We start from the raw sequence: 53,030 nt of genomic DNA, 5'->3' as shown, positions 1-53,030 counted from the left end.
CATGGCACAACGGAAGCCTCAAATCTCTGCCGTACCCCCAAATTTCAGGACATTTTGCAGCCTCTATGTGCCGTACCCCAGCTTTTCAGGACACTGAAAAGCTGGGAGAAGAGCCCAAGGACGCGAGAAGTACCACAAGGATGCGAGAAGCGCGGGCGGGCCCGCTAGTCGAGGCAGTACGCCTCCACGGGCACGATGTCGCGGCCATCATCGCGCCGCGAGCCGTCCTGTCCTGCTCGTCGCCGCTCGCGTCCGTTCCAGCGAACGCCGTCGATGCGCTCAAGCTCCTCGTAGAGACGCTGCCTGAGGCGTCTCAGCCGCGTTGCCTCCGCGCGCGTCAGGCGTTTTGCGGGCGTGCCGAGGTCGCGCCTGATCAGATCCACCAGCCCGTCCATGTAGGCCAGGTCGCGATACTGCCTCTTGGTGACGATGTACTCAACAAGCCCGATGGCCGTGAGCTCGTTGTGGCGTTCCGCGTCTCTCGCGTGGGCCTCCTCGCTGGCGTGGTCCTTGCCGTCGTACTCCACCGCGGCGCCAAGCAGCGGCCGCCCGTTGCGCATGGCCTGGGCTGGCGCGCGCAGCAGGATATCCGGCTTGCGCACGCCCGCGCGCATCCTGTTGTGGATGCGCCCGACTTCCAGCGGCTCGTTCATGGAGAGCACGTCAAGGCCGTATCCGCCTCGCGCCGGCTTGAGCCCAAGGCGCAGGGAGAGCTTGGTCTCGCGCGGGGAGCCGGAGCCAACGCAGGCATGACGCAGGGCGCCCCGCACCCCCGCGGTGCCGGCGCGCAGCCGGAGCGCCCCAAGATGCGCGGCCATGCTCTCGCGCGTGGTTATGGGGCGGCTCCGCTGATACATCCCCTCCTCAAGACCCGGGGCAATGGCATAGGTGCCAAGGAGCTCGCTGAGCAGCACGATGAGCTCGAGCTCCGTGAGCTGGGGAGCAAGCTGGACCGCAAGGTGCTCCGGGGCAACGCAGAGTACGCCCGGCACCACCGGAATAGCGGAGTGCGAGGGGAGGGGCTCGGCCACAAACCGCGTTTTCACAAGCTTGGAGCGCCGGCGCGTCCCTCTGTCCGAGACAAGGACCTCGATTGGCCGCGTCAGCTGGGCAAGGGGATCTATGGAGACCAGCAGCGCCGCGAGCTCGTCTTCGTTGGGGGCGAGGCTCGGGACGTAGGCGTCGCAGCGCTGAGGGTCCTCTAGGATCAGGCGCATCCTCTGCGTGCGAATGAGCTCGAGAGCGGAGTTATGAGAAATTAGTATATCCATACTATGATACTAACGTAAAAATTTATCAACGCAAGTGCAAGGTTAACGGAATTTTGAGTTTTTCGGCCGGCGCACATGTCCTGAAAATTGGGGGTATGGCAGAAGGAGAGCCTCAAATCGCTGCCGTACCCCCAAATTTCAGGACATTTTGCGGCCTCGGCGTGCCATGGTCCCGTATTTCAGGACACTGAAATCGGCGTGGCGAGAAGCTCCGACGCGGCGAGAAGCTCCGACGCGGCGAGAAGCGCCGGCAGAACGCGAGCTCGCGCGACCCAGCGCGCAGCCGCTACAATGGGGCAACAAGAACCACCCGTCGCACCGACCCCAAAGGCTGGGGCCGGCGCATTTCCGTGTAGAGGAAGCCCATGCTCATCGACCGCGTTTCTCGCCAGCTGCTCTCCGCCCCGGAGCTCTCCCCGCTTGTGCGCGAGCTCTCCGCCGGCAGCGACGCCTCGCTCTCCGTGGCCCAGTCCGCGCGCCCGCTCGTGCTCGCCGCGCTCTGGGCGGCAAACCCACGCCCGTGCCTGCTCGTGGTCTCGGGCGAGGAGGCGGCGGACCGCACGGCGCGCGCCCTTGCGGCGTGGCTCGGCCAGGACGTTGTGGGCCGCTACCCGGAGCGCAAGGACCGCCCCTGGCAGGACAGCGCGCCGGACGACGCCGTCGTGGGCACGCGCTGCCGCTCCGTGGCCCGCCTTGCCGCGGCCGAGAAGTGCGTAATCGTGGCATCCGCCCACGCGCTGCTGCGCCGCGTGCCGCCCGTGGGCAGCGGCTACTTTGCCTCGAGCACCTTTGCCGTGGGCGAGGAGGTCCCCTTTGAGGACGTGCCCGCGCTGCTCGTGGGCATGGGCTACACGGATGCCGGCGAGGTTGACGCGCCCGGCACCTTCCACGTGCACGGCGACACCGTCGACGTGTGGCCGGCACAGGCGACCTCCCCCGTGCGCATGGAGTTCTTTGGCGACGAGATCGACCGCGTGCGTCGCATGGTGCCCTCCACGGGCCAGACCATCGGCGAGCTCAGGGAGGTCACCGTCTCGCCCTGCCGCGAGCTCGCCCTCACGGACGAGACCGTTGCCATGGCCGAGCGCCAGCTCTATAAGGCGGCCCAGGAGAGCACCAAGGTAGCCGCTGACCTCGAGCTCATTCGCCAGCGCGCCGCGGCTCCCGCGCTCGAGCGCTACTTGCCGCAGCTCTACGGGCGCACCGCCAGCCCGCTCGATCACATCTCCGCGGAGACGCTCGTGGTCCTTGCCGAGCCGCGCTCCCTCTTTGACGACTGCATGCGCGAGACGGACGAGATCGTCGCAGCGGCCAACGCCGCGCATGTGAAGCTCGAGGGGCTCTACACCTCCCCGCGCGATCTGGACTTTGGCAGCCAGCAACGCCTGTCCTTCTCGTCCATGCTGCGCGCGGGCACAGGCGCCTCAACGGCCGAGCTCACGGTGCGCCAGCCCGGCATCGCGGGCTCGGACTCAAAGCTCCTCGGGCGCGTGCGCCAGCTCGTGAAGGACCGCTCGGTCATCCTCTTCACCGTGCCGGACCGCGGCGCGCGCGAGTCCCTTGAGCTGCGCTTCTCGGACGAGAACATCCCCTTCGTGGAGTCCCTGGGAACCGCCGCCGAGAACAACGACCCGCAGGTACCGCCCCTTGCCCGGGGGCAGGTCACCTTTACGGACGCGCCCGTGCCGGCGGGCATAGAGATCCCCGCCGCCCGCCTGGCCGTGCTCTCGGTCTCCGACCTCACGTCCCGCACCGCCAAGGCGCGCCGTCGCGCGCGCCGCGTGGACCCCACGAGCGTGACCTTCCCCTTCAAGCCGGGAGACTACGTGGTTCACGCCACGCACGGCATCGCGCTCTTCTCGGCCATTGTGCGTCAGGAGGTGGCCGGCCGCGAGCGCGACTACTTCCTGCTGGAGTACGCGGGCGAGGACAAGCTCTTTGTGCCCCTGGAGCAGGTGGACCGCATCACGCGCTACGTGGGCCCGGATGGCAGCAGCCCGCGTCTCACGCGCCTCAACACGGCGGACTGGTCCCGCGCCACGGGCAAGGCGCGCAAGTCGGCCAAGAAGCTCGCCTTTGACCTGGTGGACCTCTACACGCGCCGCAGCTCCGTGCCGGGCTACGCGTTCTCGCAGGACACGCCCGTGCAGGAGGAGATGGAGGCGAGCTTCCGCTACGACCTCACGCCTGACCAGCGCTCCGCCATCGCCGACATCAAGGAGGACATGGAGGCGCGCCGGCCCATGGACCGGCTGCTCTGTGGCGACGTGGGCTTTGGCAAGACCGAGGTGGCCCTGCGCGCGGCGTTCAAGTGCTGCCAGGACGCCAAGCAGGTCATGGTGCTCTGCCCCACCACCATCCTGGCGCAGCAGCACTTTGAGACGTTCTTCTCGCGGTTTGCCCCGTTTGACCTCAAAGTGGCCGTGCTCAGCCGCTTTGTGACGCCGGCCCAGCAGCGCCGGGCGCTCGAGGGCTTTGCGGATGGCTCGGTGGACGTGCTCATTGGCACGCACCGCCTGCTCTCGGCCGACGTTAACCCCTATGACCTGGGGCTCGTTATCATCGACGAGGAGCAGCGCTTTGGCGTGCAGCACAAGGAGCAGCTCAAGAACATGCGCGAGCAGGTGGACGTGCTCACGCTCTCCGCGACGCCCATCCCGCGCACCATGCAGATGGCCATGAGCGGCGTGCGCGACATGAGCCTCATCATGACGCCGCCGCCAGGGCGCCTGCCCGTGAAGGTGACGGTGGGCGAGTGGGACCCGGACATCGTCTCCGCCGCCATCCGCGAGGAGCTGGCGCGCAAGGGCCAGGTCTACTACGTGAGCAACCGCGTCCACACCATCGACGACGCCGTGAGTCGCGTGATGGAGGCCGCGCCCGAGGCCCGCGTGGGCGTGGCACACGGCAAGATGAGCGCGCGCGAGGTGGAGGACGTGATGCTGCGCTTCCAGGAGCACGAGATCGACGTCCTGGTTGCCACCACGATCATCGAGAGCGGCATCGACAACCCGCACACCAACACGCTCATCATCGAGGACTCTCAGCGCCTGGGTCTGGCGCAGCTCTACCAGCTCAAGGGGCGCGTGGGCCGCGGGCGCACGCAGGCCTACGCCTACTTCATGTTCCCGGCCGAGCAGCCGCTCACGCCCGAGGCCACGGACCGCCTCACGGCCATCAACGAGTACCAGGACCTGGGCAGCGGCATGAAGATCGCCATGCGCGACCTCGAGATTCGCGGAGCGGGCTCGCTCATGGGCGCCGAGCAGCACGGCAACCTCTCCAGCGTGGGCTTTGACCTCTTCACGCAGATGCTCGGCGAGGCCGTGGCCGAGGCGCGCGGCGAGACGCGCGACGTGGAGCAGGCCGAGGTCACCATCAACCTGCCGGCGGACTTCTTCCTGGCGGAAGAGTACCTGCCGGACGTGGACAAGCGCGTGCTGGTGTACCGGCGCCTGGCCGCGGCGGTGGACCTGGCCGAGGTGGACGCCGTGCAGAAGGACTGCGAGGACAGCTACGGCGCGCTACCGCTCGCGGGGCGCAACCTCTTCGACCGCGCCCGCGTGCGCATCCGCGCGCAGCGCCTGGGCTGCACGAGCGTCTCCCTGGGTGCCGGACGCCTCGCCTACCAGGGTCTGGAGGTGCCGCGCGCCGTGGCCCTCAAGCTCAAGGCCCGCGGCGGCGTGGTCTACCCCAAGAGCAAGAAGGTGGCCTACCCGTTCCACCGCACGGAGGAGGAGGTCATGCCGGCCGCGCTCGGCGTGCTCGAGGAGATCGGCGGCGACGACGAGGTGGAGGACGCCGAGTAGCGGGTTCTTCTCGGTTGTCGTGCGCTACGTGGATGTCCTGAAATTCGGGGCCGTGGCAGATCCGATGTGCCACGGCCCCGATTTTCAGGACACTGAATTGAGAAAACCGCAGGTCGCCCAAACGGCCCCGTGCCGTACCCCCGATTTTCAGGACACGCGAGAAGCGCCGTCGAGAAGAGCGTCCCGCGCTACGACTCCTCGAGCGCCGTCACGGCCGCGTCCACAAAGGCGGGCATGCCGGTCATGTTGGGGTGCGTCCTGTCGGCGTTGAGGTACTCGGGGTGAGCGCGCGCGATGGTCTGCCAGTCCGCAATGTGGACGTTGGGATACTCCTCCGCGATCTTGGCGTAGACCGCGTTGGCGTCGTCGACAAAGGTTGAGGGGCTGTAGATGTTGTAGAGCACGATGCGGCGCTCCGGCCCCAGGGCGTCGATGACCTGGTAGACGAGGTCGTCATCTGCCACGCCGCCGTTGGTGCCAAAGTCGAGAATGACGTTCTGTCGAATGAGGCCCTGCTCGAGGCCCTCGTTTACCACCTCAACGGCGTCCGCCCACTGGCGGATGGGCGCGGCGAGGAAGTTGATGCCGGCAAGCTCGGCCGTGAAGCCGTCGGAGGTGCCCGAGATGAGCGAGTCGCCGATGGCGGTCACGGTGGAGCCGTCGGGGATGCCGGTCATGTCTGCCTCGCTGTAGTTGGGAATCGAGGCGGTGGCGTCCTCGGGCTCCTCCTCGGCGCCATTCTCGCCGTCGTTCTCGCCTTCGGGGCTCTTCTCGCCGTCGCCTTCGCCCTGGGGCTCGCCCTCGCCTTCGCCCTGCTGCTCCTGCTGCTGGGCCTGCTCCTGCTCGGTCTGGGCCTGGAGTGCCTCGATCTGCTGCTGGAGCTGCGTCTTCTCGGGCGCCGTTGCCAGGGCAACCACGGTTGCCGCAACAAGCGCGAGGAACGCCGCAACCAGGACCCTTCCGCCCCAGCCGGTGCGGGCGCGCTCGAGGATGCCCTTGAGCGAGGCGATGATGCCGCCCCGCCTGAACGGCTCCTCCACAAAGCGGTAGCTCAACTCGGAGATGACAAACGAGATAAGAACAAACACCACGTCAACAACGACGTTCTCCACCGTCCCCACCGCCGTGGGAACGAGGATGCGCCCAAAGATGAGCAGGGGCCAGTGCCAGAGGTAGATTCCGTACGAGCGGGTTCCCATCCAGCGGACGGGCGCGAGCTCCATTGCGCGCGCAAAGATGCCGCCCGGCCTTGCCACAACGTTGGTCACGAGCATCAGGCTGAAGAGGCTCCCGAGGAAGAGGCCAAACGGGTACGTGAAGCGCGCGGTGTCCGGGACGAGGCATACGAGCGAGGCAAAGCCCACCAGCCCCACGGGAACGAGCGCCCACGTCCAGCGCTGCGAGGAGAGCCACCGCCGCGAGTGCGGGCCCTTGGACTTGCTCCACACGAGGGCGAGCAGGATGCCGAGGGCAAGGCCAAAGCAGTGCGTGTCCGTTCCGTAGTACACGCGCGTGTAGTTCTCGGGACTTGCGAGGACGCCCATCAGCACCAGCGAGGCCAGGGCGATCGCACCCACGATGCCCAGCAGCTGCGCGTGCGTGAACTTGTGCTTGCGCGTGACCAGAAGCAGCAGGATCGGCGGCCAGATGAGGTAGAACTGCTCTTCCACGGCAACCGACCACAGGTTCTTGAACAGCATCGGGTTCGCCTGGTCAAAGTAGTTGGAGCCGTGGAAGATCTCTATCCAGTTGGTGAGGCAGGTGAGCGCGCCAACAACCTGCCTCGTTCCGCCCACGAGGAGCTCGGGGTAGATGAGGGCGCCCAGGGGCACGCACACCAGAATCAGCACGGCCAGGGCGGGCATGAGCCTCCTCAGGCGGCGGAGCCAGAACTCCTTGAGCGAGAAGGACGGGTTGGGCCCGCGGAGCTTCCTGAGGATGCCGTAGGTAATGAGGAAGCCCGAGATGACAAAGAAGAAGTCAACGCCCACGTAGCCGCCCACAAACTGGTTGGGGGCAATGTGGTAGAGCAGCACCGCGAGAACCGCTATGGCGCGCAGGCCGTCCAAACCGGGGATGTACGAAGATCCGAGCTTGCGCGCGTCCTGCGCGCCCTGGTTGTCAAGGTGAGATTGCATATCAATACCCCTAAGGCGACGGGGGGCGAATACTGAAAGGGAGCCAGAAGCTCATTGTAGGCATTTCAGGAAGGGCCGGCGGCCATGCCAGAAGAATTTGCAGTCACTCGCAACATGCCCCCGGCCACATGCCGAGAAATGCCTGCTCTTGTGCCACGTTTGCGCTGGCGCGCCGAGAAAGGCCCGCCGCCTTAGGCCCGGGGATGGTGCGGCGCCAGGTCTTTCTCGGCGCGCCCCGCGCTAGAATCTTGTGAGATAGACCAACCGTTGAAGGAGCAGCCATGTCCCAGATCGCGGCCCGCGTGGACGCCGAGACCGCCGCGCGCCCCGGTGCGCCGACCGCCCATCCCGAGTTTGACCGCCTCGTGCGCACGATGTGGCGCCTGCGCCAGCCGGACGGCTGCCCGTGGGACCGCGAGCAGACGCACCGCTCCATCACCAAGAACATGGTCGAGGAGGCCTACGAGGCGGTGGAGGCCATTGAGACGGACGACCGCGAGCACCTTGTGGAGGAGCTTGGCGACGTGCTGGAGCAGGTGGTCCTTCATGCGCAGATCGCGGCCGACGAGGGTGCCTTCACGATCGACGACGTGGTCTGCGGCCTGAACGAGAAGCTCGTCCGCCGCCACCCGCACGTCTTCGGCGAGCACGCGGAGGCTGGTGACGGCGGAGAGGTTCAGGACATCTGGGACGAGGTCAAGGCGGCCGAGCGGGCCGCCGCCGGCGAGGCCGAGCGCCCCCAGGGGCTTCTCGACAGCGTGCCGCGCAGCCTCCCGGCGCTCATGCAGTGCCAGAAGATCTCAAAGCGCGCGGCAAAGGCGGGCTTTGAGTGGGCGGACGAGGCCGGCGTGTGGGAGAAGGTCGCCGAGGAGCGTACGGAGATGGAGGGCGAGGCCCCGGGCTCGCCGGAGCGGGCGGCCGAGTTTGGCGACCTGCTCTTTGCCCTCGTAAACGTCGCGCGCTGGGAGGGGATAGACGCCGAGGAGGCCCTCGCCGCCTCCAACCGCAAGTTCAGGGCACGCTGGGCCCGCATGGAGGCCCTCGCGACCGAGATGGGCACCGAGCTGGGGTCTCTTGGCACGGACGAGATGAACGAGCTCTGGAACCGTGCGAAGGCGGAGGAGAAGCCCGCTTAAGGGTCCGGCGCCGCAGCGCGTCTGATATAACTGAGGGTGTGCGCAGCGCCGCACGTGCCCAGCCAAAACGACCTAGAAACGAAAACACGGCATGAGCAACAAGCCCACAGCGAGCAAGCCCACGCGCAGGCAGGCCACCCTCGGCCGTGCCGCCGCCAACGCCGGCGAGGCGCGGCGCGGGAGAGCTGATGCCGCCCGGCGCGCCTCGGCGCCCGGAAAGGCAGCCTCAAAGCCCAAGGCGGCCCCCGCCAAGAAGGGCGCCCGCGCCCTCGGCACGCTCTCCTCGCTCGACGTCCCCGGCCTCATTACCCGCTTTCGCACGGTGCTTCTTGCCGTCGTGGCCGTGATCGTGGTCCTGGTCGCCCTCTACGGGCCCATGCGCGGCCTCTACGTGGCCTGGCGCGACAATGCCGCCCTGCAGGAGACGCTCGACGAGGAGAACAAGGCCACCGAGCAGTACCAGAGCGACGTCAACTCCCTGCTCACCGAGGAGGGAATCAAGGACGAGGCCCGCAAGAAGGGCTACGTGGGAGAGGGCGAGAAGAGCATCGTCGTGGACGGTGAGACCGCCCAGGACGAGCCCGAGGAGGAGGCCGATGAGCCCCTTCCGTGGTACCTTGCCGTCACCGACTTCATCTTCCAGTACAGCGAGCAGGGCGAGGAGTAGCGATGGGACGTCTGGCCTGCATTGACATCGGAACCGTGACCGCCCGCCTTGCGGTGGCCGACGTTGAGGGCGGTCGCGTGGTGCGCCTTGCCAAGCACTCCGAGATCTGCAACCTCGGCGAGGGCGTGGACGCCACGGGCCGCCTCAGGCAGGAGGCCATGGAGCGCGTCTTCGCGTGCGCCCGCGGCTACGTGGCCTCCGCGCGCGAGGCCGGGGCGCTCGCGGTGTGCTGCACGCTCACGAGCGCGGCGCGCGACGCGGAGAACGCGCGCGAGCTGGGCGCCGCACTGGACTCACTTGGTCTTGACTCCCTCATCATTCCCGGTGAGGTCGAGGGCTCGCTGACGTTTCTCGGCGTGGCGCAGGACTTTCCCGGGCGCCGCATCCTCGTGGCGGATAATGGCGGCGGCTCCACGGAGCTGGCCTGCGGCTCGCTTTCCCAAGACGGCACGCTTGACCTGAGCTTTGTTCGCTCCATAGACGTGGGCTGCCGCCGCGTCACCGAGAAGTTCCTCTCGCGCGGCGAGCTTCCCTCCGAGGAAGACCTCGCCGCCGCGCATGCCTTTGCCGCGGAGGGGTTTGCGCCCGCCGTGGCGGAGGGCGGCCTCGCCGCCGCGGGGGCGCCCGGCGCCGCCGACGACGCGCCCGAGGTGCTCGTTGTCTGCGGGGGCACGGTGACGAGCCTCGTTGCCATCGACAAGCGCCTGGAGCCCTACGACTCGTCCCGGGTGCACCTCGCCTCGCTCTCGCGCGAGCGCGTGGACGAGCTCGAGGCGCTTCTCGCCGGCCTCACCGTGGAGGAGCGCGCCGCGCTGCCGGGCCTTCAGCCTAAGCGCGCGCCCGTCATGCTGGGCGGGGCGGTGGCCATCTCCGAGCTCATGACGCAGACCGGTTTCGCGAGCCTCACGGCGAGCGAATCCGACCTGCTCTTTGGCCTTGCGCTCGCCGCGGATGCCACGCTGCGCCGGGCGGATTCCCCGGTGATCTGGAAGCCAACGATGCGCCCGCTGAGCTAGGATGGTCCTTGTCGCCTGTGGGGGCGTGGCGGAATTGGCATACGCAGGAGACTTAAAATCTTCGGCCGAAAGGATTGTGGGTTCGAGTCCCACCGCCCCTACCAGATGCGACTAGCGTGCACACCTGATATACTCTGCCCTGCGTCCCCATCGTCTAGTGGCCTAGGACACGGCCCTTTCAAGGCTGTAACACGGGTTCGACTCCCGTTGGGGGCACCACGACCTGACCGGCCCGGCATCGCCTCGCGCGTGCCGGGCCGTTTCTTTTGTCGCCCCCCCGGGCGTCCAAATGTCCAAAATGTGCCCAGTACAAAGTGGACGCCCTACCAGTCGAGGTCGTTTCTCTCGGCAAAGCGGGCGGCGGACGAGACGAGCCAGTCAAACCCCTGGCACCAGCCGATGAAGTCCGGCACGTCGGCGATGATCGGCTCCGCCTCGCGCACGGCCATCAGGCACTCCTCAAAGCTGCACGGCGCGGCGTCGGGCCGGTCGGGGAGGTAGATCTCCACGTAGGTGGGCCGCAGCAGGGCGTAGGCGCCCCCGCGGCAGAGCTCGTCGTAGCCCCTGAGCGCCCGCCGCGCCGCGCTCATGCGGCCCAGCTTGTAGAGCAGCAGCACGCGCGCGAGGTGCGACCACGCGCTCTCCTGGTGCGAGTAGCGCGCGCAGGCCGCGTCAAAGGCCGGCTCGTCCTCGAGCCGCGCGCAGGCAAGAAGATAGGTGTGGCGGGCCCCGAGGGGGTCAGCGGGCGTGGCGTCCATCACCGAGAGCGCCGCGCTCTGGGCCATGCGGTAGTGCGCGGTGTCAAGGCACGTGCGCGCCACGACGGCACGAAGCCGCAGGTGAGGCCGGTAGTAGATATCGTCCCAGGCGTCTCCCTCGGGGGGCTCGTCCGAGGAGAAGTCCTTCTCGAGCTCAAGGAGCACGTCGAGGAGCCGGTCGGGCGCCGGGTCCTGCGAGAGGACCTCGAGTAGGTTGGCGTCGAGCGAGCTCTCGTCGGATTCGCGCGCCCGCTGGCAGGCGCTGTGGAGCGCCGCAAGGCGCGCGGCGCGCTGCCGCTCAAAGGACTCGTCGTCGAGAAGATCGTCGTTTCGGCAGCTCTCCCGGTAGGCGTCCAGCGCGCGGGCCATGAAGAGCAGCGCGCGCTCGGGCGTGTGGTCGACAAACGCCTCGGGGTTCTCGCGCACGGCCAGGAGAAGCTCCTCGAAGGCCTGGTCGGAGAGGGGCCCGATCTCCTTTCGTCGGCGGTCGGCGCAGCGCCAGATCAGCTCGTCCCATGCGTTCACGCGCCCTGCACCCCCTCGCCGCTGGCCATTCTCGCCGCCTCCTCGGCGGACCTCGGGTCCAGCTCGGCAACCGTCCGCGCGAGCCACGACCCAAAGACGCCGCGCCCTCCGCGGTCGTTGCCCTCCTGGAGCAGGACCACGCCCTCGCTCACCGCGAGGACCAGCTCGTCCTCGCTGTAGGGCGCAACGCGCAGGCGCGCGAACTCGCCGTCGGGCAGCTCGCCCTGCCTGATGAGAATGAAGCCGCAGCCCGGGTACGTCTCGAGGAGCTGGCGCACGACGGCTCGCGCCGCGGCGTAGTCGCAGCGCTTGTGGGCGAGCGAGCAGCGGGCGAGCAGAAGCCAGGCGTCGTTTGCCGGGCGCGCGGGGGAGATGGTCTCGTAGCGGCGCGCAAGCTCCTCGAGGCCGCCTTCGTCCTCGAGCTTGGCGAGGGCGTAGGCAAGGGTGAAGCGAACGTCCGAGAGGTCGCTCGGGTCGGATGAGAGCAGCCGCTCGGCGGCGTTGATGGCGTCGTGGTTGCGGCCGCAGATGAGGGCGTCCTCGGCCATCGAGGCGAGCCAGCGCCAGTACGGGCGCATGGCGATCGTGGCGCCCAGGGCCGCGCGCTCGCCGCCAAAGTCCTCGACGGCCTGGTCGCGCTCGGCCTCGCAGGCGACGCGGACCCCCTCGACCTGCTCGGCGAGGTAGCGGTAGCGCTCGTCCACCGAGGTGCTTCTCGAGGCCGAGAGCATCCGGTGGGCGTCCCAGCACGAGGGGTCAAGGGAGACGGCCTCCTCAAGGAGGGCGCGGCCGCGGGCGATGAGCTGCTCGGCCGCGGGCTCGGCGGCAAACGGCAGCTGGTAGTCAACGATCTTGGTGGCTAGGGCCACCAGGTGAAAGGCGCGGTCGGCGTCGGACTGGGGGAGCGAGTCGCGCTCGCGCGCAAAGCGGCGGCCAAACGTCGCAAACGCGCGCGCCGCGGACGCCGTGTCCGCCGCGTCAAGCTCGAGCGCGTAGCGAAGGCTCAGCCTCAGGTAGTCCTCTCGCTTTGGGTCGTGCGCCATGTGGTCTCCTCTCGCTCCCTATGGTACCCGACGCAACAGCAGGAGCGGATGACGACAGCCAACCCTGTCACCATTGTCATGATGACAAAGGTGACAGGGTTGGCTGTCATCATCTTTGTCGCGCCCGCGGGTGGGCCCCGGAAAAGAACCGAGTGTTGCCGGGGCGTTTCGCTATACTTGAGCCGACCGAGAAGACGCACTTCTCGGCACACATTAAATCCGTCGCGGTGGCGGCGGCAAAGGAATTGGAGGAGTGTTATGGGACGTTTCACCAATCCGCGTGACCTGTACTTCGGCGAGGGCGCCCGCCACGAGGTCAAGAACCTCAAGGGCGAGCGCGCGGTCATCGTCACCGGCGGCGGCTCCATGCGCCGCGGCGGCTTCCTTCAGGACGTCGAGAACGACCTCAAGGAGGCCGGCTTCGAGGTCAAGCTGATCGAGGGCGTCGAGTCCGACCCGTCCGTCGAGACCGTCATGAACGGCGCTGCCGTGATGTCCGAGTTCCAGCCCGACTGGATCATCGCCATCGGTGGCGGCTCCCCGATCGACGCGGCCAAGGCCATGTGGATCAAGTACGAGTACCCCGAGACCACCTTCGAGGACATGTGCAAGGTCTTCGGCCTGCCCAAGCTCCGCACCAAGGCCCACTTCTGCGCCATTTCCTCCACCTCCGGCACCGCCACCGAGGTCACGGCTTTCTCGATCATCACCGACTACTCCAAGGGCATCAAGTTCCCGATCGCCGACTTTGAGATCACGCCCGACGTGGCCATCGTCGACCCCGAGCTCACCTACACCATGCCCGCCAAGCTCTGCGCGCACACCGGCATGGACGCCCTGACCCACTCCATCGAGGCCTACGTCTCCACCGCCGGCTCCGCCTACACCGACGCCAACGCCCTCTACGCCATGCGCGAGATCGTCGAGTGGCTGCCCAAGAGCTACGCCGGCGACAAGGAGGCCCGTCAGCACATGCACGACGCCCAGTGCATCGCCGGCATCGCCTTCTCCTCGGGTCTTCTCGGCATCGTGCACTCCATGGCGCACAAGACCGGCGCCGCCTTCACCGGCGACCACATCATCCACGGCTGCGCCAACGCTATGTACCTCGGCAAGGTCATCCAGTTCAACGCCAAGGACGCCCGCGCCAAGAGCCGCTACGCCTACATCGCCTCTGAGGTCTTCCACCTCGCCGGCGAGACCGAGGACGAGCTCGTTGCCGCGCTCGTTCAGATGATCCGCGACCTCAACGACAAGATCGACATCCCGCAGGGCATCAAGAACTACGGCAAGGGCGGCGTCAAGGCCGACGAGTCCATCATCGACTACGCCGAGTTCGAGGAGAAGAAGAGCCGCATCGCCGTTGACGCCATCGGCGACGCCTGCACCGGCTCCAACCCGCGCCAGCCCACGCCCGAGGAGATGGAGAAGCTCCTCGAGTGCGTCTACAACGACGTGGACGTGGACTTCTAATCTGCGCTTCTCGCATACGTGCAGGAAGGGCCGGAGCCGCTGGGGTTCCGGCCCTTTTTGGTGCCCGCTTTGTACCGGGTGCATTTTGGCCGTGCGCCAGGTGTATGCACGGGCGGCGAGAAAAACGCGTCAGGTGCATTGTGCCCACGGCAAAAGAACGCCAGGTGCATTCGGGGGAATGCACCTGGCGAAAGTGGCGGATACACCTGGGGAATACACCCGGCGGATACACCTGGCATAAGCGGCGGATACACCCAGCGCGCGTAGGCGAGAAGGAGGTGCGCCCGTGGCCTACGCCTCGTACTTCTGCGCGGCCTCGAGGAAGATCTCGCCGTCCGTGCGGCAGGGGACAAACTCGTCGCCCTCGTGCTGGCGCGTCTCGTCTCCCTTGGCGAGCAGGCACACGATCGCGGGGCCCTCGCCCTCGTAGGCGAGCTCCACGCTGCGGCGCACGGCCTCCTCGCGGTCGCAGATGACCTCGTAGGGCGTGCCCTCGGGCGTGGCGGCCGCCATCTGGGCGCAGATCTCCTCCACCGGGTCGTGCGCGGGGTCCTCCTCGGTGTAGATGAGGTAGTCGGACCACTTGGCCGCCTCCTGGGGGAGCTCCGTGCGGCGCTCGTAGGCCTTGCCGCCCGGCGCGCCAAAGAGCGCGATGATGCGATACCCCGGGAACTCCTTCTTCACGGAGGGGAAGAAGCGCTGGTAGGAGAGCTTGTTGTGAGCGTAGTCAACAAGGGCCACCACGCGTGCGCCGAGGTCTCCCAGAAGCTCCATGCGGCCGGGGACCGTCGCGCGCGCGAGCGCGGGAACGATGCGCTCCCGGCCAATGCCGAGCAGCTCGCAGATCGCGATCGTGGCGAGCGCGTTGTCCACGTTAAAGAGGCCGGGCATCGCGAGCGTGACCTCGCCCTCCCAGCTCGGGGTGTGTGCGGTGAAGCTCACGCGGCCGAGCGCCGAGCGCACGTCGGTCGCCCAGACGTCGGCCCCCTCGCGGCCCTCCGCCGAGAAGCGCAGGACGCGCGCGCACTTCTCGGCGCGCCTGGAAACCACGTCGGCCTGGTCGCAGTCCATGTTGATGACGGCGCTTCTGGCCTGGTCAAAGATGAGGAGCTTGCTCTCGAAGTAGTCCTCAAAGTCAGGGTGCTCGACGGGCGAGATGTGGTCGCGCCCGATGTTGAGGAAGCAGGCCACCTCGAGGGTGAGCCCGAGCACGCGGTCGTACTTGAGGCCCTGGCTGGAGACCTCCATGTCCAGGAAGGGCAGGCCCGCCTCGCGCGTGTTGGCGATGTGGCGCCAGAGGTCGGGCGACTCGGGCGTGGTGTTGTGGCTCTCGAGGTTCTCCACGCCGTCGTAGGTGTCGATGGAGCCGATGACGCCGGTGCCGGAGCCGGGCTCGTCGCCGTCCAGCACGGCGCGCAGCATGTAGGAGACCGTGGACTTGCCCTTGGTCCCCGTGATGCCCACCACGCGCACGTCGTTGTCCGGGTGGCCAAAGGCCTCGGCGGAGACGAGCGCCATCGCGCGGCGCAGGTTGCTCGCCACGAGGGCGGGGACGCCGGGGGCCGCGGTGGTGAGCTCGCCCGCATGGGCCTCGTCGCACAGGAACGCCACCGCGCCCTTCTCGAGCGCGCTCGTGAGGTAGGCGGGCTTGAACGCCGCCCCCTTGCACACAAAGACGTGCCCCGCGCGGACAACGCGCGAATCGCAGTCGGCGCCGGTCACGGGCGTGGCGCCCGCTTCGGCCGTGAGGTTGTGGGTGCCTGCAAGCAGGCCCTGCTCCTCAAGGAGCGCGGCCAGCGAGGCGAGATTCGTCGTATTCATGGCCCTCAGTATAGGGCAGGCGCCCGACTTGCGTATGCTAGACTCTTCCTGTCCGGGCGATTGGCGCAGCGGCTAGCGCAGGTGCCTTACACGCACAAGGTCGGCGGTTCGAACCCGTCATCGCCCACCATGCACTTCTCGGCCCCTGCTGGCGCTGCCCGGCGGGGGCCTTCTCGTGCCGGCCCGTGCCCAGGCGAGAAGGACCTTGGGCTACACTGGCAGGGACGAAAGGAGCCCCATGGACGAGAAGACCCTGCCCGAGCGCTCGTTTTGCCGCACCGCGGACCAGATGCGGCCCGTCACCCTCACGCCGGGCGTCATGAAGAACGCCGACGGCTCGTGCCTCGCCGAGTTTGGCGACACGCGCGTGCTCTGCTCGGCGACCGTTGAGGAGGGCGTGCCCAACTGGCGCAAGAACGCGCATGCCGGCTGGGTGACGGCCGAGTACGCGATGCTGCCGGCCTCAACCAACCGTCGCACCCCGCGCGAGTATCGCGGCCGCAAGGGACGCTCCATGGAGATCGAGCGGCTCATCGGGCGGAGCCTGCGCGCCGTCACGCGCCTCGACCGCCTGGGCGAGATCACGATCACGCTCGACTGCGACGTCATCCAGGCGGACGGCGGCACGCGCACCGCGTCGATCACGGGCGCGTGGGTGGCGCTGCACGAGGCGCTCAAGGGGCTCGTGGAGCGGGGCAAGCTGCCCCGTCTGCCGCTCACGGGGCAGGTTGCCGCCATCTCGGCGGGATACGTTGGGGGCGTCGCCCTGCTCGACCTGGACTATCCCGAGGACAGCCACGCCGAGGTTGACCTCAACCTCGTGGGGACGGACGAGGGGCGCATCGTGGAGGTGCAGGGCACCGGCGAGCGCTCCACGCTCGACCGCGCCCAGCTCGACCGCCTGCTCGACCTTGGCCAGGCGGGAATCGAGCGGCTTGTGAGGCTCCAGTCGGAGGCAACTGGCTACCGCCTGTGATGCCCGGGAGGGGCTGCCCCCCTTTGGGCAACGAGAGGAGAGATGACATTGGCACGCATTGAGATCGGCGAGCTTGACCCCGCCGCAACGGTCGTTGTGGCCACGGGCAACGCGCACAAGGTCGTTGAGATCGAGACCATCCTCGCGCCCGTGATGCCGGGGGTGCGCTTTGTGGCCCTCGGCGAGCTGGGGGACTTCCCGGACCCGGTGGAGGACGGCGAGACCTTCTTTGACAACGCCCTCATCAAGGCGCGCGCCGCGCAGGCCGAGACGGGCCTGCCCATGGCGGTCGCCGATGACTCGGGCCTGTGCGTGGACGCCCTCGACGGCGCGCCGGGGATCTTCTCGGCACGCTGGGCCGGCGAGCACGGCAACGATGCCGCCAACAACGAGAAGCTCATGGAGCAGATGGCGGCCGTTCCCGACGAGGCCCGCACGGCGCGCTTTCACTCGAGCGTGGTGCTCGTGCGCGGCGAGGAGGTCCTGCGCGGCGACGGCGACTGCGAGGGCACGGTGGGCCGCGAGCCGCGCGGCAATCACGGCTTTGGCTACGACCCGCTCTTCCTGCCGGAGGAGACCCCGGGCAAGACGATGGCCGAGCTCACGCTTGACGAGAAGAACCTCATCTCGCACCGCTTCCACGCGCTGGAGGACCTGGCCTCCAAGCTGTAGGGCGCGCGCCGCGGGGGGCGCCGCAACGAGGTGACGATATAACCAGTTGGTTCTGATTTCTATGACCAGCGAGGTTCTTCTCGCCCGCCCCGCGTCGTTTTGGTGCCGTTTGCCCGAAGCCCGCCGGCGCGCCCGCGCAAATGCGTCATGATGAAAACGTTCGGGGCGCGCGCCCCGGGCCGCCGTGGACGGGCAGGGGCCTCGACACGGCGGGTCCTTCTCATAGCTTTTGGCGACCTCGCCCTGGTGGTCGCAGTCACGTTGGCGGCGGCCTTTTGCGCCGCACGGCGGGCGGAGGGGCTCGCCGATCTATGGAAGGGATATGTTATGAGAATCGTTCGCGCCAAGGATTACGAGGACATGAGCCGCAAGGCCGCTGCCATCATCGCGGCTCAGGTTACCCTTAAGCCCGACTGCGTGCTCGGTCTTGCCACCGGCTCCACGCCCATTGGCACCTACAAGAACCTCGTTGCCGCCTACGAGGCCGGCGACCTGGACTTCTCGCAGGTCAAGACCTATAACCTCGACGAGTATCGCGGCCTACCCGGCGATCACGACCAGAGCTACCGCTACTTCATGAACGTGAACCTCTTTGATCACGTGAACATCGACAAGGCCAACACGCACGTGCCCGACGGCCTCATGGAGGACTATGAGGCCGCCTGCGCCGAGTACGACGAGGCTGTTGCCGCCGCCGGCCACCAGGACCTCCAGCTCCTCGGCATTGGCAACAACGGCCACATTGGCTTCAACGAGCCCTGCGACTCCTTCATCAAGGGGACGCACTGCGTCGACCTCACCGAGTCCACCATCCAGGCCAACAGCCGCCTGTTTGACAGCATCGACGACGTGCCGCGCCAGGCCTACACCATGGGCATCGGCACCATCATGGGCGCCAAGTCCATCCTCGTTGTTGCCAACGGCGACGCCAAGGCCCAGGCCGTGCACGACATGTGCTACGGCCCCATTGTCCCGAGCTGCCCCGCCTCCATCCTTCAGCTGCACCCCAACGTGGTGGTCGTGGCCGACGAGGCGGCGCTCGCGCTCTGCCCGGCGGAGTAGCGCCGGCGTCACCTGGCGAGAGACGTGCGTATCGGGCGGGAGCCTTCGGGTTCCCGCCCGTTTTTTGCGCTCGGATGCTCCCGGAATTGCCGCGGGAGTGACCCCGCTCTAAAAATAACGGGCACAGGTGCCAGTTTTATTGGCAAGGCACCAACAAAAGTCCAGTTGAGTAAAAGCGAGAGGCCGAGCTGTGCCCATTATTTTTGAGGGTGTCCCAGTACCGTGAGCTCCTTGGGGTAGCGGTTGAGCACCTCGCAGCCGTCCTCGGTCACGATGACGAGGTCCTCGATGCGCACGCCCATGTCCCCGGGAAGGTAGATGCCCGGCTCGATGGAGAAGCACTGCCCGGGCCGCACCGGCTCGTCGTGCGCGGCGCTCACGTCACCGGGCTCGTGGTCCACAAGGCCAATCTGGTGCCCCAGGCGGTGCGTGAACGCCTCGCCCCAGCCGGCCTCCTCAATGACGGAGCGCGCCGCGCGGTCTATCTCGGCAAACGTCACGCCGGGGCGCACGATCTTCTCGGCGGCTTCGTTGGCGCGCAGCACGGCGTCGTAGACGGCGCGCTGGTGCTCCGTGGGCTCGGCGGTGAAGAACGTGCGCGTCATGTCCGAGCAGTACCAGTCGCGCTTGCAGCCCACGTCAAAGAGCACCATGTCGCCCGGCGCAAACGGCGTGTCGTCGGGCTCGTGGTGCGGGTCCGCGGCGTGGTCGCCAAAGCTCACGATGGGGGAGAACGAGTGGTCCTGCGCCCCGAGGCGGCGGTACTCCGCGAGCAGGCCGTCGGCGATCTGGCGCTCCGTCACGCCAGGGCGCACCTGCCGGGCGAGCCAGGCCATGGCCTCGTCGTTGGTGGCGGACGCCGCGCGCATGAGCTCGCGCTCGCGAGCGTCCTTGATCGAGCGCGCGTCGTCCACGGCGTCGGAGGCGAGGACAAACCCAGAGGCGGCGCCGGCCTCCATGAGCGGAACGAGCCAGCGCGCGGCGAGGTCCTTGTCCACGCCGAGCGGCTCGCGGGCGTTCGTCCGCTCGGCAACGAGCGCCACGGGGTCCTCGGTGTCCGAGAAGCTCGCCACGTGCGCCCCGCACCCGTCCGCGCTGGGGAAGAGCCGGTTGGCAAAGAGCGTGGGCGTCCCGTCCGCCGTGACGAGCAGGGCAAGAAAGCGCTCGTACGGCTCGGTGTGGTAGCCGCAGAGCCACCAGATGGAGAGCGGGTCGACGATGAGCGCCTGTGTGAGGCCCCTTCTCGCCAGATTGTTGCGCACGCTTGCGAGCCTCTTCTCGTCCACGCCTGTCCTTTCGCCGGGTCCTGCGGGCAGTGTAGCACCGCTCCGGGCGCCGGGGCGTGGTCTTATCGTGTCAAGAGGTTGAACCAGATTGCAGGCCGGGTCATTGCGTCATATGATGAAATTTCCGCAATTCTGGACTTTTCGCCCAGCGGGGCGTGTGGAGGGTCATATGGAGAACGAGATTCCGCCCGTCAACCGGGTCGACGAGATTCGTGACGAGCTTCACCAGCTCGAGGGAAAGCGCCTCAAGGTCAAGGCCAACATGGGTCGCTCCCGCATTGTGGAGCGCACCGGCACGCTCGTGAACGCGCACCCCTCGCTCTTTATCGTTGAGGTCGAGGAGCGCCGCGGCCGCACCGCGCGCCAGTCCTACCAGTACGTCGACGTTCTCACGGGCACCGTTGAGCTCTTTGACATCGAGACGGGCGAGCGCCTGTTCGACTTTGTCGAGCCCCTGAGCGAGTAGGCGCGCTTGAGCGGCGACGTGGTCGTCAGGACCCCCTGCAAGATCAACCTTCATCTGGGCGTTCATCGCGAGAAGGACGAGCGCGGCTATCACCGCGTCGACTCCGTGATGGCGCCCGTCGCGCTCTTTGACGTCGTGCGCGTTGAGGCCGCGCCCGCGCTGGGAGTGTCCTTCTCGCCCGAGCTTGGCGTGGCGCCCGAGAAGACCGGCGTCTGGAAGGCCGCTACGCTGCTTGCGGACGCGCTGGGTGTGGAGCCCGCGGTGAGGATAAGCGTTGAGGCGCGCATTCCCGAGCGCGCGGGCCTGGGTGGCTCCTCGGCGGACGCCGGCGCCACGCTGCGGGCGCTTGCCGGGCTCTGGGGCGCGGACGCGCTCGACCCGCGCGTGGTGGGCGTGGCCCGCCGCGTTGGGGCTGACGTGGCCTTCTTTCTCGACCCGCGGCCCTCGCTCTGCCTGGGGGCGGGTGACGTGCTCGAGCGCACGTTCCCGTGGCTTGAGATGCCGCTCGCGCTGGTGATGCCGCATGCGGAGGGCGGGTCGACCCCGGCCGCCTACGCGGAGTTTGACCGTGCGGGCGAGGAGCCGGTTGGCTACGAGGGGATGTGCGGGGCGCTCGCCGCGGGGGACGTTGCCGGCGTTGCCGCGCGTCTTCACAACAACCTCGCCGGCGCGGCGCGGGCGCTCTGCCCGGAGGTGGGTGCCGTCGAGACGTGGCTCCGCGGCCAGGCGGGAGTGCTTGCGGCGCAGGTGACGGGCTCGGGAACGTGCTCCTTTGCCATCTGCGAGAGTGGAGACGCCGCAGACGCCATCGCCGCAGAGGCTGCCGAGCGTGGCTGGCGAAGCTGGTCGACAAAAACCCTTGGTTCTGGGGCGGAAGTCTGCTAGAATACCCTTTCGCTACGGGTTGTGGCTCAGCTTGGTAGAGCGCTCGGTTCGGGACCGAGAGGTCGCTGGTTCGAATCCAGTCAACCCGACCACGAACTATTCGGCCGGAGGCGGTGCGCCCCCGGCCGTTTTGCTATCCCTCGTCTTGGGCCAGGGGTCCCTCTCGCCGGATTGTCGCCATGATGTGGCGCGGCACCGCATGAAACGCGCAGCTTCCGATGACGTTTCCGGCGGCGCGCTTTGCGGCCTCGCTGCCGCCGCGCGTGGCATAGGCGTGCTCAAAGCGCTCGAGCATCACGAGGTCGTTGCCGCCGTCGCCATAGACTGCCACCTCGTCTTCCGCGTAGCCGAGCCGTGCCGCGAGCCAGGCCACGGCCTCGCCCTTGTCCACGCCCGCGGCGGTGATCTCAAAGAGGCTCCCGTCAAAGGACGCGTTCACGAGCGTGTCTGCGTGCTCGGAAACAAACGCGTCGACCTCCGCCTCGAGCGCCGGGTCGGCAACGCGGCAGTTCACCTTGCAGACCTCGTGCGAGAGGATGTCGCTCGTGGTCTGGCCAAAGACAAAGCTCTCGCTGTGGAGGCCTCGCCTCATGCGGCGGGCGATGAGGGGGCCCAGAAGGCCGCTTGGCGCAAGATAGCCAGCGCTGTGCTGGTCTCTCGTTCCGCGCACAAAGGTCCCGTCCGGTGCGATGCAGGTAAAGCAGCAGGTGGGAAAGGTGTCGAGAAGCTCCTCGAGCGTGGCGGGGTCTATGGTCACGTGGCGTAGGAGGCGCGCGCCGGGGCCGTAGACAAAGGCGCCGTTGCCGCAGACGACCTCCATGGGAAGCTCGCCAAAGCCAAGCTCGGAGGCGGAGTGCGACCAGCGGCCCGTTGCCACGGCAACGTGGCGGCCCGCAGCGATGGCGCGCTCGATGCGCGTGAGAATGGCGCGGTCCGTCTCGTGGAGCGCGTTGTAGAGCGTGCCGTCAAGGTCGCACGCAAAGAGCTTGATCAAGGCTGTCCTCCCGTTTCTCTCATGCGGAAGTATAAGCCCGCCGGGGCGTCTCGGCTGCGGTGCGGCCCTGCCGCGCCCCGGTCCCGCTGTGCCCCGGCCCCGTCACCATTCTCCGCCCCTGCCGCCACGGGAAGTTTTGGGCAAAAAGTTTGATGCGCATGCTGCCGCAGGCGAGAAATGCATCAAACATGTTGCCCAATACCAGGGAAATGGTGCAAATCGGCCGCCTCGAGGTCCTTCTCGGGGAGGACATATAAAAGATGTTGCCCACAATCGGTCAAAACGTCACGAGAAGGACCTCCCCGCGAGCGCAAGATGCCGAGAAACCCAAAACTGGGGGTTTCCGTGCGGCCGGTCCCCCGCGTAGCCGCCTCGGGCGCTCGCCTCCGTCTACAATGGGGGCGTCGATAGGGAGGCAGCGTCATGAGTGGTTTGCCTAAGTTTGTCTTTGCGTCGGATTCGCTCAAGGGGACGCTCTCGTCTGCCGCCACCGCGCGCCTGCTCACGGCCGCGGCGCGCCGGCACTTTTCGGGCTGCGCGTGCCTCAGCGTTCCCATGGCGGACGGCGGCGACGGCACGGCGGCCGCGCTCGCACAGGCCTGCGGCGGAGAGCTGCGTCGCGTGCGCGCAGCGGACCCGCTCGGCCGCCCCGTTGACGCTGCATACGCCATGCTGCCCGACGGCCGCGCCGTCATAGAGATGGCCGCCGCCTCTGGCCTCCCGCTCCTTGCGCCCGGCGAGAAGAACCCGCTGCTCACGACCACCTACGGCACCGGTGAGCTCATCCGCGCCGCGCTGGGCGCCGGCGCGCGCGACGTGACGCTCGCCCTTGGCGGCAGCGCCACCAACGACGGGGGCATGGGCTGCATGCGGGCGCTCGGTGCGCGCTTCCTCACCGCCGACGGCAACGAGCTCGCGGGCTGCGGCGCTGACCTGGCCCGCGTTGCCTCGATTGACGTCTCCGGCCTCGACCCGCGCGTCCGCGAGGCAGGCTTCCGCCTCATGTGCGACGTGGACAACCCGCTCGTGGGCCCCGAGGGCGCGAGCGCGGTCTACGGCCCGCAGAAGGGTGCCACGCCCGAGAAGGTCGCCGAGCTCGATGCCGGCATGGCCAGCTACGCCCGCGTGCTCGCCGCCACGTTTGGTCGCAACTTCGCGGACGTTCCCGGCGCAGGCGCCGCGGGTGGGATGGGCGCCGCCGCGATGGCGTTTCTCGGCGCCCGGGCGCGGAGCGGAATCGCGTGCGTCCTGGAGCTCACGAACTTCTCGGCGCTGCTTGAGGGCGCGGACCTTTGCGTCACGGGGGAGGGCCACGCCGACGCGCAGACGTCGCGCGGCAAGGTCGTGGACGGTGTGGCGGCGGCCTGCGCGGCCGCGGGCGTTCCGTGCGTGGCAGTGGTGGGCGGTATGAGCGCGGACGCGGCGCGGCTCCCGGGGCTTGCGGCGGTGGTCCCCACGGCGATAGACGCCATGCCGCTCGAGGAGGCCCTGGCTCGCGCGGAAGAGCTCTACGCGCTCGCGGCCGAGAGACTCTTCTCGCTGCTTGCGCTGGGCGCGCGCCTCTAGCGCGCGGCGCCGCCGGGCCCTACTTCACCACGACGGCATCCGCGGGCAGCACGCCCTCGGCGTCCGTGGCGATAAAGGCGTTGTTGCCGGGCTTCTCCGGCTCGTCCGGCCACTCGGGCACGTAGCCCACGTGCGCGAACTCGCGGCCAAACGCCCCCTCCACCTCGCGCAGCGGCCCCGCGCCGCGTCCCGTGCACGCGCAGCGCACGTTGGCCAGGTAAACGCCGTTCTCGGCGAGCCGCGAGCGCACCACGCGCGCGCCCTCGGCCGAGGTGAGCGGCCCAAGCGGCCGCTTGCCGGAGAACGCGTCGTTGACGATGACGTCGTAGGGCTCCGCGGCGGCGCGCAGGAACGCCCAGGCGTCGTCGTTTACCAGGCGAAGCCGCCCGTCCTTCTCGGCGCCCGTCTTCTCAAGGCACTCGTCAAGGAAGAAGAACTCGCGCGCGATCGCGGTGATCGCGGGGTCAACCTCCACCGCGTCCGTCCGCGCGGCGGGCACGTACGCCGCCAGGTACTTGGGCAGCGAGTAGCCGCCCCCGCCCATGACCATCACGCGGACGGGCCGGCCGGCATCGCGCCGCGCCAGCCCCTCGATCACGCCCGCCATGGCGCGATGGTACTCGCAGGCCAGCTCAAAGTGCAGGTCGTCGGGCACGTAGCAGCCGCTCTGGAAGGTGCCGTTGACGTTGAGCAGGCGCACTGGCGTGCCGTCGAGGTTCTCGGACTCAAAGATGAGCGTGAGGCCAAACTTGGTCCGACGCAGCTCAACGCCGCGCCTGCGCAGCGCCCAGGGCATGAGGGCAAGAATGGCCGTGCACACCACGGTCAGGACGAGAAGGGCACAGATGAGCTCCGTCACGGGGCCTCCAGACGACGCGCGAGAATCCGCAATTCCCGCGTTTTAGAGATTGTGAGTAGCGCGTAACGTCGGCTATACTAACTGATGCTGTATTGGGCCTAGGGGCCCATCTTCGACATCGCATCGGAAGGACATCTCATCATGTTTCTTGGCATGGGCATTCCTGAGCTCGTCATTATCGTCGTCATCGTCCTGATCATCTTTGGGCCCAAGAACCTTCCGAAGATCGGTTCCGCCCTCGGCAAGACCGTCAAGAACGTCCGCGAGGGCATGGAGGACGGCAAGGAGGAGATCTCCGAGGGTCCCGTGGAGTCCCACGACGACGTTGAGGTCATCGAGGACGAGGATGACGCCGACGCCCCCGAGGCCGCTTCCACCGACGCGGTCTTCTGCTCCAAGTGCGGCGCCAAGAACGCGGCCGACGCCGAGTTCTGCTCCAAGTGCGGCAACAAGCTCAACTAGTGGCACGCGTCAGGTAGGGAGCAGCACATGGACACCACCAAGAAGATCGAGCTCACCGCCGAGGGCCGTCAGAAGCTCGTCGAGGAGCTCGAGTACCGCGAGGGCGAGAAGCACGACGAGATCGTCGAGCGCATCAAGGAGGCCCGCGGCTTTGGCGACCTCTCCGAGAACTCCGAGTACGACGCCGCCAAGGAGGAGGAGGCCCGCAACGCCGCGCGCGTGAACGAGATCCGCCAGATCCTCTCGCAGGCCGTCATCGTTGAGGCCGGCTCCGGCCACGCCCTCACCGTCTCCATCGGCACCACCGTGGAGCTTGAGGACGAGAAGGGCAAGAAGTCCACGTTCACCATCGTGGGCACCACCGAGACCAACTCCCTCGAGCACAAGATCTCCAACGAGTCCCCCGTGGGCAGCGCCCTCGTGGGTCACGAGAAGGGCGACGTGGTCGAGGTCGTCGCGCCGTCCGGCAAGACGAGGAAGTACACCATCACGGGGATTTCCCGCTAGGTCGGCACTTCCTCTCCGACAGGCAGCAAGCGTGACGCCCCGTGTCTGCAGCAGCAGGTGCGGGGCGCTTCTATCTGAAAGGGACACTATGGCAGAGAACACCGCCGCGAGCGCGGCCGCCGCAGCCACCGACGAGCGCACGATGCGTCGTGCCCGCCGCCAGGCGCTCATTGACGCGGGCGTGAACCCGTACCCCATTGCCTCCGAGGTCACGGCCCACGCCGGCGAGCTTGAGGAGAAGTACGCAGAGCTCCCCGAGGGGGCCGACACCGAGGACGTGGTGAGCGTTGCCGGCCGCATCCGCGCGCTGCGCAAGCAGGGCAAGGCCGCCTTCATCGTGCTCGAGGACGTGAGCGGCTCCATCCAGCTCTTCTGCCGCCACGACGTGCTGGGCGACGAGGGCTGGGCACTTCTCGCCAACCTCGACCTCGGCGACATCCTGGGCGCCACGGGCGCCGTGCTGCGCACCCGCCGCGGGCAGCTCTCCGTCTCCCCGACGCAGCTCACGGTGCTCTCCAAGTCCCTGCGCCCGCTGCCCGAGAAGTTCCACGGCCTCACCGACCGCGAGGTCCGCTACCGCCAGCGCTACGTTGACCTCATCATGAACCCCGAGGTCCGCGACGTCTTCCGCAAGCGCAGCCAGATCATCTCCCTCATCCGCCGCTACATGGAGGCCGAGGGCTACATGGAGGTCGAGACGCCGATGATGCACGCCATCCTCGGTGGCGCCAACGCGCGTCCCTTCGTCACGCACTTCAACGCGCTCGATCGTGACTTCTACCTGCGCATTGCCACCGAGCTCCCGCTCAAGCGTCTCATCGTGGGCGGCATGGAGCGCGTCTTTGAGATTGGCCGCCAGTTCCGCAACGAGGGCATGGACCTCACGCACAACCCCGAGTTCACCTCGATGGAGGCCTACTGCGCCTACTCTGACCTCGAGGGCATGAAGCGCCTCTCCGAGGGCCTCTTCAAGGCCATCGCGCGCGAGGTCTGCGGCTGCGAGGAGGGCAACGAGGTCATCACCTTCCAGGGCCAGCAGATCGACATGTCCGGCACCTGGGCGAGCCGCCCGCTCTCCGAGATTGCCTCCGAGTGCGTGGGCGAGGAGCTCACGATGGACACGCCCATCGAGCACCTGCGCGAGCTCTGCGAGAAGAACGGCATCGAGGTGCAGCCCAACTGGGGCGCCGGCAAGCTCCTCTTTGAGCTCTACGACGAGCTGGGCGAGAAGACCATCGTCAACCCCACCTTTGTGTGCGACTACCCGGAGGAGGTCTCCCCGCTCTCCAAGCGCAAGGCCGAGGACCCGCGCCTCACCGACCGCTTTGAGCTGGTCATTGCCGGCCACGAGTACGCCAACGCCTTCTCCGAGCTCAACGACCCCGTCGACCAGGCCGGCCGCTTTGCCGAGCAGGTTGCCGCCAAGGGCATGGGCGACGACGAGGCCATGGGCTACGACTACGACTACGTGCGCGCCCTCGAGTACGGCATGCCCCCGGCGGGCGGCATCGGCTACGGCATCGACCGCATGATCATGCTCTTCTGCGACCAGCCCGCCATCCGCGACGTCCTGCTCTTCCCGGCCATGAAGCCCGAGACCATCACGCGCGCGGACATCGAGGCCCAGGTTGCGGGTGTGGTGACGGATAACGCCGCCGCCTCCGTGGACGCCATCGCCGAGGACAGCGAGAAGGTCGCGGCGGCTGCGGCCGAGGCTCCCGCGGCGCTTGTCGCCGGGATCGACCGCGAGGCGGCGCTCGCCCTTCTCACCGAGCACAACCACGAGGAGTTCCACATCGAGCACGGTGAGACCGTCGGCGGCGTGATGCGCGTCTTTGCCGAGGAGACGGACCCCGAGAACGCCGACTTCTGGGAGGTCGTGGGCATCCTGCACGACCTCGACTGGGAGGAGCACGCCGACGACCCGGTAAACCACACGGTCTACGCTGCCGAGCTGCTGCGCGCGGCGGGCTGCTCCGAGGAGCTCGTGCGTGCCGTTCAGTCGCACAACTCCGACAACAACCCCGAGCTTCCGGCGCCCGAGCTCCCCATGGAGAAGGTCCTCTTTGCCGTGGACGAGCTCACGGGCCTCATCGGTGCGGCCGTGATCATGCGTCCGAGCAAGTCCGTCATGGACTTCGAGGTTAAGTCGCTCAAGAAGAAGTTCAAGGACAAGCGCTTTGCGGCCGGCTGCAACCGCGACGTCATCCGCAAGGGCGCCGAGCTCTGCGGCTGGGAGCTCGAGGAGCTCTTCTCACGCACCATCGACGCGATGAAGGCCATCGCGCCCGACCGCGATACCTTTGGCAAGTAGGCGGCCCCCGCGTCCTTCTCGCCTTTGACCGCTGCTCCGCGCAGGTGTATTCAGCAGGTGTATTCCCGGTTGGATGCACCTGCGCGGTTTTTCTCGTTACTCAATACACCTGCGGCGCTTTTGACGTGGGCCCTCCATACACCTGACGGATACACCAACCGGATGCACCTGGCGGATGTGCCGAACCGCCTCGCTCGGCATTGAGATTGCCCGCAATGCGCGCTTGCGGAGGTTTCGTGGTTCTTGTCGGCATCCTCGGGGAGCGCCGCCCCAAATGTCCCCTGCCCCAACCTCGGCGTTCGCAGGCCCATGGCAGCTAGGTGCAGACAGGTGGCAGCCTGCGGAAAGCTGGCTGTCAGAACGCTTTGATACGGTTTTCCCTCGTCGGTTGGGAGGGGATGCCATGAATGCCTTTCTTGCGGGAGCGGACTCCCTCAAGCTCACGCGCCTTGCGAGGCGCGACCCGGGCCTGCGGCTTGTTACCTGCGAGGACGGCCTCTGCCGCCCCGCCGCCGAGCCAATCGACCCGGCGGCGCTTCGCGAGGCGCTCCCCCAGGAGCTTTCTGGCTTCACCGTGGCGCGGCCCCTCTCGCTTGCGTCGTTCTCGCGAGACACGCGCTCGCAGTCCTCGCTGGTGGACCCGCGGGCGTTTCTCGCCCGCCTTCCCGAGGGCTCCTTCCTTGAGGTTGTAAGGGAGAGCGGAGTGCCCTTTGGTCCCGCGCGGGACCCGGTGCGCCTGCTTGTCGAGTCGCCGGGCATCAGCCTCGTGGGCTTTGCGCGCAAGCTCCAGCAGCTCGTGAAGAGCGAGGCGATCTCCGAGGACGCGGCGTTTGCCCGCCTGCTCTCCCTTGCCATGGAGGCGTGCGGCCTCTATGCCCGCGATCCGCGCGCCCCGCTGACGGGCGAGTGCTCCTATGACATCGAGAGCGTAACGAGCGCGGATGACCTGCGCGCCTATCTCAGCGAGCTGTCAAGGCTCCAGGGGCTGCGCCTTGCGAGGGAGGTGGCGCGCTATGCCAAGGACGGCTCCGGCTCTCCCGGGGAGACGGTCCTCTCCCTTGCCATGAGACTGCCGCCCCGGCGCGGCGGCATTCCGCTCCCGGACTTCGTTGAGAACGTGCCCATCGAGTGGCCGGAAGACGCGCGCGACATCGTTAAGCACCAGACGATGCGCCCGGACTTCCATTGGCCGAGGCACCACGTGGCGTCGGAGTACAACGGCGGCTTTCACGGCCAGTCCTCGGCGTACGTGGAGGACAGCTTCCGCGTGCAGGACTACGCCGCGTGCAACATCGCGATGGTCCCCGCAACGTACGACGACATCAGAAACGCGGCGTCCCTCGAGCGCTTTGTGCGGCTCGTTGCCAAGAAGCTCGCGCCGCACGAGGACGCCGGCTTTCCGAGGCGCGTTGCCGAAAGCATCGCCGATCCGCAGGCTCGCGAGAAGCGCGTCGTGCTTCTCGGCCAGCTGCTGCCGCCCGACCCCCGGTATTCGGAGTAGCGCCACAGGTGTATTCATCAGGTGTATCCCGCTCTGCGCCAAATTGTTGCCAGGTGTATTGACCACACGGCAAATGTGACTTGGGTGTATCGAGCGAGCAATACACCTGGCGGATACACCTGCGGAGGGACCGATTGGGCCGCGGCGAGAAGGGCTCGGCGAGAAGGGCTCGGCGAGAAGGGCGGCGGCGAGGGCCGGCAGGCGAGAAGGGCAGAGAAGGCCGGCGCGGCGAGAAGAACGGCGCGTCGCTTAACGTGTTTGCGCGGGCAGTCCCCTGGGTAAAAGCTATAATTGCGAAACCTCTATGGAAGGATTGCCCACAGATGTTCGAGAAGTTCACTGACAAGGCCCGCAAGGTGATGAGCCTCGCCCAGGACGAGGCGCGTAACCTCGGGCAGATGTACGTTGGCACGGAGCACCTGCTCCTGGCCCTTATTAAGGAGGGCGAGGGCGTGGCGGCCCAGGCGCTCGCCAAACTCGACGTGACCTACGACGAGACCCTCGCCACCATCCGCGCCATCACCGAGGGGGACGGCGAGCCCGTTCCCGGCGGCCACATCCCCTTCACGCCGCGCGCCAAGCGCGTGCTCGAGGGGGCCTACCGCGAGACCATGACCCACGGCCAGACCTACATTGCCACGGAGCACCTGCTCCTGGGCATCGTCGCCGAGGGCAACGGCCGCGCCATGGACGCGCTGCGCCAGATGGGCGTCTCGGGCGACGCCGTCCGCAACGCCGTGAACGAGCTCGCCGGCAAGAGCTCCGAGTCCGCCCAGCAGCCCGCCACCGCGGACGTGCGCATGGCGGGCTTTGGTGGCCCCGGCCCGCAGCAGCAGGGCGAGGAGGGCTCCGTCCTGGAGCAGTACGGCCGCAACCTCACCAAGCTCGCCGCCGACGGCAAGCTCGACCCCGTCATCGGCCGCGACCGCGAGATCGAGCGCGTCATGCAGGTCCTCGCGCGCCGACAGAAGAACAACCCGCTCATCCTGGGAGACCCGGGCGTGGGCAAGACGGCCATCGTGGAGGGCCTGGCGCAGCTCATCGCCTCGGGCAACGTGCCGGACATCCTGCGCGGCAAGCAGATCTGGACGCTCGACCTCGCGAGCCTCGTCGCCGGCTCGAAGTACCGCGGCGAGTTTGAGGAGCGCATGAAGAAGGTCGTGCGCGAGCTCGAGGAGTCCGAGAACGACATCCTCTTCATCGACGAGATCCACACCGTCATCGGTGCCGGCTCGGCCGAGGGCTCCATCGACGCCGCCTCCATCCTCAAGCCGCCCCTCTCGCGCGGCGAGATCCAGGTCATTGGCGCCACCACGGCCGAGGAGTTCCGCAAGCACGTGGAGAAGGACTCCGCCTTTGAGCGCCGCTTCCAGCCGGTCAACATCGGCGAGCCCAGCCCCGAGGACACCCTCAAGATCATCGACGGCCTCAAGGACCGCTACGAGAAGCACCACAACGTCCGCTACACCGACGCCGCCATCCAGGCCGCCGTCACGCTCTCGAGCCGCTACGTGCAGGACCGCTTTCTCCCGGACAAGGCCATCGACGTGCTCGACGAGGCGGGCGCCCGCACGCGCGTCCACAAGATGACGCTTCCGCCCGAGATCGCCCAGACCGACGCCGACCTCGCGCGCGTCCGCGAGGAGAAGTCCGCCGCCGCGGCCGCCCAGGAGTTTGAGGAGGCCGCCCGCCTGCGCGACGAGGAGAAGGCCCTCGTGGCCCGCCGCGACGAGCTCGAGGCCAAGTGGCGCGAGGAGCTCGCCGCCAACGTGGTCACGGTGGACGAGCAGGACATCGCCGACGTGGTCTCGTCCATGACCGGCGTGCCCGTCTCGAGCCTCACCGAGGCCGAGGCCTCCAAGCTCCTGCGCTGCGAGGACGTGCTCCACGAGCGCGTCGTGGGCCAGGACGAGGCCGTGACCAAGGTGGCCAAGGCCATCCGCCGCAGCCGTTCCCCGCTCAAGGACCCGCGCCGCCCCGGCGGCTCGTTCATCTTCCTCGGCCCCTCCGGCGTGGGCAAGACCGAGCTCGCCAAGGCGCTCGCCGAGTTCCTCTTTGGCAGCGAGGAGGCGCTCATCAGCTTTGACATGTCCGAGTTCATGGAGAAGCACACCGTCTCCAAGCTCGTCGGCGCGCCTCCGGGATACGTGGGCTACGACGAGGGCGGCGAGCTCACCAAGGCAGTCCGTCGGCGCCCGTACTCCGTCGTGCTCTTCGACGAGGTGGAGAAGGCCCACCCCGACGTCTTCAACGTCCTGCTCCAGATCCTGGAGGAGGGCCGCCTCACGGACGGCCAGGGCCGCCACGTGGACTTCTCCAACACCGTCATCATCATGACGTCCAACATCGGCGCGCGCGACATCGCGCAGACCACCACCATGGGCTTCTCGGCCCAGGGTGCCTCGGGCCTCTCCGACAATGAGATCACGAGCCGCGTGATGGCCGAGCTCAAGAAGCACTTCCGCCCGGAGTTTTTGAACCGCGTTGACGAGGTCGTGGTCTTCAAGTCCCTCACGGCCGAGCAGCTGCGCGGCATCGTGGAGCTCATGGTTGCCGACCTCCGCGACCGCCTCATCGCCCAGGGCATGTCCATCGAGCTCACGGATGCCGCGCGCGACCTCGTGGCCAAGGAGGGCGCCGACCCGGTCTACGGTGCCCGTCCGCTGCGTCGCGCGATTCAAACCCTCATTGAGGACCCGCTCTCCGAGGAGCTGCTGCAGAACCTCTGGCGCCGCGGCGAGATCATTCGCGTGGACGAGAAGGACGGAAAGCTCGTCTTTGAGCACGCGACCGGCGAGATTCCAGCGCCGCGCCGCCGCGAGAGCATGGTCTCTCCGGACTTCTCGGCCCTGCCCGAGCCCTCCCGCGGGGCTGCCGGCGCAGGTGGCCTGCTGAGCGCGGGAGAGTAGCTTCGCCCGCGCCCCGCCCGAGGGGCAATGCCCGCCGCGAGTTCCGCAGCCCGGCACCGAGCCAAAGGCCTGGGCCCGGCGCTCGGACAGTCCTCGGCGCAGAGGACGCGCCTGCGGAACTCGCGGCGGACCCAGGACTTCGGCTCGGCGCCGGGCGAGGACTGTTCGAGCGCCGGGCATTGCCCCTCGGGCGGGGCGCTGCCCGCGCTATACTCAGACAAGACCGCAGACGCACGAGAGGGGCGCAGGTGAACGGCACTCAGTTTGAGAGCGGCGCAGGCGATCGCGAGCAGCGCTTCGAGGACGCCATCAGAAAGACGGCGCCGGGTACCCCCCTGCGCACGGCGCTCGACATGATCCTCGCCGGCCACCTGGGCGCGCTCATCTGCGTCGGCGACACCGAGAACGTCCTCGCCGCCGGGGACGACGGCTTCAAGCTGGACGTCTCGTTCACCGCAAACCGCCTCTTCGAGCTCTGCAAGATGGACGGCGCCGTGGTGGTCGACCGCGACCTCACCAAGATCCTGCGCGCCAACTACCACCTCAACCCCGACCCGTCGCTCCCCACCTCCGAGACGGGCACGCGCCACCGCACCGCCGCGCGCATGAGCCTGCTCACCAGGGCGACGGTCATCTCGGTCTCGTCTCGCCGCTCCGTCGTGAACGTCTACGTTGACGGGAAGGGCTACGAGCTCAAGAGCCTGACCGCGCTCTTCTCGCTGGTAAACCAGCTCATCGTGGCCATGCAGAACACGCGCTCCCAGCTTGACCGCAGCCTCCTGCGCCTCACGAGCCTCGAGCTGGACAACGTGGTCACCCTGGGCGACCTCACCAGCATCTTCTACCTCTTCGAGGTGCTCATGACCGCCGGCGACGAGCTCGACGACTGCATCGTCCAGCTCGGCAGCGAGGGCCGCACCACGCAGATGCAGCGCGAGGAGTACCTTGCGGGCATGGACGAGGCCTACACGCTCATGATTCGCGACTACGCCGTGGACTCCTCCGAGGAGACGGCGCGCGCCATCCGCAAGCGCCTCCACGACACCGTGAACACCCAGCTGCGCTCCGCCAAGTTTGTGGCCAAGCTGCTCGGCTACACCGACGAGCGCGGCGAGGACTCCATCATGACCCCGCTCGGCCTGCGCACGCTCTCGCGCGTCTCCGTGGTGCGCGACGGCATGGCCGACAAGATCGTGGACGAGTACGGCTCGCTCCAGGAGGTGCTCGAGGCCGTGGACGACGACCCCTCGCGCCTCGGCGAGATCGGCGTCAAGAACCCCGGCGTGCTCGCCAACAGCCTGCATCGCATGTGGGACAGGGGCGAGTGATGGGCGCGCCCGCCACGTGCCCGCACGCCTGCACCGAGCGCACGGGCGTGCAGGCCGTTTCCGCGGACACCTGCGCCGTCATCGTTGCCGGCGGCTCCGGCGAGCGCTTTGGCGACCCACGCAGCAAGCAGTTCGTGGAGCTCTGTGGGCTTCCCCTCATGTGCTGGTCGATCATGGCGTTTGACCGCGCGCCCTCGGTGGCGCGGATCGTGGTGGTGTGCGCGCCGGACCGCGCAGCGGAGGTCGAGAAGGACGTGCTCTCGCGGCTCTCCCTCGCAAAGCCCGTCGTGCTTGCGGCGTCTGGTGCCACGCGGCAGGACTCCGTGCGCTCGGGGCTCGAGGAGGTTCCGCGCGACCTGGACTTTGTTGCCGTGCACGACGCGGCGCGCCCGCTCGTGGAGACCGAGCAGATCGAGGCGTGCATAGCCGCCGTGCGCGAGGACCGGGCGCTCGCGGGCGCCATTCTCGCCGCGCGCTCCATCGACACGCTCAAGCTCGTTGAGGGCGAGACGATCATCGCGACGCCGGACCGCAGCTTCTACTGGGCGGCGCAGACCCCGCAGGTCTTTCGCACGCCGCGTCTCGTTGCCGCCCACAGGAGCGCCGTTCGCGACGGCTATCAGGGCACCGACGACGCCTCCCTGGTGGAGCGTCTGGGCGGTCGCGTACGGGTGGTGGAGTCCACGCGCGACAACATCAAGATCACGCTGCCCGAGGACCTCGCCATCGCCGAGGCCACGCTCATGACAAAGGTGACAGGGTAGATTGTCATCATGTGTTTCATGATGACAATCTACCCTGTCACCTTTGTCACGTCACCTTTGTCATCAAGGGGGAGCCGATATGCTGCGCATTGGACATGGCTTTGACGTGCACGCGTTTGCCGAGGGGCGGCGCCTGGTGCTGGGCGGCGTTGACGTGCCGTGCGAGCGCGGCCTTGCGGGCCACTCGGACGCGGACGTCCTTGCCCACGCCCTCATGGACGCGCTTCTCGGCGCCATGCGCGCGGGCGACATCGGCAAGCTCTTCCCGGACACCGACCCCGCCTACGAGGGCGCGGACTCCCTCGTGCTCATGTCCCACGTGGCAAAGCTGGCGCGCGAGCGGGGCTTTGCCATCCAGGACGTGGACTGCACCGTGGCCGCGCAGGCGCCCAAGCTCGCCCCGTACCGCGAGCAGATGCGCGAGCGGATGGCCGCCGCGCTGGGCGTGCCCGTCGAGCACGTGGGCGTGAAGGCAACCACCACGGAGCGGCTCGGCTTTGTGGGCCGCGAGGAGGGAATGGCCGCCTGGGCCGTGGCCCTTCTCGACGACGGACGGTAGTCCTTCTCGGCGCCCGTGTTTTGTGGACGCGGGTCGACGCCTTGGTCCCGCAAAACGTCGCTGCGCGTCCCCGCTGCGGATGCGTGGACCCCGCCCGACACTTTCCCGCCAAAATACGTCGCCGCGCGTCCCCATATGCTGCGCGCGGAGTGTGTCCGGCCCACGCGCTATACTGGCAAGACCATCCAACCGGACACCCAAGGAGCGAAGATGCTCGTCTATAACAGCCAGACGCACAAGAAGGAGGAGCTTGTCCCCATCGAGGAGGGCAAGATTCGCATGTACGTCTGTGGCCCCACCGTCTACGACCAGATTCACATCGGCAACGCGCGCACGTTCCTTGCCTTTGACGTGATTCGTCGCTACCTCATGTACAAGGGCTACCAGGTCACCTTTGCCCAGAACCTCACCGACGTGGACGACAAGATCATCAACCGCGCCAACGAGACCGGGCGCAGCGCCGCCGAGGTCGCCGAGGAGTGCTCCAACGCCTTCATCGAGCAGATGCACCGCTTTGGCGTGCTGGACCCGGACATCCGCCCGCGCGCCACGCACGAGATCGAGGCCATGCAGGAGATGATCTCCCAGCTCATCGAGCGTGGCCATGCCTATCCCGTGCCCTCCGGCGACGTCTACTTCTCCGTGCGCTCCGACCACAGCTACGGCATCCTCTCCGGTCGTGACCTCGACCAGATGCGCGCCGGCGAGCGCGTGGAGGTCAATGACGAGAAGCGCGACCCCTTTGACTTTGCCCTCTGGAAGGCGGCCAAGCCCGGCGAGCCCAGCTGGCCCTCCCCGTGGGGTGACGGCCGTCCCGGCTGGCACACCGAGTGCTGCGCGATGATCCACCGCTACCTGGGCACCCCGATCGACATCCACGGCGGCGGCGCCGACCTCATCTTCCCGCACCACGAGAACGAGACCGCCCAGGCCATGTGCGCCTGGGACGCCGCGCTCGCCAACACCTGGATGCACACCGGCATGCTGCGCGTGGACGGCGAGAAGATGTCCAAGAGCCTCGGCAACTTCTACACGCTCAAGGAGGTGCTCGACAAGTACCCCGCCGACGCCGTGCGCCTGCTCATGCTGCAGACTCACTATCGCGCGCCGCTGGACTTCTCCTTTGAGCGCCTGGAGGGCGTTGCCGGCACGCTCGAGCGCCTGGAGACCTGCGCTCGCAACCTGCGCTGGGCGGCCGAGCGCTCCCCGCAGGACGGCGAGCTCAACGACGCCGATCGCACCCTCGGGGCGCAGATCGACGCCGCGCGCGAGGAGTTCTGCCGTCAGATGGACGACGACTTCAACACCGCCGGCGGCCTTGCGGCGATCTTCTCGCTGGTGACGGCCTGCAACACGTATCTCGCGGAGGCTGCTGACGACACCTCCACGGCTGTCTGCCTTCGCGCCGCCGACATGCTCTGTGAGCTCGCGGGGGTCATGGGCATCACGCTGTCGCGCTCGACCGGCGAGGATGACCTCCCGGCGGGTCTCGTGGACCTCGCGCGCGAGCAGGCTGGATACGAGGGCTCGTCTGCCGTCGAGGCGGCCGAGGCCCTTCTCGCCGCGCGTCAGGCCGCGCGCGCCCAGAAGAACTGGGGCGTCGCGGACGCCATCCGCGACGGCATCACCGCGCTCGGCCTCGTGGTCGAGGACACCGCCGCCGGCGCCCGCCTGCACCGCAAGGAGTAGCGCGCCATGGCAAAGAACCAGTCACGCACGCCGGGCCGCGACGTCCGGGGCGGCAAGGGCAAGGGCGGCCGTCCCTTCCGTCCGGCCCAGGGCAAGGGGCCGCACGGCGAGAAGGGCCGCGGTTCCCGTCCGGTCCCGGGCGCGGCGCGCCGCGGGCCGCAGCAGCGCGACCGCGGCGACCTCGTCGAGGGGCGCCGCGCCGTCGAGGAGGCGCTGGCCTGCGGGATGCCGCTGCGCTCGGCGCTCGTGCAGGAGCGCTCCGGCGAGCGCGACCAGGCGCTCGAGAAGATCGTCGCCCGGCTCGACGAGGCTGGCGTCCCCGTCGAGCGCGTGCCGCGCGCCCGCCTGGACGCGCTCTCCAGCCACGGCGCCCACCAGGGCGTCGTCGTGCGCACGCGACCCTTTGCCTACGCCGAGCTCGCGGACGTGATCGCGGCGGCAGGGGAGGGCCCGGCGCTCATCGTCGTGCTCGACCACGTGACTGACCAGGGCAACTTCGGTGCCATCGTGCGTACGGCCGAGGTCGTGGGCGCGGCCGGCGTGATCGTGGCCAAGGCCCGGGCCGCCTCGGTGGGCGTGGGCGCGTACAAGACCTCCGCCGGCGCCGTCATGCACCTGCCCATCGCGCAGGTCCCCAACCTCGCACGCGCGATCGACGAGCTCAAGGCCGCCGGCTTCTGGGCCTGCGCGGCCACCGAGCACGCAACCGAGGACGTCTGGCACGCCCCCATGGGCGGGCGCCTGGCGCTCGTGATGGGCTCGGAGGGCGAGGGCATCTCGCGCCTGGTGGCCGAGAAGTGCGACTTCTCCTGTCGTCTGCCGCAGCGCGGGCGCGTGGAGTCGCTTAACGTGGCCCAGGCCACGACCGTGCTCTGCTACGAGTGGCTGCGGCGCGTCGAGTGTGGCGGCGAGGCCGATGCCTAGGGCGGCCGCCCCGCGCGAGCTGCTCGTGGTGGACGGCTACAACGTCATCTACAAGTCCGTCCGCTACCTCGCCCGCATGGACGAGACCGCCGACGGCGACCCCTTCGAGCAGGCGCGCGAGCTGCTGATCGCCGACGTCGCCGCCTACGCCAAGGGCCGCTACGAGCCCGTGATCGTCTTCGACGCGGCGGGAAACGTCTCGCCGGAGCGGCCGGACCTCTCCAAGGCCGGCGTGCGCCTGGTCTTCTCGCCCGCCGGCGAGTCCGCCGATACCGTGATCGAGCGCCTCGTCACCGAGGCGCGCCTCGCCCCGCAGGCCGTGACGGTGGTCACCTCGGACAACACCATCAGGGCTACGGTGGGCGGCATCCCGGTGACGCGCATCTCGAGCGACGTGCTCGTGACCAACATGGACGCACTCGACGTGGAGTACCGCCAGGCCAACGCCGAGCGCCAGACCCAGCACATGCGCCTCGAGGACCGAATCGACCCGGCGGCCCGCGAGAAGCTCTGGCGCCTCCTGCGCGGCTAGCCTCCAAAACGCGCCTGCCCCCTTTTCGCAGGCGGTGGGGTGAGGGTTCGGCTATCATGTACTGACGCACGCCGGCATGGCTCAATGGCAGAGCAACGGTTTTGTAAACCGTGGGTTGGGGGTTCGACTCCCTCTGCCGGCTCCAGGGGCTCAGGGGCCGCGACTTCACGGTCGCGGCCCATATCCTTAGAGGGGGGGCGGGATGGCAGACGATTTCAGCGAGTGGGCGTCAGATGCCCCGCTGCGAACGCCGGACGGGTTCTCTGAAGCTGTCACGGCGGCTGGGGTGGCCGTCTCAGCCATAGAGCGCAACGAGATGCTTTCGTACGCGTCCAAGACGTTCGTCGGGGTGCATGAGCCGCTGCAGAGGCGCATCCTCGACGGCTACCAGAGCGCAAAGCGGCTGCAGCTGCTCGGGATGGCGGGCTATGTGATCGTTGCGTTGGTGGCGCTCGGCATCGTGCTGGCGCTGCCGCTTGAGATGGCGGCGGATCTTCGGGCGACCGTATGGGCCGCGATTGCCGCCCTTGCCTTCATCGTCTTCATCCCGATGTGGATTCTGCTCTGCAATCACGTGTTCGTTCCGGATTGGAACACCTACGCAACGTGGTACCGCCGTCGCGATCGCAAGGGCCTCGGCTTTGCCGACCTTTACGAGTTGCTTGGCATGACGTATCCGCTCGCACGTGGCTGACGGGCAAGCAGCAACTACGCTGACCTGCGGATGTGTGCACCTCGTGAGTATGGATACGCCCGGTCACGGGGTATATGTTGACAAGATTTTTCCCGCGTCGTAATCTATCTCCCGCTTGCAGGGGAGAACGCGCCCTGCGGGTGGCTGAAAACGGAATGGGGATGTGGCACAGCGGCAACTGCGGCGGACTGTAAATCCGCTCCCTCTGGGTTCCTTGGTTCGAGTCCAAGCATCCCCACCATTCGCCCGTGTAGCTCAGTCGGTAGAGCACTTCGTTGGTAACGAAGAGGTCACCGGTTCAAATCCGGTCGCGGGCTCCATTTCCGCCTTTCAGTCGCAAGGCACCATGCCGGTGTAGCTCAGCTGGTTAGAGCACGCGGCTCATACCCGCGATGTCACAGGTTCGAATCCCGTCACCGGTACCAGAGTTCTTAGCGGCGCCTCGGCGCCGCTTGGCATAAGAACGCAGTAGTTAGAGGATTGGCCGCAAGGCCGGTTCCAAAAGGAGGATGGCACATGGCCAAGGAGAAGTTCGATCGTTCCAAGCCGCACGTAAACATCGGTACGATTGGTCACGTCGACCACGGCAAGACCACCACGACCGCGGCCATCACCAAGGTTCTCTCTGAGACCGAGGGCTGCAAGGCCGACTACACCGCCTTCGAGAACATCGACAAGGCTCCCGAGGAGCGTCAGCGCGGCATCACCATCAACGTTGCCCACATCGAGTACGAGACCTGGGAGCGCCACTACGCTCACGTTGACTGCCCGGGCCACGCCGACTACATCAAGAACATGATTTCCGGCGCTGCTCAGATGGATGGCGCCATCCTCGTCATCGCCGCCACCGACGGCCCCATGGCCCAGACCCGCGAGCACATCCTTCTCGCCCGTCAGGTCGGCGTCCCCTACATCATCGTCTTCCTGAACAAGTGCGACATGGTTGACGACGAGGAGCTCATCGACCTCGTTGAGATGGAGACCCGTGACCTCCTCTCCGAGTACGGCTTCCCCGGAGACGACCTCCCCATCATCCGTGGCTCCGGCCTCGGCGCCCTCAACGGCGAGCAGAAGTGGGTCGACTCCATCATCGAGCTCATGCACGCTGTCGACGAGTACATCCCGACCCCGCCGCGTGACAACGACAAGCCGTTCCTCATGGCCATCGAGGACGTCATGACCATCTCCGGCCGCGGCACCGTTGCCACCGGTCGTGTTGAGCGCGGCATGCTCAAGCTCAACGACCCCGTCGAGATCGTAGGCATCCGCGAGAAGCAGACCTCCGTTGCCACCGGCATCGAGATGTTCCGCAAGACCATGGACATGTGCGAGGCTGGCGACAACGTCGGCATCCTGCTCCGTGGCATCAAGCGCGAGGACATCGAGCGCGGCCAGGTCATCTGCAAGCCCGGCTCCGTCACCCCGCACTCCGAGTTCACTGGCGAGATCTACGTTCTCACCAAGGAGGAGGGCGGCCGTCACACGCCGTTCTTCGCCGGCTACCGCCCGCAGTTCTACTTCCGCACCACGGACATCACCGGTGACATCTCCGAGCTCACCGACACCAACGGCACCAAGGTTGAGATGGCTATGCCTGGCGACCACGTGACCGTCAAGTGCAAGCTCATCCACTCCATCGCGATGGAGCAAGGCGACAAGTTCGCCATCCGTGAGGGCGGCCACACCGTCGGCGACGGCCGTGTCTCCACGATCATCGAGTAGCTTCTAGCTAAGCGACTCTTTCGGGCCCGGCACAATGTGTCGGGCCCGTTTTCTATGGCCGGTGATGACGGGGGTGACTGATGGCAAAGGTGACAGGGTAGATTGTCACCATGGGTTCTATGGTGACAATCTACCCTGTCACCTTTGCCATCAGTCACCCCCGTCATCACCGGCCCGGTCAGTGTGCTTTTTGTGAGAGCGGCACCATCGTTCTTCTCGACTTGACAGACGCAAGTGATGGATGGTATCGTTTGCCACCGCGACACGTTCGAGGGAAACTCCCTCCAACGAGAAGTATTTCAGGAGGATCTGATTCATGCGTACTCTGGTTACCCTCGCGTGCACTGAGTGCAAGCGCCGCAATTACACCACGGACAAGAACAAGGCCAACAACCCCGACCGCATGGAGTTGAAGAAGTACTGCCCGTGGTGCAAGAAGCACACCGTCCACAGGGAGACCCGCTAACTGGTGGGTTTTCATCACAGGCCAGTAGCTCCAATGGTAGAGCGGCGGTCTCCAAAACCGTTTGTTGAGGGTTCGAGTCCTTCCTGGCCTGCCAGATTTCACCACCGGCTATCCTCTCGGGGTTAGCCGGTTTCCATGTAACGGATACTTTTAGGGAGCTAAGGGATGGCGAACAAGGACCGGAACAAGAGGAGCGTCCGCAAGGCCCGCGCCGAGGAGCGTGCGCGCGTCGAGGCCGCTCAGGCCGCCTCTGTCACTCCCGAGCAGAAGGCCGCCCTCGAGAAGAGGGCCGCCAAGGACGCCAAGCTCGCCGCCAAGCAGGAGGCCAAGGCCGAGAAGAAGGACACGAAGCCTGGCTTCTTCCGCCGCATTGGCAACTACCTCGGTGACGTCCGCTCCGAGATGCGCCGCGTGGTCTGGCCCTCCAAGGACGAGCTCCGCACGTATTCCGTTGCCATCGTCGCCATGCTCATCGTCTTTGGCGTGGTGATCTGGCTCGTTGACTCCGGTATCGTTGCCGCCCTCGTGGGCTTCACGGGTCTTAGGGGGTAGACATGGCTAAGCGCTGGTACGTCATCCACACCTACTCTGGTTACGAGAACAAGGTCAAGACCGATCTCGAGCACCGCATCGAGATGATGGGCATGCAGGACCAGATCGTCGACATCCAGATCCCCACCGAGGAGGTCACGGAGATCAAGGACGGCGGCAAGCGGGAGACCAAGGAGTCCAAGGTCCTTCCCAGCTACGTTCTCGTGCGCATGGAGGGCAACGACGACACGTGGTCCTTCGTCCGCAACACCCCCGGCGTCACGGGCTTTGTGGGTCCCGACGGCAAGCCGTCGCCCCTGCGCCGCAGCGAGTTCGACAAGATCATGCGTCGCACCGGCGCCCGCGGCACCACGCCCGTGGTCCCCAAGCGCACCTCCACCAACATCGAGGTCGGCCAGTCCGTCAAGGTCCTCTCCGGCCCGCTCGCGGACTTCGACGGCATCGTCTCCGAGGTCAACGCCGAGTCCGGCAAGATCAAGGTCATGCTCATGATCTTTGGTCGCGAGACCTCCGTTGAGCTCGGCCTCGACCAGGTTTCCGTCATCGCATAGAGGGAGATTCCGCCTGCCCGAATCGGTGAGGATTGCTTCTCGGGCGGCGCATCGATAGTACGCACGCAACGCTCTCAAGGAGAACACCATGGCCAAGAAGAAGGTCGTCAACTTCATTAAGCTCCAGATTCCGGCGGGCGCCGCCAACCCCGCGCCTCCCGTCGGCCCCGCCCTCGGTGCCGCCCAGGTCAACATCATGCAGTTCTGCCAGGCCTTCAACGCCGCCACGCAGGACAAGGCCGGCGACATCATCCCCGTCGAGATCTCGGTCTACGAGGACCGCAGCTTCGACTTCGTCTGCAAGACCCCGCCCGCGGCCCAGCTCATCAAGAAGGAGCTCGGCCTCAAGAGCGGCTCCGGCGTGCCCCAGCGCGACAAGGTCGGTCAGCTCACCCAGGAGCAGCTCACTAAGATCGCTGAGATCAAGATGCCGGACCTCAACGCTAACGACATCGAGGCCGCCAAGAAGATCGTCGCCGGCACCGCCCGCTCCATGGGCGTCACCATCGCCGAGTAACGTGTATCGATGTTACGAGGGGACAGTCCCTTCGTAACATTCAAGAACATGTTGCGAAGGGACTGTCCCCTCGTAACATCGACGTGGGAGGGCGAGAAGCCCGATGACCACAGGAGGTACGTAGCATGCCTAAGCACGGAAAGAACTACAAGGCCGCCGCCGCCAAGGTCGACAGCACCAAGCTCTACTCGCCGAAGGAGGCCATGGAGCTCGCCAAGGAACTGGCTCCCGCCAAGTTTGACGAGACCGTCGAGGTCGCCGTCCGCCTGGGTGTTGACACCCGCAAGGCCGACCAGAACGTCCGCGGCTCCATCTCCCTGCCACACGGCACCGGCAAGACCGTCCGCGTCGCCGTCTTTGCCGAGGGCGAGAAGGCCCGCGAGGCCGAGGCCGCTGGCGCTGACGTGATCGGCTCCGATGACCTCGTGGCCCAGATTCAGGCCGGCGAGCTCAACTTTGACGCCGCCATCGCCACCCCCAACATGATGGGGAAGGTCGGCCGTCTTGGTAAGATCCTCGGCCCCCGTGGCCTCATGCCCAACCCCAAGCTCGGCACCGTCACCATGGACGTCGCCAAGATGGTCGGCGAGCTCAAGGCCGGTCGCGTTGAGTACCGCGCCGACCGTTACGGCATCTGCCACGTCCCGATGGGCAAGGTGTCCTTCGACACCCAGAAGCTCGTCGAGAACTACGGCGCGCTCATCAACGAGCTGCTCCGCGTGAAGCCGTCCAGCGCCAAGGGCAAGTACGTCAAGTCCGTCGTCATCTCCACCACGATGGGCCCCGGCATCAAGGTCGACTCCTCCAAGACCCGCAACCTTATGGAGGAGTAGTACTTCTCGCTTCATAATTGAAGAAACGCTTGACGGGCGTCTCGCTGCGTGGGAGAATGACTAACGCGCGAGACGCCCGTCTCGTGTGAAGGAAACATCGCACGTCCGCTGCCAAAGACAGCCGGTGCCGCAAGGCTCAAAGGGGAAACCCGCCTGCCGAGGTGGTCTCAGAGATTGCATCTTCGAGGACCCCGCTTTGGCTGCGCCAAGCGGGGTCTTCTCATGCGGAAGGCCCGCCAGCGTTGGCGGCTCGTGCCCGACCGCATATCAAGGAGGTGTAACAACATGCCATCCAAGTCCAATGTGGAGATGCTGGAAAAGGTCGCAGGCTCCCTCGAGGCTTCCAACGGCGTCTTTGTGGTCGACTACCGCGGTCTCTCCGTCAAGGAGACCCAGGAGGTCCGTCGCGCCCTGCGCGAGGCCGGCGCCGAGATGAAGGTGTACAAGAACAACATCGTCAAGATCGCGCTCGAGAACGCCGGTCTGCCGAACATCGACGAGATGCTCGCCGGCACCTGCGCCTACGTCTTCTACGAGAAGGACGCCGTTGACGCCGCCAAGGTGATCAAGGAGCAGTCCGAGAAGCTCAAGAAGATGGACTTCGTCGGCGCCATCGCCGACGGCGTCGCCCTCAGCGCCGAGGAGGCCAAGGCCTACGCTGACCTGCCCAACCGCGAGCAGCTTATGGCCCAGATCGCCGGCCTCATCAACGGCTTTGCCCGCGACATCGCCGTGTGCGTCAAGGAGGTCCCCGCTGGCCTCGCCCGCACCGTCAACGCTGTCTCCGAGCAGAAGCAGGCTGCCTAGCAGCAACGCGCGGCCCCGGCCGCACACCCTGGGGCACCCGCCCCGCAGACAGAAGCAAATCGCGCATCCGCGCGAGACCGAAAGGAAACAGAAATGGCTAAGCTTACCACCGAGGAGATCATTGACGCCCTCAAGGAGATGACCCTTCTCGAGGCCTCCGAGCTCGTTCACGCTATCGAGGACACCTTCGGCGTCTCCGCCGCCGCCCCCGTGGCCGCCGTTGCCGCCGCTCCGGTTGCCGCCGCCGCCGAGGAGGAGGAGAAGACCAACTTCGACGTCGTGCTCGAGGGCTTCGGCGACAACAAGATCGCCGTCATCAAGGTCGTCCGCGCTCTGACCAACCTCGGCCTCAAGGAGGCCAAGGAGGTCGTCGAGGGTGCCCCCAAGGCCGTCCTCGAGGGCGCCAAGAAGGAGGACGCCGAGGCCGCCAAGAAGCAGCTCGAGGAGGCCGGCGCCACCGTCACCCTCAAGTAAGTTCGCTTACTGGGTCACGCTCAACGCGCACTTTCAAGGGGTCGGACCTGCGGGTCCGGCCCCTTTTGCGTCCGGCGCCACCTTTTCGTGCGCTTCTCGTGCGTGCGGCAGGTGTATTCCCCGGCGAGAGGGACAGCAGGTGTATTCCCCGGGTACGACAAAAGCGCGTCAGGTGTATGCCAGCACGACAGAATGCCGCTAGGTGTATCCGCGCCGGAATACACCTGGCGAATGCACCTAGGCGACGGTCGGGGATTCCCCGTGCGGGCGCACGGCACGCGGCGCACACCGAACCTTCACAAGCACGTTCTTCTCGCTAAAGCATTTGCGCAGGTAGATTGTGAGAGCGGGAATTCATACTCGAAAACGGCGGTCAAGTCAAGGCTTTTCATTGACCGCCAGGATGGCTTTCGGTAGATTATTACGTTGCGACAATTGCCGCCTTCCACCCTTTTGAAGGAGGAAAAGCCTGGTGTCTACCGCAAAGACTGCTCTTACCAAACCACAAGGCACGACCGGACGCAAGACCTTTAGCAAGATTGCCCCGGCAATGGAGCTCCCGAACCTGATCTCGGTTCAGAAGGAGTCCTTCGAGCACTTCATGGGCGAGGGGCTCGCCGAGTCCTTCTCCGAGTTCTCTCCCATCGAGAACTCCGCCCACACGATGCAGGTGGTCTTTGGGGACCACCAGTTTGGCGACCCGGCGCACACCATCGCCGAGTGCCGCGCCAAGGACATCTCCTACCAGGCCCCGCTCTTTGTTGACGTCCGCTTTGTGAACACCGAGACGGGCGAGATGAAGGAGCAGCTCGTCTTCATGGGCGACTTCCCGCTCATGACCGACCGCGGCACCTTCATCATCAACGGCACCGAGCGCGTGGTCGTCTCGCAGCTCGTCCGCTCGCCCGGCGTCTACTTCTCCTCCGAGATGGACAACGGCGTGCGCGTGCACAAGGCGCAGTTCATCCCCGCGCGCGGCGCGTGGCTCGAGTTTGAGGTCGACAAGCGCGGCCACCTCGTGGTCTCCATCGACCGCAAGCGCCGCCAGTCCGCGATCGTGTTCCTGCGCGCCCTCGGCATCGCCGAGACCGACGACGAGGTCTACGCCCTTCTCGGCGACTCCGACATCGTGCGCAACACCCTCGAACGCGACGCCTCCACCACCCGCGAGGCGGCCCTCAAGGAGATCTACCAGCGCCAGCGCCCCGGCGAGCCCGCCACGGCGGACGCCGGCCGCCTGCTCCTCGATGGTCTCTACTTCAACGAGCTGCGCTATGACCTCGCGCGCGTTGGCCGCTACAAGGTCAACAAGAAGCTCGAGCTCGGCGACGAGCCCACGAGCCGCGTGCTCACGCACCAGGACATCATCGAGGCCATCCGCTACCTCCTCGCCCTCCACGCGGGTGACGAGACCAAGCGCGTCGACGACATCGACCACTTTGGCAACCGTCGCGTCCGCACCGTGGGCGAGCTCGTCCAGAACCAGTTCCGCATTGGCATGAGCCGCATGGAGCGCGTCGTCCGCGAGCGCATGGCCTCTCAGGACGCCGACGACATCACGCCGCAGAGCCTCATCAACATCCGCCCGATCGTGGCGGCCATCAAGGAGTTCTTCGGCTCCTCGCAGCTCTCGCAGTTCATGGACCAGGCCAACCCGCTTGCCGGCCTCACGCACAAGCGCCGTCTCTCCGCGCTCGGCCCGGGTGGCCTCGCCGGCCACAAGTCCGGCTCCAGCCGCCGCACCAACGTGCCGACGGCCGTCCGCGACGTCCACAACTCGCACTACTCCCGCATGTGCCCGATCGAGACCCCCGAGGGTCCCAACATCGGCCTCATCGGCTCGCTCGCGCTCTACGCCCACGTCAACGAGTACGGCTTCATTGAGTCCCCGTACCGTCGCGTGGTTGACGGCAAGGTCACCGACCAGATCGACTGGATGACCGCCGACGAGGAGGAGACGCACAACATCGCCCCCGCCAACACGCCGTTTGACCCCAAGACGGGCAAGTTCATCGAGCTCGACCACAACGGCGAGATCACGCACCCGGAGCGCATCATCGCCCGTACGCGCGACTTCGACGGCTCCTTCGGCGCTCCCGCCCAGGTTGCCGTTGAGGACGTCGACTACATGGACGTCTCGCCGCGCCAGCTGCTCTCCGTGGCCGCCAACCTCATCCCGTTCCTCGAGCACGACGACGCCAAGCGTACCCTCATGGGCGCCAACATGCAGCGTCAGGCCGTGCCCCTGATCAAGGCGCACGCGCCGTTCGTGGGCACCGGCATGGAGGAGCGCGCCGCGCTCGACTCCGGCGAGCTCATCCGCGCCGCGCACGCCGGCACCGTCTCTGAGGTCGACGCCGCCCACGTGGTCGTCTACTCCGACGAGTACGGCTCCGAGCGCTATGACCTGCCCAAGTACGAGCGCTCCAACCAGTCCACCTGCATCAACCACCGCCCGATCGTTCACGCGGGCGACAAGGTCGAGGCTGGCCAGCCGCTCGCCGACGGCACCTCCATCGATCACTCCGAGCTCGCCCTCGGCGCCAACCTCACGGTTGCCTACATGCCGTGGGAGGGCTTCAACTACGAGGACGGCATCATCGTCTCCGAGCGCGTGGTGCAGGAGGACCTCCTCACCTCGGTGAGCATCTCCCGCCACGAGATCGACGCTCGCGACACCAAGCTCGGTCCCGAGGAGATCACCCGCGAGATACCCAACCTCTCCGAGGACATGCTCGCCAACCTTGACGACGACGGCATCATCCGCATCGGCGCCGAGGTCGGCCCTGGCGACATCCTCGTCGGCAAGGTCACGCCCAAGGGCGAGACGGCCCTCACGGCCGAGGAGCGCCTGCTGCGCGCCATCTTCGGCGCCAAGGCGCACGACGTCCGCGACACCTCCCTCAAGATGCCGCACGGCGCCTACGGCCGCGTCGTTGACGTGGTCCGCTTTAGCCGCGAGGCCGGCGACGACCTCCCGCCGGGAGTCAACGAGCTCGTCCGCGTCTTCGTGGCCCAGCGCCGCAAGATCCAGCAGGGCGACAAGATCGCCGGTCGTCACGGCAACAAGGGCGTCGTCTGCAACGTCCTGCCCGTCGAGGACATGCCCTACATGGCTGACGGCACGCCCGTCGACGTCCTTCTCGACCCGCTGGGCGTCCCCTCCCGTATGAACGTGGGCCAGCTCCTGGAGTGCCACCTCGGCTGGGGTGCCTCCCACGGCTGGGACGACGAGTCCGAGAACTCCGACCGCTACGTGCCCGGCCCCATCCCCGTGGCCACGCCCGTCTTTGACGGCGCCACGGACGAGGAGGTCGCGGAGGTCCTGCGCCGCACCAACATCAACCTCATGAACAAGGCCAAGATCGAGTACGGCGAGCACATGCGCGAGGAGTTTGTGCCGCAGCTCAACAGCCTCGGCAAGACCACGCTCTACGACGGCCGCACCGGCGAGCCCTTCAAGAGCCAGATCACCGTGGGCACGAGCTACATCCTGAAGCTCGGCCACATGGTGGACGACAAGATCCACGCGCGCTCGACCGGCCCCTACAGCCTCGTCACGCAGCAGCCCCTGGGCGGCAAGGCACAGTTTGGCGGCCAGCGCTTCGGCGAGATGGAGGTCTGGGCCCTCTACGCCTACGGCGCGGCCAACGTCCTCCAGGAGATCCTCACGGTCAAGTCCGACGACACCAACGGCCGCGTGAAGACCTACGAGTCCATCGTCAAGGGCGAGAACGTCCCGGCGGCGGGCATCCCCGAGTCCTTCAAGGTCCTCGTCAAGGAGATTCGCTCCCTCGCCCTCGACATCGAGCCGATCTCCTACAAGAAGCGCGCCGAGCGCACCGAGCAGGAGCAGCACGACGTGGCCGAGAGCGCCATTGACGTCTTCGCCAATATGGCCGATGACGCCGAGGCGCCCGCCGAGCCCGCAAACGACCTCGAGACGGCCCTCGTGGGTGACGCGACGAGCGATAAGGAGTAGCGACTGTGGCTGATTTCGACACCACTGACTTCGACGCGATCAAGATCTCGCTTGCCTCTGCCGACCGCATCCGCAGCTGGTCGCACGGTGAGGTCAAGAAGCCCGAGACCATCAACTACCGTACCCTCAAGCCCGAGAAGGACGGCCTCTTCTGCGAGAAGATCTTTGGCCCCACCAAGGACTGGGAGTGCGCCTGCGGCAAGTATAAGGGCATCCGCTTCCGCGGCATCGTCTGCGAGCGCTGCGGCGTTGAGGTGACCACCGCCAAGGTGCGCCGCGAGCGCATGGGCCACATCGAGCTCGCCGCGCCCGTGAGCCACATCTGGTACTTCAAGAGCCCCACGAGCTTCCCGCTGGCCCGCCTGCTCGACATCAAGAGCAAGGACCTCGAGAAGGTCCTGTACTTCGCGAGCTACATCATCACCAAGGTTGACTCCGAGGCCCGCGAGGCCGACGCCGTCGACCTCAAGGAGGAGCTTGACGCCGACCTCGAGGAGCTCGACGCCGAGCGCGACGACCAGATCGCCCGCCTGCGCGAGCAGGGCGAGGACTCCGGCGAGGAGTTCGGCGACCTCGAGCCCCTCTCCGAGGACGAGATCCGTGCCGGCATCGCCGACCTCGAGGCCGAGTACGAGGACGAGAAGCGCCTGCGCACCGAGGCCTACGAGAAGTTCATGCAGCTCGAGGAGCGCGAGCTCATCTCCGACGAGGGGCTCTTCTCTGAGCTCAAGCGCTACTACGGCATCTACTTCAAGGGCGGCATGGGCGCCGAGGCCGTGCGCGAGCTGCTGCGCGGCATCGACCTCGAGGCCGAGGCCAAGGAGCTTCGCGAGGTCATCGCCTCCGACACCGCCCAGAAGCAGAAGCGCGAGAAGGCCATCAAGCGCCTGGAGATCGTCGACGCCTTCCTCAAGGGCGGCAACGACCCGGCCAACATGATCCTCGACGTCATCCCGGTCATCCCGCCCGACCTGCGCCCGATGGTGCAGCTCGACGGCGGTCGCTTTGCGGCGTCCGACCTCAACGACCTCTACCGTCGCGTGATCAACCGCAACAACCGCCTCAAGCGCCTGCTCGACCTCGACGCCCCGGCGATCATCGTCAACAACGAGAAGCGCATGCTCCAGGAGTCCGTGGACGCGCTCTTTGACAACGGCCGTCGCGGTCGTCCCGTCACCGGTCGTGGCGGTCGCCCGCTGAAGTCGCTCGCCGAGGCCCTCAAGGGTAAGCAGGGCCGCTTCCGCCAGAACCTGCTCGGCAAGCGCGTCGACTACTCCGGCCGCTCGGTCATCGTCGTCGACCCCACGCTCAAGCTGCACCAGTGCGGCCTGCCCTCGCAGATGGCGCTCGAGCTCTTCAAGCCGTTCGTGATGCGCCGCCTCGTCGAGCTCGGCAAGGTCGAGAACATCAAGGGCGCCAAGCGCGCCATCGACCGCCAGCTCCCGGCCGTCTGGGACGTGCTCGAGGAGGTCATCCAGGATCGCCTGGTCCTTCTCAACCGCGCACCTACGCTGCACCGTCTCTCCATCCAGGCCTTTGAGCCGGTTCTGGTTGAGGGCAAGGCCATCCACCTGCACCCGCTCGTGTGTGCCCCCTTCAACGCCGACTTCGACGGCGACCAGATGTCCGTGCACGTGCCGCTCTCCACGCAGGCCCAGACCGAGGCCCGCGTCCTCATGCTGTCGGCCAACAACCTGCGCTCTCCCGCGTCGGGCAAGGTGCTCACGGTGCCGTCCCAGGACATGGTCTTCGGTGCGTACTTCCTCACCACCGAGAAGACCGTGGAGGGCGCCGAGATGCCCGTCTTTGCCGACTTTGACGACGCGCTTCTCGCCATCGACATGAATCACGAGCTCGACATCCAGCAGCGCGTGGTCGTGCGCGTGTCCGCCGCCGACGCCAACGTCGTCGAGGGCGACCGCAGGGTCTTCCGCATCCTGGCCGCCAAGGGCGAGTACGAGGACCTCGACGTCACCGAGCGCAGCGCGCGCTTTGAGACCACCATCGGCCGCATCATCTTCAACCGCCAGTGCCTGCCCGCCGACTACCCCTTCATCAACTACAAGATGGTGAAGAGCGACATCGGCGCGCTGGTCAACGACTGCTGCGACCGCTACACCACCGCCGAGGTCGAGCCGATCCTCGACGCCATCAAGTCCACGGGCTTCCACTACGCCACCCTCGCGGGCCTTACGGTCTCCGTCTGGGACGCCACGATCCCCGAGGACAAGCCCCAGCTGCTCGAGGAGGCGCAGGAGCGCGTCGACGAGATCAACGAGTACTACGAGGACGGCTTCCTCTCCGAGCTAGAGCGTCACACCGAGGTCGTCAACGCGTGGACCGAGTGCACCGACCTTCTCGCCACCGAGATGCTCGCGGGCTTTGCCGAGGACAACCCCATCTACATGATGGCCGATTCCGGTGCCCGTGGCTCCAAGACGCAGCTTCGTCAGCTCGCCGGCATGCGTGGCCTCATGGCCGACATGTCCGGCGACACGATCGACCTTCCCATTAAGGCCAACTTCCGCGAGGGCCTCGAGCCGCTGGAGTACTTCATCTCCACCTACGGCGCCCGTAAGGGCCTCGTCGACACGGCCTCCCACACGTCCGACTCCGGCTACCTGACCCGTCGTCTCGTTGACGTGGCCCAGGACGTCATCGTCCGCGAGGAGGACTGCGGCACCGACGAGGGCGTTACCTACCCGCTCATCAAGCCGGGCCAGACCTCTGTGGACACCGACCTCATCGGTCGCTGCGCCCTGAACGACATCTGCGACCCCGAGACCGGCGAGGTCCTTATCGCCAAGGACGCCTACGTGGAGTCCAAGGCCGACCTTGAGATGCTCGTCGAGCACGGCCTCAAGAAGGTCGAGCTCCGCGCCCTTCTCACCTGCAAGTCCAAGTACGGCGTCTGCCAGAAGTGCTACGGCTGGGACCTCTCCACCCGTCGTCCGGTCAACATCGGCACGGCCGTGGGCATCATCGCCGCCCAGTCCATCGGCGAGCCGGGCACCCAGCTCACGATGCGCACGATTCACTCCGGCGGCGTCGCTGGCGCCGACGACATCACGCAGGGCCTCCCCACGGTCGCCCGCATGTTCGACGTCGTTGGCAACGTCAACGAGAAGATCCTCGGTCGAGAGGCCGACCTCGCGCCGGTCTCCGGACTGCTCCGCATCACGCCCGAGCAGGCCGAGTACCTCCTGCGCATCGTTGACCCCGAGGACCAGACCCGCACCATCGAGGAGTGGCGCGTCCCCGCGTCCGTGCGCTTCATGCCGGGCGTCGAGGACGGCGTCGAGGTCCGTGCCGGCGACCAGATCACCCGCGGCTTTGTCAACTTCCGCAAGCTGCGCCGCCTCACCGACATCGAGTCGACGATGCACACCTTCGTCGAGTCGGTCAAGGACGTCTACACCTCCCAGGGCGTTGACCTCAACGACAAGCACATCGAGGTCATCGCACGCCAGATGCTGCGCCGCGTCCAGGTGACCAACCCGGGTGACTCCCAGTACCTCCTCGGCCAGTACGTCGACCGCTACGTCTTTGCCGACACCGTTCGCAACGTGGCGCTCGCCGGCGGCACCCCGCCCGAGGCCGAGCCGGTCATTCTCGGCACCCTCAAGGTGGCCAGCTCCATCGACTCCTGGCTCTCCAGCGCGTCGTTCATCCGCACCGCCGGCGTCCTCACCGAGGCCGCCATCGAGGGCGACGTCGACCACCTGCTCGACCTCAAGTCCAACGTCATCGTGGGCAAGCAGATTCCGGCTGGCACGGGCCTCTCCGCGTACCAGGACGTGAACCTCACCTATCACGGCACCAAGATCGACGGCCCCACCTCGCCTCTGGCCAAGAGCCTGCCCGAGTGGGCGCCCGACGAGCTCAAGGGCATCGAGGAGCAGCTTCCCAAGCAGCTCGACTGGGTTGGCGACGACTACGGCTTTGGCGGCGTGTACTCCAAGAACGGCCGCACGCTCTCCAGCGAGGACGCCAAGCTCTATCTCTTTGACGACCTCGGCGTCTCGCAGCGCTGGACCAACAAGTTCAGCGAGGTGGGCATCGAGACCGTGGGCGACCTCATCGGCAAGACCGAGGACGACCTCCTGCGCATCGACGGCATCGGTGCCAAGGCAATCGAGGAGCTTCGCGACGGCCTTGAGGCCCGCGGCCTGCTCTACATCCTCGAGCCCGAGAACGACGAGGCTGACAGCGAGGATCTCTCCCAGCTGCTCAACATGGTCTTCTCGCCGGATGCCGACGCCGACATCATGCTCGGTACCGCCGCGCCGGCCACGCACCACTTTGATGATGACGAGCTCATCGGCGGCTCCGACACCGTCTCCAACGACTCCGACATCATCAACGAGGACCTTGGGTCCCTCGACGACCTCCTCTCCCAGGTGGTCCGCCAGGAGACCGAGGACTAGCGCTCGGATCATACGCGCCTAACGGGCCGGGGCCCCCCGCCCCCCCCCCCCGGGGGGGGGGGGGGGGGTGGGGTGGGGGGGGGGGGGGTCGTG

Annotated in this window: 41 protein-coding genes and 9 tRNA genes; 42 read left to right on the top strand and 8 right to left on the bottom strand. The window is 67.2% G+C overall.

Annotated features, from left to right (window positions below):
- Window positions 1–164: 164 nt before the first annotated feature.
- A complete protein-coding gene (locus tag QUW25_RS08185) occupies window positions 165–1,217 on the bottom strand; it encodes a hypothetical protein (RefSeq protein WP_289511715.1) in 1,053 nt (350 codons plus the stop codon).
- Between the two features lie 419 nt (window positions 1,218–1,636).
- Between QUW25_RS08185 and mfd the strand changes: the two genes are divergently transcribed.
- Window positions 1,637–5,080, top strand: coding sequence for a transcription-repair coupling factor (mfd, locus tag QUW25_RS08180; protein ID WP_289511714.1), 3,444 nt, complete (start codon window positions 1,637–1,639; stop codon window positions 5,078–5,080).
- Between the two features lie 188 nt (window positions 5,081–5,268).
- Here mfd and QUW25_RS08175 read toward each other — a convergent pair whose 3' ends face one another.
- Window positions 5,269–7,218, bottom strand: a complete 1,950-nt coding sequence (locus tag QUW25_RS08175) for an acyltransferase family protein (protein WP_289511713.1) — start codon at window positions 7,216–7,218, stop codon at window positions 5,269–5,271.
- A 281-nt stretch (window positions 7,219–7,499) separates the two neighbouring features.
- Here QUW25_RS08175 and mazG point away from each other — a divergent pair, with 281 nt between their 5' ends.
- From mazG to QUW25_RS08150, 5 genes are all read left to right on the top strand, one after another.
- Complete coding sequence (mazG, locus tag QUW25_RS08170; protein ID WP_289511712.1) at window positions 7,500–8,354, top strand: nucleoside triphosphate pyrophosphohydrolase; 855 nt, start codon at window positions 7,500–7,502, stop codon at window positions 8,352–8,354.
- Between the two features lie 91 nt (window positions 8,355–8,445).
- Window positions 8,446–9,021, top strand: a complete 576-nt coding sequence (locus QUW25_RS08165) for a hypothetical protein (protein WP_289511711.1) — start codon at window positions 8,446–8,448, stop codon at window positions 9,019–9,021.
- 2 nt (window positions 9,022–9,023) lie between these two features.
- Window positions 9,024–10,037, top strand: a complete 1,014-nt coding sequence (locus tag QUW25_RS08160) for a Ppx/GppA phosphatase family protein (protein WP_289511710.1) — start codon at window positions 9,024–9,026, stop codon at window positions 10,035–10,037.
- Window positions 10,038–10,056: 19 nt separating this feature from the next.
- A tRNA-Leu gene (locus QUW25_RS08155) sits at window positions 10,057–10,141 on the top strand.
- A 39-nt stretch (window positions 10,142–10,180) separates the two neighbouring features.
- Window positions 10,181–10,256, top strand: a tRNA-Glu gene (locus tag QUW25_RS08150).
- Window positions 10,257–10,360: 104 nt separating this feature from the next.
- Here QUW25_RS08150 and QUW25_RS08145 read toward each other — a convergent pair.
- Together QUW25_RS08145 and QUW25_RS08140 are read right to left on the bottom strand one after the other, a co-directional pair.
- Window positions 10,361–11,320 (bottom strand): hypothetical protein, encoded by a 960-nt coding sequence (locus tag QUW25_RS08145; RefSeq protein ID WP_289511709.1) that lies wholly within the window; start codon window positions 11,318–11,320, stop codon window positions 10,361–10,363.
- Window positions 11,317–12,363, bottom strand: a complete 1,047-nt coding sequence (locus tag QUW25_RS08140) for a tetratricopeptide repeat protein (protein WP_289511708.1) — start codon at window positions 12,361–12,363, stop codon at window positions 11,317–11,319. The genes QUW25_RS08145 and QUW25_RS08140 overlap by 4 nt, the downstream gene beginning before the upstream one ends.
- Before the next feature lie 258 nt (window positions 12,364–12,621).
- Here QUW25_RS08140 and QUW25_RS08135 point away from each other — a divergent pair, with 258 nt between their 5' ends.
- A complete protein-coding gene (locus tag QUW25_RS08135) occupies window positions 12,622–13,836 on the top strand; it encodes an iron-containing alcohol dehydrogenase (RefSeq protein WP_289511707.1) in 1,215 nt (404 codons plus the stop codon).
- A 291-nt stretch (window positions 13,837–14,127) separates the two neighbouring features.
- Here the strand turns inward: QUW25_RS08135 and QUW25_RS08130 are convergent, their stop codons facing one another.
- Window positions 14,128–15,657, bottom strand: coding sequence for a Mur ligase family protein (locus QUW25_RS08130; protein ID WP_289511706.1), 1,530 nt, complete (start codon window positions 15,655–15,657; stop codon window positions 14,128–14,130).
- A 54-nt stretch (window positions 15,658–15,711) separates the two neighbouring features.
- Between QUW25_RS08130 and QUW25_RS08125 the strand changes: the two genes are divergently transcribed.
- From QUW25_RS08125 to nagB, 4 genes are all read left to right on the top strand, one after another.
- Window positions 15,712–15,787, top strand: a tRNA-Val gene (locus tag QUW25_RS08125).
- 108 nt (window positions 15,788–15,895) lie between these two features.
- Window positions 15,896–16,633 (top strand): ribonuclease PH, encoded by a 738-nt coding sequence (gene rph, locus QUW25_RS08120; RefSeq protein ID WP_289511705.1) that lies wholly within the window; start codon window positions 15,896–15,898, stop codon window positions 16,631–16,633.
- Window positions 16,634–16,675: 42 nt separating this feature from the next.
- Window positions 16,676–17,305, top strand: a complete 630-nt coding sequence (rdgB, locus tag QUW25_RS08115) for an RdgB/HAM1 family non-canonical purine NTP pyrophosphatase (RefSeq protein WP_289511704.1) — start codon at window positions 16,676–16,678, stop codon at window positions 17,303–17,305.
- A gap of 327 nt (window positions 17,306–17,632) precedes the next feature.
- Window positions 17,633–18,367 carry a glucosamine-6-phosphate deaminase gene (gene nagB, locus QUW25_RS08110; protein ID WP_289511703.1) on the top strand — a complete coding sequence of 245 codons (735 nt, stop codon included), beginning with the start codon at window positions 17,633–17,635 and terminating at the stop codon, window positions 18,365–18,367.
- 197 nt (window positions 18,368–18,564) lie between these two features.
- Here the strand turns inward: nagB and QUW25_RS08105 are convergent, their stop codons facing one another.
- Window positions 18,565–19,653 carry a M24 family metallopeptidase gene (locus QUW25_RS08105; RefSeq protein ID WP_289511702.1) on the bottom strand — a complete coding sequence of 363 codons (1,089 nt, stop codon included), beginning with the start codon at window positions 19,651–19,653 and terminating at the stop codon, window positions 18,565–18,567.
- Window positions 19,654–19,822: 169 nt separating this feature from the next.
- Between QUW25_RS08105 and QUW25_RS08100 the strand changes: the two genes are divergently transcribed.
- The 3 genes from QUW25_RS08100 to QUW25_RS08090 all read left to right on the top strand — a co-directional run bounded on the left by QUW25_RS08100 (window position 19,823) and on the right by QUW25_RS08090 (window position 21,096).
- Window positions 19,823–20,119 carry a Veg family protein gene (locus QUW25_RS08100; RefSeq protein ID WP_289511701.1) on the top strand — a complete coding sequence of 99 codons (297 nt, stop codon included), beginning with the start codon at window positions 19,823–19,825 and terminating at the stop codon, window positions 20,117–20,119.
- 6 nt (window positions 20,120–20,125) lie between these two features.
- The gene (locus QUW25_RS08095) at window positions 20,126–21,004 is read left to right on the top strand and encodes a 4-(cytidine 5'-diphospho)-2-C-methyl-D-erythritol kinase (RefSeq protein ID WP_289511700.1); all 879 of its coding nucleotides are present in this window, start codon (window positions 20,126–20,128) and stop codon (window positions 21,002–21,004) included.
- Window positions 21,005–21,019: 15 nt separating this feature from the next.
- Window positions 21,020–21,096 (top strand) — tRNA-Pro (locus tag QUW25_RS08090).
- Between the two features lie 41 nt (window positions 21,097–21,137).
- Here the strand turns inward: QUW25_RS08090 and QUW25_RS08085 are convergent.
- Complete coding sequence (locus tag QUW25_RS08085; RefSeq protein WP_289511699.1) at window positions 21,138–21,998, bottom strand: HAD family hydrolase; 861 nt, start codon at window positions 21,996–21,998, stop codon at window positions 21,138–21,140.
- Window positions 21,999–22,421: 423 nt separating this feature from the next.
- Here QUW25_RS08085 and QUW25_RS08080 point away from each other — a divergent pair, with 423 nt between their 5' ends.
- Window positions 22,422–23,564 (top strand): glycerate kinase, encoded by a 1,143-nt coding sequence (locus QUW25_RS08080; RefSeq protein WP_289511698.1) that lies wholly within the window; start codon window positions 22,422–22,424, stop codon window positions 23,562–23,564.
- A gap of 19 nt (window positions 23,565–23,583) precedes the next feature.
- On the opposite strand, the gene QUW25_RS08075 is transcribed toward QUW25_RS08080, so the two are convergent.
- The gene (locus tag QUW25_RS08075) at window positions 23,584–24,423 is read right to left on the bottom strand and encodes a spermidine synthase (protein WP_289511697.1); all 840 of its coding nucleotides are present in this window, start codon (window positions 24,421–24,423) and stop codon (window positions 23,584–23,586) included.
- 141 nt (window positions 24,424–24,564) lie between these two features.
- Between QUW25_RS08075 and tatA the strand changes: the two genes are divergently transcribed.
- The 27 genes from tatA (at window position 24,565) to QUW25_RS07940 (ending at window position 52,937) form a co-directional block, all read left to right on the top strand.
- A complete protein-coding gene (gene tatA / locus QUW25_RS08070; RefSeq protein WP_289511696.1) occupies window positions 24,565–24,885 on the top strand; it encodes a twin-arginine translocase TatA/TatE family subunit in 321 nt (106 codons plus the stop codon).
- 27 nt (window positions 24,886–24,912) lie between these two features.
- Window positions 24,913–25,392: a transcription elongation factor GreA gene (gene greA, locus QUW25_RS08065; protein WP_289511695.1), complete on the top strand. Its 480-nt coding sequence runs from the start codon at window positions 24,913–24,915 to the stop codon at window positions 25,390–25,392.
- 88 nt (window positions 25,393–25,480) lie between these two features.
- Window positions 25,481–27,706: a lysine--tRNA ligase gene (gene lysS / locus QUW25_RS08060; protein WP_289511694.1), complete on the top strand. Its 2,226-nt coding sequence runs from the start codon at window positions 25,481–25,483 to the stop codon at window positions 27,704–27,706.
- 403 nt (window positions 27,707–28,109) lie between these two features.
- Window positions 28,110–29,207: a hypothetical protein gene (locus tag QUW25_RS08055; RefSeq protein ID WP_289511693.1), complete on the top strand. Its 1,098-nt coding sequence runs from the start codon at window positions 28,110–28,112 to the stop codon at window positions 29,205–29,207.
- Between the two features lie 323 nt (window positions 29,208–29,530).
- Window positions 29,531–32,116, top strand: coding sequence for an ATP-dependent Clp protease ATP-binding subunit (locus QUW25_RS08050; RefSeq protein ID WP_289511692.1), 2,586 nt, complete (start codon window positions 29,531–29,533; stop codon window positions 32,114–32,116).
- A gap of 248 nt (window positions 32,117–32,364) precedes the next feature.
- The gene (gene disA, locus QUW25_RS08045) at window positions 32,365–33,444 is read left to right on the top strand and encodes a DNA integrity scanning diadenylate cyclase DisA (protein WP_289511691.1); all 1,080 of its coding nucleotides are present in this window, start codon (window positions 32,365–32,367) and stop codon (window positions 33,442–33,444) included.
- Window positions 33,444–34,208: a 2-C-methyl-D-erythritol 4-phosphate cytidylyltransferase gene (gene ispD, locus QUW25_RS08040; protein ID WP_289511690.1), complete on the top strand. Its 765-nt coding sequence runs from the start codon at window positions 33,444–33,446 to the stop codon at window positions 34,206–34,208. The genes disA and ispD overlap by 1 nt, the downstream gene beginning before the upstream one ends.
- 79 nt (window positions 34,209–34,287) lie before the next feature.
- The gene (gene ispF, locus QUW25_RS08035) at window positions 34,288–34,767 is read left to right on the top strand and encodes a 2-C-methyl-D-erythritol 2,4-cyclodiphosphate synthase (RefSeq protein WP_289511689.1); all 480 of its coding nucleotides are present in this window, start codon (window positions 34,288–34,290) and stop codon (window positions 34,765–34,767) included.
- 210 nt (window positions 34,768–34,977) lie between these two features.
- Window positions 34,978–36,456, top strand: a complete 1,479-nt coding sequence (gene cysS / locus QUW25_RS08030; protein ID WP_289511688.1) for a cysteine--tRNA ligase — start codon at window positions 34,978–34,980, stop codon at window positions 36,454–36,456.
- Window positions 36,457–36,462: 6 nt separating this feature from the next.
- Window positions 36,463–37,380, top strand: coding sequence for a 23S rRNA (guanosine(2251)-2'-O)-methyltransferase RlmB (rlmB, locus tag QUW25_RS08025; protein ID WP_289511687.1), 918 nt, complete (start codon window positions 36,463–36,465; stop codon window positions 37,378–37,380).
- Window positions 37,373–37,912, top strand: a complete 540-nt coding sequence (locus tag QUW25_RS08020) for an NYN domain-containing protein (protein WP_289511686.1) — start codon at window positions 37,373–37,375, stop codon at window positions 37,910–37,912. The genes rlmB and QUW25_RS08020 overlap by 8 nt, the downstream gene beginning before the upstream one ends.
- Window positions 37,913–37,982: 70 nt before the next feature.
- Window positions 37,983–38,057, top strand: a tRNA-Thr gene (locus tag QUW25_RS08015).
- Window positions 38,058–38,114: 57 nt separating this feature from the next.
- The gene (locus QUW25_RS08010; RefSeq protein WP_289511685.1) at window positions 38,115–38,606 is read left to right on the top strand and encodes a hypothetical protein; all 492 of its coding nucleotides are present in this window, start codon (window positions 38,115–38,117) and stop codon (window positions 38,604–38,606) included.
- 157 nt (window positions 38,607–38,763) lie between these two features.
- A tRNA-Tyr gene (locus QUW25_RS08005) sits at window positions 38,764–38,847 on the top strand.
- A 3-nt stretch (window positions 38,848–38,850) separates the two neighbouring features.
- Window positions 38,851–38,926, top strand: a tRNA-Thr gene (locus QUW25_RS08000).
- Between the two features lie 28 nt (window positions 38,927–38,954).
- A tRNA-Met gene (locus QUW25_RS07995) sits at window positions 38,955–39,031 on the top strand.
- 91 nt (window positions 39,032–39,122) lie between these two features.
- Window positions 39,123–40,328 carry an elongation factor Tu gene (tuf, locus tag QUW25_RS07990; protein WP_289511684.1) on the top strand — a complete coding sequence of 402 codons (1,206 nt, stop codon included), beginning with the start codon at window positions 39,123–39,125 and terminating at the stop codon, window positions 40,326–40,328.
- 316 nt (window positions 40,329–40,644) lie between these two features.
- Window positions 40,645–40,794 carry a 50S ribosomal protein L33 gene (gene rpmG / locus QUW25_RS07985; RefSeq protein ID WP_289511683.1) on the top strand — a complete coding sequence of 50 codons (150 nt, stop codon included), beginning with the start codon at window positions 40,645–40,647 and terminating at the stop codon, window positions 40,792–40,794.
- An 18-nt stretch (window positions 40,795–40,812) separates the two neighbouring features.
- Window positions 40,813–40,888 (top strand) — tRNA-Trp (locus QUW25_RS07980).
- A 71-nt stretch (window positions 40,889–40,959) separates the two neighbouring features.
- Window positions 40,960–41,346, top strand: a complete 387-nt coding sequence (secE, locus tag QUW25_RS07975) for a preprotein translocase subunit SecE (protein WP_289511682.1) — start codon at window positions 40,960–40,962, stop codon at window positions 41,344–41,346.
- A 2-nt stretch (window positions 41,347–41,348) separates the two neighbouring features.
- Window positions 41,349–41,897 carry a transcription termination/antitermination protein NusG gene (gene nusG / locus QUW25_RS07970; protein ID WP_289511681.1) on the top strand — a complete coding sequence of 183 codons (549 nt, stop codon included), beginning with the start codon at window positions 41,349–41,351 and terminating at the stop codon, window positions 41,895–41,897.
- An 88-nt stretch (window positions 41,898–41,985) separates the two neighbouring features.
- Window positions 41,986–42,414 (top strand): 50S ribosomal protein L11, encoded by a 429-nt coding sequence (gene rplK / locus QUW25_RS07965; RefSeq protein ID WP_289511680.1) that lies wholly within the window; start codon window positions 41,986–41,988, stop codon window positions 42,412–42,414.
- Window positions 42,415–42,539: 125 nt separating this feature from the next.
- The gene (rplA, locus tag QUW25_RS07960; RefSeq protein WP_289511679.1) at window positions 42,540–43,247 is read left to right on the top strand and encodes a 50S ribosomal protein L1; all 708 of its coding nucleotides are present in this window, start codon (window positions 42,540–42,542) and stop codon (window positions 43,245–43,247) included.
- 285 nt (window positions 43,248–43,532) lie between these two features.
- Window positions 43,533–44,054 carry a 50S ribosomal protein L10 gene (gene rplJ, locus QUW25_RS07955; protein WP_289511678.1) on the top strand — a complete coding sequence of 174 codons (522 nt, stop codon included), beginning with the start codon at window positions 43,533–43,535 and terminating at the stop codon, window positions 44,052–44,054.
- A 93-nt stretch (window positions 44,055–44,147) separates the two neighbouring features.
- Window positions 44,148–44,528 (top strand): 50S ribosomal protein L7/L12, encoded by a 381-nt coding sequence (gene rplL / locus QUW25_RS07950; RefSeq protein ID WP_289511677.1) that lies wholly within the window; start codon window positions 44,148–44,150, stop codon window positions 44,526–44,528.
- Window positions 44,529–45,078: 550 nt separating this feature from the next.
- Window positions 45,079–48,510 carry a DNA-directed RNA polymerase subunit beta gene (gene rpoB / locus QUW25_RS07945; RefSeq protein ID WP_436317684.1) on the top strand — a complete coding sequence of 1,144 codons (3,432 nt, stop codon included), beginning with the start codon at window positions 45,079–45,081 and terminating at the stop codon, window positions 48,508–48,510.
- A gap of 5 nt (window positions 48,511–48,515) precedes the next feature.
- Entirely contained in the window at window positions 48,516–52,937 is a 4,422-nt protein-coding gene (locus QUW25_RS07940; protein WP_289511675.1) for a DNA-directed RNA polymerase subunit beta', read from the top strand.
- The last annotated feature ends 93 nt before the right edge of the window (window positions 52,938–53,030 follow it).

This window comes from Thermophilibacter provencensis (genome assembly GCF_030372065.1).
GTDB lineage: Bacteria > Actinomycetota > Coriobacteriia > Coriobacteriales > Atopobiaceae > Thermophilibacter > Thermophilibacter provencensis_A.
Note: the sequence above shows the minus strand (reverse complement) of the source record. Positions and strands in the feature narration are given on the sequence as shown.

Excerpts from the sequence above, each read along its gene's own strand:
- QUW25_RS08185 (WP_289511715.1), bottom strand. The coding sequence starts at position 1,217 with ATGCGCCTGATCCTAGAGGACCCTCAGCGCTGCGACGCCTACGTCCCG.
- mfd (WP_289511714.1), top strand. The coding sequence starts at position 1,637 with ATGCTCATCGACCGCGTTTCTCGCCAGCTGCTCTCCGCCCCGGAGCTC.
- QUW25_RS08175 (WP_289511713.1), bottom strand. The coding sequence starts at position 7,218 with ATGCAATCTCACCTTGACAACCAGGGCGCGCAGGACGCGCGCAAGCTC.
- mazG (WP_289511712.1), top strand. The coding sequence starts at position 7,500 with ATGTCCCAGATCGCGGCCCGCGTGGACGCCGAGACCGCCGCGCGCCCC.
- QUW25_RS08165 (WP_289511711.1), top strand. The coding sequence starts at position 8,446 with ATGAGCAACAAGCCCACAGCGAGCAAGCCCACGCGCAGGCAGGCCACC.
- QUW25_RS08160 (WP_289511710.1), top strand. The coding sequence starts at position 9,024 with ATGGGACGTCTGGCCTGCATTGACATCGGAACCGTGACCGCCCGCCTT.
- QUW25_RS08140 (WP_289511708.1), bottom strand. The coding sequence starts at position 12,363 with ATGGCGCACGACCCAAAGCGAGAGGACTACCTGAGGCTGAGCCTTCGC.
- QUW25_RS08135 (WP_289511707.1), top strand. The coding sequence starts at position 12,622 with ATGGGACGTTTCACCAATCCGCGTGACCTGTACTTCGGCGAGGGCGCC.
- QUW25_RS08130 (WP_289511706.1), bottom strand. The coding sequence starts at position 15,657 with ATGAATACGACGAATCTCGCCTCGCTGGCCGCGCTCCTTGAGGAGCAG.
- rph (WP_289511705.1), top strand. The coding sequence starts at position 15,896 with ATGGACGAGAAGACCCTGCCCGAGCGCTCGTTTTGCCGCACCGCGGAC.
- rdgB (WP_289511704.1), top strand. The coding sequence starts at position 16,676 with ATGACATTGGCACGCATTGAGATCGGCGAGCTTGACCCCGCCGCAACG.
- nagB (WP_289511703.1), top strand. The coding sequence starts at position 17,633 with ATGAGAATCGTTCGCGCCAAGGATTACGAGGACATGAGCCGCAAGGCC.
- QUW25_RS08100 (WP_289511701.1), top strand. The coding sequence starts at position 19,823 with ATGGAGAACGAGATTCCGCCCGTCAACCGGGTCGACGAGATTCGTGAC.
- QUW25_RS08080 (WP_289511698.1), top strand. The coding sequence starts at position 22,422 with ATGAGTGGTTTGCCTAAGTTTGTCTTTGCGTCGGATTCGCTCAAGGGG.
- tatA (WP_289511696.1), top strand. The coding sequence starts at position 24,565 with ATGTTTCTTGGCATGGGCATTCCTGAGCTCGTCATTATCGTCGTCATC.
- greA (WP_289511695.1), top strand. The coding sequence starts at position 24,913 with ATGGACACCACCAAGAAGATCGAGCTCACCGCCGAGGGCCGTCAGAAG.
- lysS (WP_289511694.1), top strand. The coding sequence starts at position 25,481 with ATGGCAGAGAACACCGCCGCGAGCGCGGCCGCCGCAGCCACCGACGAG.
- QUW25_RS08055 (WP_289511693.1), top strand. The coding sequence starts at position 28,110 with ATGAATGCCTTTCTTGCGGGAGCGGACTCCCTCAAGCTCACGCGCCTT.
- QUW25_RS08050 (WP_289511692.1), top strand. The coding sequence starts at position 29,531 with ATGTTCGAGAAGTTCACTGACAAGGCCCGCAAGGTGATGAGCCTCGCC.
- ispD (WP_289511690.1), top strand. The coding sequence starts at position 33,444 with ATGGGCGCGCCCGCCACGTGCCCGCACGCCTGCACCGAGCGCACGGGC.
- ispF (WP_289511689.1), top strand. The coding sequence starts at position 34,288 with ATGCTGCGCATTGGACATGGCTTTGACGTGCACGCGTTTGCCGAGGGG.
- cysS (WP_289511688.1), top strand. The coding sequence starts at position 34,978 with ATGCTCGTCTATAACAGCCAGACGCACAAGAAGGAGGAGCTTGTCCCC.
- rlmB (WP_289511687.1), top strand. The coding sequence starts at position 36,463 with ATGGCAAAGAACCAGTCACGCACGCCGGGCCGCGACGTCCGGGGCGGC.
- QUW25_RS08020 (WP_289511686.1), top strand. The coding sequence starts at position 37,373 with ATGCCTAGGGCGGCCGCCCCGCGCGAGCTGCTCGTGGTGGACGGCTAC.
- QUW25_RS08010 (WP_289511685.1), top strand. The coding sequence starts at position 38,115 with ATGGCAGACGATTTCAGCGAGTGGGCGTCAGATGCCCCGCTGCGAACG.
- tuf (WP_289511684.1), top strand. The coding sequence starts at position 39,123 with ATGGCCAAGGAGAAGTTCGATCGTTCCAAGCCGCACGTAAACATCGGT.
- rpmG (WP_289511683.1), top strand. The coding sequence starts at position 40,645 with ATGCGTACTCTGGTTACCCTCGCGTGCACTGAGTGCAAGCGCCGCAAT.
- secE (WP_289511682.1), top strand. The coding sequence starts at position 40,960 with ATGGCGAACAAGGACCGGAACAAGAGGAGCGTCCGCAAGGCCCGCGCC.
- nusG (WP_289511681.1), top strand. The coding sequence starts at position 41,349 with ATGGCTAAGCGCTGGTACGTCATCCACACCTACTCTGGTTACGAGAAC.
- rplK (WP_289511680.1), top strand. The coding sequence starts at position 41,986 with ATGGCCAAGAAGAAGGTCGTCAACTTCATTAAGCTCCAGATTCCGGCG.
- rplA (WP_289511679.1), top strand. The coding sequence starts at position 42,540 with ATGCCTAAGCACGGAAAGAACTACAAGGCCGCCGCCGCCAAGGTCGAC.
- rplJ (WP_289511678.1), top strand. The coding sequence starts at position 43,533 with ATGCCATCCAAGTCCAATGTGGAGATGCTGGAAAAGGTCGCAGGCTCC.
- rplL (WP_289511677.1), top strand. The coding sequence starts at position 44,148 with ATGGCTAAGCTTACCACCGAGGAGATCATTGACGCCCTCAAGGAGATG.
- rpoB (WP_436317684.1), top strand. The coding sequence starts at position 45,079 with ATGGAGCTCCCGAACCTGATCTCGGTTCAGAAGGAGTCCTTCGAGCAC.